This is a genomic window from Nocardiopsis sp. NPDC006198 (assembly GCF_040613895.1).
Taxonomy (GTDB): Bacteria; Actinomycetota; Actinomycetes; order Streptosporangiales; family Streptosporangiaceae; genus Nocardiopsis; species Nocardiopsis tropica.
The window spans coordinates 1-57,671 of the sequence record NZ_JBEXSY010000032.1 but is presented as its reverse complement, the minus strand read 5'-3'; the positions used below and the strand labels follow the sequence as shown (position 1 = coordinate 57,671).

At 74.2% G+C, this 57,671-nt stretch carries 48 protein-coding genes; 29 read left to right on the top strand and 19 right to left on the bottom strand.

Translation table 11 applies throughout. From position 1 onward, the window contains the following. Window positions 1-71 precede the first annotated feature (71 nt). From ABZ234_RS21125 to ABZ234_RS21080, 10 genes are all read left to right on the top strand, one after another. The gene (locus tag ABZ234_RS21125) at window positions 72-1,073 is read left to right on the top strand and encodes a thiamine pyrophosphate-dependent enzyme (protein WP_267948798.1); all 1,002 of its coding nucleotides are present in this window, start codon (window positions 72-74) and stop codon (window positions 1,071-1,073) included. Next, a complete protein-coding gene (locus ABZ234_RS21120; protein WP_355013187.1) occupies window positions 1,070-2,098 on the top strand; it encodes an alpha-ketoacid dehydrogenase subunit beta in 1,029 nt (342 codons plus the stop codon). The genes ABZ234_RS21125 and ABZ234_RS21120 overlap by 4 nt, the downstream gene beginning before the upstream one ends. 7 nt (window positions 2,099-2,105) lie before the next feature. After that, a complete protein-coding gene (locus ABZ234_RS21115) occupies window positions 2,106-2,450 on the top strand; it encodes a biotin/lipoyl-containing protein (RefSeq protein WP_267948800.1) in 345 nt (114 codons plus the stop codon). A gap of 149 nt (window positions 2,451-2,599) precedes the next feature. Next, complete coding sequence (locus ABZ234_RS21110; protein ID WP_355013186.1) at window positions 2,600-3,331, top strand: alpha/beta hydrolase; 732 nt, start codon at window positions 2,600-2,602, stop codon at window positions 3,329-3,331. A 318-nt stretch (window positions 3,332-3,649) separates the two neighbouring features. Next, window positions 3,650-4,705 carry a BMP family ABC transporter substrate-binding protein gene (locus ABZ234_RS21105; RefSeq protein ID WP_355013185.1) on the top strand — a complete coding sequence of 352 codons (1,056 nt, stop codon included), beginning with the start codon at window positions 3,650-3,652 and terminating at the stop codon, window positions 4,703-4,705. A gap of 244 nt (window positions 4,706-4,949) precedes the next feature. Further along, a complete protein-coding gene (locus ABZ234_RS21100; RefSeq protein ID WP_355013184.1) occupies window positions 4,950-6,557 on the top strand; it encodes an ABC transporter ATP-binding protein in 1,608 nt (535 codons plus the stop codon). Then, window positions 6,554-8,137, top strand: a complete 1,584-nt coding sequence (locus ABZ234_RS21095) for an ABC transporter permease (RefSeq protein ID WP_344179832.1) — start codon at window positions 6,554-6,556, stop codon at window positions 8,135-8,137. Before ABZ234_RS21100 ends, ABZ234_RS21095 begins: the two co-directional genes overlap by 4 nt. Continuing rightward, the gene (locus ABZ234_RS21090) at window positions 8,134-9,393 is read left to right on the top strand and encodes an ABC transporter permease (RefSeq protein WP_355013183.1); all 1,260 of its coding nucleotides are present in this window, start codon (window positions 8,134-8,136) and stop codon (window positions 9,391-9,393) included. The genes ABZ234_RS21095 and ABZ234_RS21090 overlap by 4 nt, the downstream gene beginning before the upstream one ends. After that, the gene (locus tag ABZ234_RS21085; RefSeq protein WP_355013182.1) at window positions 9,372-9,815 is read left to right on the top strand and encodes a cytidine deaminase; all 444 of its coding nucleotides are present in this window, start codon (window positions 9,372-9,374) and stop codon (window positions 9,813-9,815) included. Before ABZ234_RS21090 ends, ABZ234_RS21085 begins: the two co-directional genes overlap by 22 nt. A 94-nt stretch (window positions 9,816-9,909) precedes the next feature. Beyond that, window positions 9,910-11,199, top strand: a complete 1,290-nt coding sequence (locus ABZ234_RS21080; RefSeq protein ID WP_267948807.1) for a thymidine phosphorylase — start codon at window positions 9,910-9,912, stop codon at window positions 11,197-11,199. A gap of 137 nt (window positions 11,200-11,336) precedes the next feature. On the opposite strand, the gene ABZ234_RS21075 is transcribed toward ABZ234_RS21080, so the two are convergent. The 4 genes from ABZ234_RS21075 to ABZ234_RS21060 form a co-directional block, all read right to left on the bottom strand. Continuing rightward, complete coding sequence (locus ABZ234_RS21075) at window positions 11,337-12,761, bottom strand: MFS transporter (RefSeq protein WP_355013181.1); 1,425 nt, start codon at window positions 12,759-12,761, stop codon at window positions 11,337-11,339. Between the two features lie 86 nt (window positions 12,762-12,847). After that, the gene (locus ABZ234_RS21070) at window positions 12,848-13,297 is read right to left on the bottom strand and encodes an Rrf2 family transcriptional regulator (RefSeq protein ID WP_267948809.1); all 450 of its coding nucleotides are present in this window, start codon (window positions 13,295-13,297) and stop codon (window positions 12,848-12,850) included. Window positions 13,298-13,481: 184 nt separating this feature from the next. Then, a complete protein-coding gene (locus tag ABZ234_RS21065) occupies window positions 13,482-14,063 on the bottom strand; it encodes a hypothetical protein (protein ID WP_355013180.1) in 582 nt (193 codons plus the stop codon). Between the two features lie 119 nt (window positions 14,064-14,182). Next, complete coding sequence (locus ABZ234_RS21060) at window positions 14,183-14,659, bottom strand: hypothetical protein (protein ID WP_267948811.1); 477 nt, start codon at window positions 14,657-14,659, stop codon at window positions 14,183-14,185. Between the two features lie 151 nt (window positions 14,660-14,810). Here ABZ234_RS21060 and ABZ234_RS21055 point away from each other — a divergent pair, with 151 nt between their 5' ends. From ABZ234_RS21055 to ABZ234_RS21025, 7 genes are all read left to right on the top strand, one after another. Continuing rightward, window positions 14,811-16,547, top strand: coding sequence for an acyclic terpene utilization AtuA family protein (locus tag ABZ234_RS21055; RefSeq protein WP_355013179.1), 1,737 nt, complete (start codon window positions 14,811-14,813; stop codon window positions 16,545-16,547). A gap of 67 nt (window positions 16,548-16,614) precedes the next feature. Then, on the top strand, window positions 16,615-18,213 hold the full coding sequence (locus ABZ234_RS21050) for a carboxyl transferase domain-containing protein (protein ID WP_355013178.1): 1,599 nt from the start codon (window positions 16,615-16,617) through the stop codon (window positions 18,211-18,213). Between the two features lie 10 nt (window positions 18,214-18,223). Further along, window positions 18,224-20,314: a biotin carboxylase N-terminal domain-containing protein gene (locus ABZ234_RS21045; protein WP_355013177.1), complete on the top strand. Its 2,091-nt coding sequence runs from the start codon at window positions 18,224-18,226 to the stop codon at window positions 20,312-20,314. Then, complete coding sequence (locus ABZ234_RS21040; RefSeq protein WP_355013176.1) at window positions 20,311-21,483, top strand: acyl-CoA dehydrogenase family protein; 1,173 nt, start codon at window positions 20,311-20,313, stop codon at window positions 21,481-21,483. Before ABZ234_RS21045 ends, ABZ234_RS21040 begins: the two co-directional genes overlap by 4 nt. A 113-nt stretch (window positions 21,484-21,596) precedes the next feature. Beyond that, a complete protein-coding gene (locus ABZ234_RS21035) occupies window positions 21,597-22,211 on the top strand; it encodes a TetR/AcrR family transcriptional regulator (RefSeq protein WP_344179810.1) in 615 nt (204 codons plus the stop codon). Between the two features lie 130 nt (window positions 22,212-22,341). Further along, window positions 22,342-22,905 (top strand): hypothetical protein, encoded by a 564-nt coding sequence (locus ABZ234_RS21030; protein ID WP_355013175.1) that lies wholly within the window; start codon window positions 22,342-22,344, stop codon window positions 22,903-22,905. Between the two features lie 101 nt (window positions 22,906-23,006). Then, window positions 23,007-23,195, top strand: a complete 189-nt coding sequence (locus tag ABZ234_RS21025; RefSeq protein WP_355013174.1) for a hypothetical protein — start codon at window positions 23,007-23,009, stop codon at window positions 23,193-23,195. A 54-nt stretch (window positions 23,196-23,249) separates the two neighbouring features. Here the strand turns inward: ABZ234_RS21025 and ABZ234_RS21020 are convergent, their stop codons facing one another. Both ABZ234_RS21020 and ABZ234_RS21015 read right to left on the bottom strand, forming a co-directional pair. Beyond that, on the bottom strand, window positions 23,250-24,575 hold the full coding sequence (locus ABZ234_RS21020; RefSeq protein ID WP_355013173.1) for a GH1 family beta-glucosidase: 1,326 nt from the start codon (window positions 24,573-24,575) through the stop codon (window positions 23,250-23,252). A gap of 62 nt (window positions 24,576-24,637) precedes the next feature. Beyond that, window positions 24,638-25,927 carry an MFS transporter gene (locus ABZ234_RS21015; protein ID WP_355013172.1) on the bottom strand — a complete coding sequence of 430 codons (1,290 nt, stop codon included), beginning with the start codon at window positions 25,925-25,927 and terminating at the stop codon, window positions 24,638-24,640. Between the two features lie 178 nt (window positions 25,928-26,105). On the opposite strand from ABZ234_RS21015, the gene ABZ234_RS21010 reads away from it, so the two are divergent. From ABZ234_RS21010 to ABZ234_RS21000, 3 genes are all read left to right on the top strand, one after another. Continuing rightward, window positions 26,106-26,900, top strand: coding sequence for a glyoxalase (locus tag ABZ234_RS21010; protein ID WP_355013171.1), 795 nt, complete (start codon window positions 26,106-26,108; stop codon window positions 26,898-26,900). A 215-nt stretch (window positions 26,901-27,115) separates the two neighbouring features. Continuing rightward, complete coding sequence (locus ABZ234_RS21005) at window positions 27,116-28,135, top strand: ATP-binding cassette domain-containing protein (RefSeq protein ID WP_355013170.1); 1,020 nt, start codon at window positions 27,116-27,118, stop codon at window positions 28,133-28,135. After that, window positions 28,132-28,980 (top strand): ABC transporter permease, encoded by an 849-nt coding sequence (locus ABZ234_RS21000; protein ID WP_344179795.1) that lies wholly within the window; start codon window positions 28,132-28,134, stop codon window positions 28,978-28,980. Before ABZ234_RS21005 ends, ABZ234_RS21000 begins: the two co-directional genes overlap by 4 nt. A gap of 90 nt (window positions 28,981-29,070) precedes the next feature. Here ABZ234_RS21000 and ABZ234_RS20995 read toward each other — a convergent pair whose 3' ends face one another. The 7 genes from ABZ234_RS20995 to map form a co-directional block, all read right to left on the bottom strand. Next, the gene (locus ABZ234_RS20995) at window positions 29,071-29,703 is read right to left on the bottom strand and encodes a PadR family transcriptional regulator (RefSeq protein ID WP_355013169.1); all 633 of its coding nucleotides are present in this window, start codon (window positions 29,701-29,703) and stop codon (window positions 29,071-29,073) included. A 154-nt stretch (window positions 29,704-29,857) separates the two neighbouring features. Further along, a complete protein-coding gene (locus tag ABZ234_RS20990; RefSeq protein WP_355013168.1) occupies window positions 29,858-31,828 on the bottom strand; it encodes an acyl-CoA dehydrogenase in 1,971 nt (656 codons plus the stop codon). A gap of 120 nt (window positions 31,829-31,948) precedes the next feature. After that, window positions 31,949-32,239 (bottom strand): helix-turn-helix transcriptional regulator, encoded by a 291-nt coding sequence (locus tag ABZ234_RS20985; protein WP_267948826.1) that lies wholly within the window; start codon window positions 32,237-32,239, stop codon window positions 31,949-31,951. A gap of 155 nt (window positions 32,240-32,394) precedes the next feature. After that, window positions 32,395-33,324, bottom strand: coding sequence for an LD-carboxypeptidase (locus ABZ234_RS20980; RefSeq protein WP_267950296.1), 930 nt, complete (start codon window positions 33,322-33,324; stop codon window positions 32,395-32,397). Between the two features lie 287 nt (window positions 33,325-33,611). Beyond that, window positions 33,612-34,997 carry a M20/M25/M40 family metallo-hydrolase gene (locus tag ABZ234_RS20975; RefSeq protein WP_344179870.1) on the bottom strand — a complete coding sequence of 462 codons (1,386 nt, stop codon included), beginning with the start codon at window positions 34,995-34,997 and terminating at the stop codon, window positions 33,612-33,614. A 76-nt stretch (window positions 34,998-35,073) separates the two neighbouring features. Further along, window positions 35,074-35,907, bottom strand: a complete 834-nt coding sequence (locus ABZ234_RS20970) for a M55 family metallopeptidase (protein ID WP_355013167.1) — start codon at window positions 35,905-35,907, stop codon at window positions 35,074-35,076. Between the two features lie 203 nt (window positions 35,908-36,110). Further along, window positions 36,111-36,962 carry a type I methionyl aminopeptidase gene (gene map, locus ABZ234_RS20965; RefSeq protein ID WP_267948828.1) on the bottom strand — a complete coding sequence of 284 codons (852 nt, stop codon included), beginning with the start codon at window positions 36,960-36,962 and terminating at the stop codon, window positions 36,111-36,113. A 124-nt stretch (window positions 36,963-37,086) separates the two neighbouring features. Between map and ABZ234_RS20960 the strand changes: the two genes are divergently transcribed. Together ABZ234_RS20960 and npdG are read left to right on the top strand one after the other, a co-directional pair. Beyond that, the gene (locus ABZ234_RS20960) at window positions 37,087-37,284 is read left to right on the top strand and encodes a hypothetical protein (protein WP_267948829.1); all 198 of its coding nucleotides are present in this window, start codon (window positions 37,087-37,089) and stop codon (window positions 37,282-37,284) included. A 45-nt stretch (window positions 37,285-37,329) separates the two neighbouring features. Next, window positions 37,330-38,025: an NADPH-dependent F420 reductase gene (gene npdG, locus ABZ234_RS20955; protein ID WP_267948830.1), complete on the top strand. Its 696-nt coding sequence runs from the start codon at window positions 37,330-37,332 to the stop codon at window positions 38,023-38,025. A 63-nt stretch (window positions 38,026-38,088) separates the two neighbouring features. Here the strand turns inward: npdG and ABZ234_RS20950 are convergent, their stop codons facing one another. The 3 genes from ABZ234_RS20950 to panB form a co-directional block, all read right to left on the bottom strand. Next, window positions 38,089-39,129: an LLM class F420-dependent oxidoreductase gene (locus ABZ234_RS20950; RefSeq protein ID WP_267948831.1), complete on the bottom strand. Its 1,041-nt coding sequence runs from the start codon at window positions 39,127-39,129 to the stop codon at window positions 38,089-38,091. 169 nt (window positions 39,130-39,298) lie between these two features. Next, the gene (locus ABZ234_RS20945; protein ID WP_355013166.1) at window positions 39,299-40,180 is read right to left on the bottom strand and encodes a sulfurtransferase; all 882 of its coding nucleotides are present in this window, start codon (window positions 40,178-40,180) and stop codon (window positions 39,299-39,301) included. 218 nt (window positions 40,181-40,398) lie between these two features. Next, on the bottom strand, window positions 40,399-41,253 hold the full coding sequence (gene panB / locus ABZ234_RS20940) for a 3-methyl-2-oxobutanoate hydroxymethyltransferase (RefSeq protein ID WP_355013165.1): 855 nt from the start codon (window positions 41,251-41,253) through the stop codon (window positions 40,399-40,401). A 411-nt stretch (window positions 41,254-41,664) separates the two neighbouring features. Between panB and ABZ234_RS20935 the strand changes: the two genes are divergently transcribed. From ABZ234_RS20935 to ABZ234_RS20920, 4 genes are all read left to right on the top strand, one after another. Next, complete coding sequence (locus ABZ234_RS20935; protein WP_355013164.1) at window positions 41,665-43,251, top strand: MFS transporter; 1,587 nt, start codon at window positions 41,665-41,667, stop codon at window positions 43,249-43,251. 102 nt (window positions 43,252-43,353) lie between these two features. Then, a complete protein-coding gene (locus ABZ234_RS20930; protein WP_267948835.1) occupies window positions 43,354-43,809 on the top strand; it encodes an Rrf2 family transcriptional regulator in 456 nt (151 codons plus the stop codon). 564 nt (window positions 43,810-44,373) lie between these two features. Continuing rightward, entirely contained in the window at window positions 44,374-45,546 is a 1,173-nt protein-coding gene (locus ABZ234_RS20925) for a globin domain-containing protein (protein ID WP_355013163.1), read from the top strand. Between the two features lie 118 nt (window positions 45,547-45,664). Beyond that, window positions 45,665-48,673 (top strand): AAA family ATPase, encoded by a 3,009-nt coding sequence (locus ABZ234_RS20920; RefSeq protein WP_355013162.1) that lies wholly within the window; start codon window positions 45,665-45,667, stop codon window positions 48,671-48,673. A gap of 230 nt (window positions 48,674-48,903) precedes the next feature. On the opposite strand, the gene ABZ234_RS20915 is transcribed toward ABZ234_RS20920, so the two are convergent. The 3 genes from ABZ234_RS20915 to ABZ234_RS20905 all read right to left on the bottom strand — a co-directional run bounded on the left by ABZ234_RS20915 (window position 48,904) and on the right by ABZ234_RS20905 (window position 53,978). After that, entirely contained in the window at window positions 48,904-50,265 is a 1,362-nt protein-coding gene (locus tag ABZ234_RS20915; RefSeq protein WP_267948838.1) for a glutamine synthetase family protein, read from the bottom strand. 303 nt (window positions 50,266-50,568) lie between these two features. Continuing rightward, window positions 50,569-53,586 carry an AAA family ATPase gene (locus tag ABZ234_RS20910; RefSeq protein ID WP_355013161.1) on the bottom strand — a complete coding sequence of 1,006 codons (3,018 nt, stop codon included), beginning with the start codon at window positions 53,584-53,586 and terminating at the stop codon, window positions 50,569-50,571. Between the two features lie 212 nt (window positions 53,587-53,798). Next, window positions 53,799-53,978 carry a hypothetical protein gene (locus tag ABZ234_RS20905; protein WP_267948840.1) on the bottom strand — a complete coding sequence of 60 codons (180 nt, stop codon included), beginning with the start codon at window positions 53,976-53,978 and terminating at the stop codon, window positions 53,799-53,801. Window positions 53,979-54,242: 264 nt separating this feature from the next. On the opposite strand from ABZ234_RS20905, the gene ABZ234_RS20900 reads away from it, so the two are divergent. The 3 genes from ABZ234_RS20900 to ABZ234_RS20890 all read left to right on the top strand — a co-directional run bounded on the left by ABZ234_RS20900 (window position 54,243) and on the right by ABZ234_RS20890 (window position 57,526). Then, the gene (locus ABZ234_RS20900; protein WP_267948841.1) at window positions 54,243-54,890 is read left to right on the top strand and encodes a hypothetical protein; all 648 of its coding nucleotides are present in this window, start codon (window positions 54,243-54,245) and stop codon (window positions 54,888-54,890) included. Window positions 54,891-54,978: 88 nt separating this feature from the next. Then, complete coding sequence (locus tag ABZ234_RS20895; protein ID WP_267948842.1) at window positions 54,979-55,317, top strand: hypothetical protein; 339 nt, start codon at window positions 54,979-54,981, stop codon at window positions 55,315-55,317. A gap of 412 nt (window positions 55,318-55,729) precedes the next feature. After that, on the top strand, window positions 55,730-57,526 hold the full coding sequence (locus ABZ234_RS20890; protein WP_355013160.1) for an alpha-amylase family glycosyl hydrolase: 1,797 nt from the start codon (window positions 55,730-55,732) through the stop codon (window positions 57,524-57,526). Window positions 57,527-57,671: the final 145 nt, after the last annotated feature.

The following is a 57,671-nucleotide window of genomic DNA, read 5'->3' as shown; positions in this document are numbered from 1 at the left end:
CCCCCCTCGACGGAGGCCCCGTGCGCCCGGACCCGCCCGCCCACGCATCGGCCGCACCCGAACACATCAGCGTGGACCACCTCCGGCCGGACCTCACCCGCGCCCTGTACCAGGCCATGCGGACGGCGCGCGACCTCGACGCCGAGGCGGTCGCCCTCCAGCGCCAGGGCGTGTTCCCCGCCTACGTGTCCGTGCGGGGACAGGAGGCCGCCCAGGTCGCGAGCGCCACGGCGCTCGACCCCGAGCGCGACTTCGTCTTCCCGACCTACCGCGAGATGGCCTCCGCGCTGGCCTACGGCGTGGACATGGTCGGCTACATGGCGAGCCACCGCGCCCTGTGGCACGGCGGCCTCTACGACGTCATGGCCTCCCGGTTCGGCGCGGTCAACGCCGTGGTCGGCGGGCCCGTCCCCCACGCCGTCGGCTGGGCCGTGGGGGAGCGGCTGCGCGGCGGCGACGGGGTGGCCCTCTCCTACTTCGGCGACGGCGCCAGCTCCGAGGGCGACGTCCACGAGGCGATGAACTTCGCCGGGGTCTTCGGGGCGCCGGTCGTGTTCTTCTGCCAGAACAACCGGTGGGCGCTGTCGGTGCCCAACGAGCGCCAGGTCGCCGGCGGATCCGTCGCCGCGCGGGCCGAGGGCTACGGCATGCCCGGGGCCGTCGTCGACGGCAACGACGCGGGGGCCGTGTACGAGGCCACCGCCGAGGCGGTCGCCCGCGCCCGCTCCGGCGGGGGGCCGACGCTCATCGAGGCGCTCACCTACCGGGTGGAGCCGCACTCGACCTCCGACGATCCCGGCCGCTACCGGGAGGACACCGAGGCGGAGCACTGGCGGGTGCACCGCGACCCCGTCGCCCTGCTGCGCGCGGCCGTCCTCGCGGCCGGGCACGCCGACGAGGCCGACCTGGCAGAGGCCGACGCCGAGGCCGCCGGGCGCGCGGAGGAGATCCGCGACGGCGTGGCCGGGGCCCCGGAGCCCCACGGCTCCGAGCTCTTCACCCACGTCTTCCGGGAGACCACCGAGGAGCTGACCCGTCAGCACCGCACCTGGCAGGAAGAGGTCGAGCTGTGACCGAGCTGATCGAACGGGCCGCGGCCGGCCCCGACGCCGCCGGGGCCCCGCCCGTCGAGCTGTCCATGCAGCAGGCCGTCAACCGCGCCCTGCGCACCCTGCTCGCCGAGGACCCGGACGTCCTGGTCTTCGGCGAGGACGTCGGAGCCCTCGGCGGGGTCTTCCGCGTCACCGACGGGCTCCAGCGGGAGTTCGGCGACAAGCGTGTCTTCGACACCCCCCTGGCCGAGTCCGCGATCATGGGGATGGCGGTGGGACTGGCGATGAACGGCTGGAGGCCCGTGCCCGAGCTCCAGTTCGACGGCTTCGCCTATCCGGCGATCGACCAGATCGTGAACCAGGTGGCGCGCATGAACTACCGGACGCGGGGATCGGCGCCGATGCCGATCACGCTCCGGCTGCCCTCCTTCGGCGGCATCCAGGCGCCCGAGCACCACGGTGAGAGCCTGGAGGCGCTCTTCGCGCACACCCCCGGGCTCAAGGTCGTCGCGCCCTCCGACCCGGCCGAGGCCTACACCCTGCTCCTCCAGTCGGTGCGCTCCGACGACCCCGTCGTCTTCATGGAGCCCAAGGCCCGCTACTGGGACCGCAGGCCCGTCCGGTTGCGCGAGCCCAGCGACCCCATCGGCACCAGCCGTGTGGTGCGCGAGGGCAGCCACGCCACCCTCGTCGCCTGGGGCGCCATGGTGCACAAGTGCCTCCAGGTGGCCGAACTGGCCGCCGAGGACGGGGTGGACCTGGAGGTCCTGGACCTGCGCTGGCTCAAGCCCGTCGACACCGCGGGGCTCGCCGCCTCGGTGTCGCGCACCGGGCGCGCCGTGGTCGTGCACGAGGCGCCGCTGACCGCCGGGCTCGGGGCGGAGGTCGCCGCGCTCGTCACCGAGAACTGCTTCCGCGACCTGTCCGGGCCCGTCCAGCGCGTCACCGGGTTCGACGTGCCCTACCCGGCCGGGCCCCTGGAGGGCCAGTACCTGCCGACCATCGACCGCATCCTGCTCGCGGTCCAACGGACCCTGGAGTACTAGACAGACCATGGCAGAAGAGAGCATCACCTTCACCCTCCCCGACCTGGGAGAGGGGCTCGTCGAGGCGACGGTCCTGGAGTGGCAGGTCGCCGTCGGCGACGTCGTGGCGCGCAACGCCCCCCTCGTGGAGGTGGAGACGACCAAGTCGGCCGTCGTCATCCCCTCGCCCCAGGCGGGCCGGATCGCCGAACTGCACGCGGCGGAGGACCAGGTGGTCCCGGTGGGCGACCCCCTGGTGACCTTCGCGGTGGAGGCGGCCGACGAGGCGCCCCGGGCGGGCATCGTCGGCCGGGTCCCCCCGGAGGAGGCCCGGCCCGCCCGCCGGGTGCGCCTGAAGCCCCCGACGGCCTGACCCGCCGCCGCCGTGCCGGCCGGACCGCCGGTGCCGTTGGGAGGTCCGCACGAACGGCGGCGCCCCCCAGGGGGAGCCGTTCATAGGAATATCCGACAGGGCCTCGGGCGGCCCGGCAAGTTCTTCAGAATTTAATGGAGTGGGGATTCATGTCCGCAAAACTCACCGGCGACGTGACAATGCGCTATGTGGATTTGCCTCCGCGTGCCCCGGCGGATGCGGTTCCGGTTCTTCTGCTGCACGGTTTCGGCACCGATTTCGACATGAATTGGCGTGCCACCGGGTGGACCCGGGCGCTGGAGTCCGCAGGGCTACGGGTGATCGGTCCGGATCTGCGCGGCCACGGTTCCAGCGACAAACCCGTGGAGGAGGCTTTCTACCTGCCCGAACACTTTGTCGCGGATCTCGTTTCCCTGCTCGACGAGTTGGGCGTGGAGAGGGTCGACGTGGTGGGCTACTCGATGGGTTCCCGCCTGGGGTGGGAACTGGCGCTGACCATGCGGGAACGGGTGAGGCGTGTGGCCCTGGGCGGTTTCGGACCCGTTAACGCCTTCGCCGGGATCGACCTGTCCGAGCCCGGTTCCGGCGACTCCCCGTTCGACCGCGTCTACCGCGCGGTCGCGGCCCTCCCCGGCAACGACACCGCGGCGCTCGCGGCGTGCGCGCGCGGTCAGGCCTCCCGTCCCTTCAGCGCCGACCCGCTGCTGAACGGCGTTCCGCTCCTGCTCGTCTCGGGGGAGCGGGACGCCGTCGCCGAGGGCGCCGCCGGGCTCGCCGGGCGCTGCGGCGGCGTACACGTGGAGGTTCCCGGGCGCGACCACGGCAACGCCGTGTCCTCCCGCGCCTTCCGGCAGGCGGTCGTGGACTTCCTTCTCGCCTGAGGCGGCGCATACCGGTCTAGACCGGCCCGCCCCCACGTGCTGGTGTGACAACGGGTGAACATCGTGGAGCAATGCGTAGTAATGCCCGCGGGGTCCGGGGAACGGGAGGTCAAAACCCGGAACACAAACCCGGCCGACCGCTTCCGGCGAGTGTTCGGTAACTTCCGGGTAAGACCCCGTTTCACTACGCTCTCGCCTTCATAACAACTCCGCCTGTTGGTTAGGTGTACTTTCGGCCACCGGATATTGTCCGACCGCAGAACTCAGTTCGGTCGTACGGAATGTGGGCCGCTGAGAGGGCGAAGGGGAGAGTTACCAGTGAAGCGCAGCAACGCAGTCAGGTTCGCCGCGGTGGCGGCGGCGGGTGTGCTGGCCCTCACCGCGTGCGACAGTGCAGCGGAGGAGGCCGACGGTTCCGGCGACGGCGGCGAGGGGGACTCGGCCGACGTGCGCGTCGGCCTGGCCTACGACGTCGGCGGCCGCGGCGACCGCTCGTTCAACGACTCCGCCTACCGCGGCCTCGAGCAGGCCGCCGAGGAGCTCGGAGTCGAGACCCAGGACTTCGAGCCCTCCGACGGAGAGGCCGACTCCGCCAAGGAGGAGCGCCTGGCGACCATGGCCGACGAGGGCTACGACCTGGTCATCGCCGTCGGGTTCGCCTACGACGGGGCCGTCCGAGCCGTCGCGCCCGAGTACCCGGACGTGCACTTCGCCATCGTGGACTCCGAGATCGAGGACGTCGACAACGTCACCAGCCTGGTCTTCGCCGAGGAGCAGGCCTCCTTCCTGGCCGGCGCCGCCGCCGCTCTGACCTCCGAGGAGGACCACGTCGGCTTCGTGGGCGGCGTCGAGACCCCGCTGATCCACAAGTTCGAGGCCGGCTACGTCGCGGGCGCCGAGCACGTCACCGAGGACATCACCGTCGAGGTCGACTACCTCAGCCAGCCGCCGGACTTCAGCGGCTTCAGCGACCCGGCCAAGGGGCGCGAGCTGGCCCAGGCCCAGTACGACCGCGGCGCGGACGTGATCTACCACGCCGCCGGCGCCTCCGGCAACGGCGTCCTGGAGTCCGCGGTGGAGAACGACTTCACCTTCATCGGCGTGGACAGCGACCAGTACGAGAACGCCGAGGACAACCAGAAGCCGTACGTGCTCACCTCCGCGATCAAGCAGGTGGACGTCGCCGTGTTCGAGCTCATCAACAGCACGGTGGAGGGCACCCCCGAGGGCGGCATCCAGCGCTTCGAGCTGGCCGACGGCGGTGTGGACTACACGACCTCCAACGAGGAGGCGATCAGCCCCATCCAGGAGGAGCTGGACGCGATCAAGCAGCAGATCATCGACGGCGAGATCGAGGTCCCGACCGCGCCGTAGGCCGCGCCCTCCGGGCGTGTCCCGCGGATACCGCCGCTCGCGTAGCAGGATGGGTGTCCGGGGGCCGCGCCCCGCGCGGAGCCGCCGCGGGCGGGGCCCGCGGCGGCCGCATCCAAGGGCGGTACCGGACAGGGGGAGTCCCCCGGTCCCGGTGCCGCCCCGGTTGCCGTTCCGCGACGGTGGCGCCCGCCGGGAGCCCCCGGCCCGGCGGTCCGCGCCACGCCGCACGTTCACGAGGAGACAGATGAGCAGCACGCCACCGGGCAACGGGGCCCTGGCGCCCCCCGCCGTTGAGCTGCGCGGGATCACCAAGCGTTTTCCCGGGGTCGTGGCCAACCACGACATCGACATCACCGTGGCCCCGGGCACCGTGCACGCCATCGTCGGCGAGAACGGTGCCGGGAAGTCCACGCTGATGAAGACCCTGTACGGCATGCACCGGCCGGACGAGGGACAGATCTACGTCAGGGGCGCGGAGGTACGGCTCAACTCGCCCTCCGACGCCATCCGGCACGGCATCGGCATGGTGCACCAGCACTTCATGCTCGCCGACAACCTGACCGTGCTGGAGAACGTGGTGCTCGGCGCCGAACGCCGCTTCGGCATCGGCAACCGCGCCCGCGCGCACATCCGGGAGCTCTCCTCCCAGTACGGGCTCGGGGTCGACCCCGACCGGCTCATGGAGGACCTGGGCGTCGGGGAGCGCCAGCGGGTGGAGATCCTCAAGGTGCTCTACCGGGGCGCCCGGACCATCATCCTCGACGAGCCCACCGCGGTCCTGGTCCCGCAGGAGGTCGACGAGCTGTTCGACAACCTGCGCGAGCTCAAGCGCGAGGGCCTCACCGTCATCTTCATCTCGCACAAGCTGGACGAGGTGCTCTCCGTCGCCGACGAGATCACCGTGATCCGGCGGGGAACCACCGTGGCCACAGCAGACCCGGGCACCACCACCGCCCGGGAACTGGCCACGCTGATGGTGGGCGGCGAGCTCCCCGTCCCCGAGCTGCGCGAGTCGACCGTCACCGACAACGTCGTCCTGTCCCTGGACGGGGTCACCGTCACCTCCGCCGACGGCCGCGCCGTCGTCGACGGCGTCACCGTGGACATCCGCGAGGGCGAGATCGTCGGCATCGCCGGCGTCGAGGGCAACGGCCAGTCGGAGCTGATCGAGGCCATCATGGGCATGCGCCCGCTGACCTCGGGGACGATCTCCCTGGGCACGGACGACATCACGTCCTGGTCCACGCTGCGCATCCGCGAGGCGGGGGTCGGCTACATCCCTGAGGACCGGCACCGGCACGGCGTGCTGCTGGAGTCCCCCCTGTGGGAGAACCGGATCCTCGGCCACCAGACCAAGGCGCCCAGCGTGCGCGGCCCCTGGATCGACAGGGCCGGGGCGCGCGCCGACTCCGAGCGCATCGTCGCCGAGTACGACGTGCGCACCCCCAACATCGACGTGATCGCCGACGCCCTGTCCGGCGGCAACCAGCAGAAGTTCATCATCGGCCGGGAGATGAGCGGCTCCCCGCGCTTCCTGGTGGCCGCCCACCCCACCCGCGGTGTGGACGTCGGCGCCCAGGCCGCCATCTGGGAGCAGCTGCGCGACGCCCGCGCGGCCGGCCTGGCGGTGCTGCTGGTCTCCGCCGACCTGGACGAGCTGATCGGCATGTCCGACACCCTGCACGTGATCCTGCGCGGCCGCCTGGTCGCGCAGGCCGACCCGACCACCGTCACACCCGAACAGCTGGGCTCCGCCATGACCGGGGCCGGGCTGGGCGGGGGCGACGCGAGCACAGAAGGTGACAGCGGTGCTGACGGTGCCGACCGAAACGGGAACGAGGGCGGATCATGAGTAGGATTCCCCGCCCCGACAGGACCCTGCCCGCCCCGGCCGCGGCGGCCGTCGCCGTCGTCCTCGGCGTCGGGGTCACCGCCGCCCTCGATCTCGCGCTGCTGTGGTGGGCCGCGCTGATCATCGGCGTCGCGGCGGCCTTCGCCTTCGTGGCCTGGTCCGGACCGCTGGTCCCGGACGAGCGCAGGGCCGGGGCCGACGGCACGAAGGAGCAGGGCACCACGCTCCACACGACCCTGGTCGTGCCGACCGCGCTGGTGCTGGCGGTGGTCTCCGGGCTGCTGTCCGCCTGGTTCCTGGACCTGTCCCTGATCGAGCCGGTCGCCGCCGCCCTGGGCGCGCTCGTCGGCTCGGCCGTGGCGTTCACGCTGTTCCACCGGCTGTCCGCCATGCTCGCGCTGTCCTTCGCCGCGGTCCTCGCCGCCGGGGTCATCGCGATCGGCGTCACGGCCGCCGTCCTCTTTTTCAGCGGCATCTCGCCGCTGCCCACCTTCGCGCGGATGATCGAGTACGGCACCAGGCCCAACAGCCTGGTCAAGATCATCAACGACGGCACCACCTACTACCTGGCCGCCGTGGCCGTGGCGATCGGCTTCAAGATGAAGCTGTTCAACATCGGCGTCGACGGGCAGTACCGGCTCGCGGCCCTGCTCGCGGCAGCCGTCGGCGGCTACGTGGTCCTGCCCCCGGTGCTCAGCCAGATCGTCGTCATCGCCACGGCCGTCGCCGTCGGCGGCGCGTGGGCGGGCATCGCGGGGTACCTCAAGGTGGCCCGGGGCGTCTCCGAGGTGATCTCCACGATCATGCTCAACGCCATCGCCACCGGCATCACCGCCTACCTGCTCAGCACCGACCGCCTCGCGGTGGAGATCAGCACCAACAACATCGGCACCCCGCCGATGCCCGAGTCGTCGTGGGTGCCCGGCATCCCGGCGGGCTTCCTCGGCTCCGAGCAGGAGATCTTCGGCTTCGTCCTCCTCGCCGTCGCCGTGGGCATCGGCTACTGGGTGATGCTCAACCGCACCCGCTTCGGGTTCGAGCTGCGGGCCACCGGCCAGTCGCAGTCGGCCGCCGAGGCCAGCGGCGTCAACGTCAAGAAGATGGTGTTCCTGTCCATGCTCTTCTCGGGCATGGTCGCCGGGCTGGTCGGCCTGCCCCAGCTGCTGGGCAGCTCGCACTACTACGCCCTGGACTTCCCGACCGGCATCGGCTTCATCGGCATCGCCATCGCGCTGCTGGGCCGCAACCACCCGGTCGGCATCGTCTTCGCCGCCCTCTTCTGGTCGTTCCTGAACCAGGCGGCGGGCATCCTGCCCTTCGACGGGATCCCCCAGGAGATCGCGGTCATCTCCCAGGCCACCATCGTGCTCACCGTCGTCGTGGTCTACGAGGTCGTGCACCGCTGGGGCCGCCGCTACCAGCAGCAGCAGATCGGCAACCAGCTCGGCGCCACCGCCGAGTCCACCACTGAACCCGCGCAGGCCGTGCCCTCCGGCACGGCGTCCGAGGACGGGTCCGCCGACGGCGGGGGCGACACGGCCCCCGGCTCCGACGGCAAGCGCGACGGGGAGGCCCAGTGAGCCAGGAACTCAACGTGATGGAACCGGTCAAGGCGCCGCCCAGGCCGGGAGGCTGGTCGCGCTGGCGCTTCCTCACCCTGTTCGGCGCGGTGCTGGTGTCCCTGGCGGGGCTGCGCGTCATCACCGGCCAGGACATGCTCACCGACACGGGCACCATCCGCACCACCATCACCTTCGCGGTGCCCATCGGCCTGGCGGCCCTGGGCGGCCTGTGGGCCGAGCGGGCGGGCGTCATCAACATCGGCCTCGAAGGCATGATGATCCTGGGCACCTGGTTCGGCGCCTACTTCGCCTGGTCGACCGACAACCCGTGGATGGGCCTGCTGGCCGGTGTCCTGGCCGGCATGGCCGGGGGGCTGCTGCACGCCGTGGCGACGGTCACCTTCGCGGTCGACCACATCGTGTCCGGCGTGGCCATCAACATCCTCATGCTCGGCGCGATGCGCTACCTGTCGATCCTGGTCTACTCCGACGTGCCCCGCGCGGGAGCCGCGCAGTCGCCGACCACGCCGTCGTTCCCGGTGTGGAACCTCCCGTTCGTCGCCGACGCGCTCGCGCCCGTGGCGGGCAGCGGGATCTTCGTGGTCAGCGACCTGGCGTCGCTGGTGATCGGCCTGACCACCCGCATGTCGGCCCTGACGTTCATCGCGATCATGATGATCCCGGTGACCTACCTCGTGCTGTGGCGGACCACCTTCGGCCTGCGGCTGCGCTCGGTGGGAGAGAACCCCGACGCCGCCGAGTCCCTCGGCGTGCCGGTGTACAGCCTCAAGTACGTCGCCGTGGTCATCTCCGGCGGGCTCGCCGGCATGGGCGGGGTGTTCCTGGCCATCGTGGCGTCGCAGATCTACCAGGAGGGGCAGACCGGCGGCCGCGGCTACATCGGCCTGGCCGCCATGATCTTCGGCAACTGGCGCCCGGGAGGCCTCGCCATGGGCGCGGGCCTGTTCGGCTACACCGACGCCCTCCAGATCCGCGGCGGCGGTGCGGCGATCCACGCCCTGCTGCTGCTCCTGGCGGTGGGGCTGCTCGCGGTGGCGGTCTGGCAGGTGCGCAAGGACCGCAAGGGCCTGGCGGTCGCCGCCGTGCTCACCGGCGTCCTGCTGCTGGTCTGGTACCTCTCGACCGACTCCCTGCCGCGGGAGCTGGCCACCTACAGCCCGCACATCGCGACGCTCCTGGTGCTCTCGCTGGCCTCCCAGAGGCTCCGGCCCCCCGCCGGGGTCGGCAAGCAGTGGAGGGCGAGCCGGTCATGAGCGACAACACCCCGACGGCCGGTCCGCCCGGCGCGGACACGGTGGACTGGGAGGCGCTGCGGGCCGCCGCCCGCGAGGCCATGTCGCACGCCTACGCGCCCTACTCGAACTACCCGGTGGGAGCGGCGGCCCTGGTCGACGACGGCCGGGTGGTCAGCGGCTGCAACGTGGAGAACGCCTCGTACGGCGTCGGCCTGTGCGCCGAGTGCGGGCTCGTCAGCGCCCTGCACGCCTCCGGGGGAGGGCGCCTGACGGCGTTCGCCTGCGTGGACGGGCGGGGCGGCGTCCTCATGCCGTGCGGCCGCTGCCGGCAGCTCCTGTTCGAGCACGGCGGGCCGCACCTGCTCGTGGACACCCCGGAGGGGATCCTGTCCATGGACCGGATCCTGCCGCAGGCCTTCGGTCCGGACAACCTCACATAGCCGGTGCCCGCCGTCTCCCCGGTCCCCGCCCGCCCGGCGGCGGCCGGGGAGACCTGTGTGCCGCCGAAGTTCCCGCCAGGTGAAAGGAACAGACATGGACGTCATCGAGATCATCCGGGCCAAGCGCGACGGGGGAGAGCTCACCCCCGGGCAGATCGACTGGGTGATCGACGCCTACACGCGGGGGGCGGTGGCCGAGGAGCAGATGTCGGCGCTGGCCATGGCGGTCTTCCTGCGCGGGATGAACCGTGCCGAGGTGGGCCGGTGGACCGAGGCGATGCTCGCGTCCGGGGACCGGCTGGACTTCTCCGGCCTGGACCGGCCCACCACCGACAAGCACTCCACCGGCGGTGTCGGCGACAAGATCACCCTGCCGCTCACCCCGACCGTCGCCGCGTGCGGGGCCGCCGTGCCGCAGCTGTCCGGGCGCGGGCTCGGCCACACCGGCGGCACGCTGGACAAGCTGGAGTCGATCCCCGGGTGGCGCGCGTCGCTGACCGCGGAGGAGATGCGCGGCGTGCTGGAGGCCACGGGCGGCGTGATCTGCGCCGCGGGGACCGGTCTGGCCCCCGCCGACCGCAAGCTGTACGCGCTGCGCGACGTCACCGGGACGGTCGAGTCGATCCCGCTCATCGCCGCCTCCATCATGAGCAAGAAGCTCGCCGAGGGCACCGGGGCGCTCGTCCTCGACGTCAAGGTGGGATCGGGCGCGTTCATGAAGGACGCCGGGTCCGCCCGCGAGCTGGCCCGCACCATGGTGGACATCGGCAACGACCACGGGGTCCGCACCGTCGCGCTGCTCACCGACATGGAGGCGCCGCTGGGGCGCCAGGTCGGCAACGCCCTGGAGGTCGCCGAGGCGGTGGAGGTGCTCTCCGGCGGCGGCCCCGCCGACGTCGTGGAGCTGACCGTGGCCCTGGCCCGGGAGATGCTGGCCGCGGCAGGCCTCACCCCCGGCGGGAACGGTGTCAAGGACCCGGCCGAGGCCCTGCGGGACGGGAGCGCGCTGGCGTCGTGGAAGCGGCTGATCCGGGCGCAGGGGGGCGACCCGGACGCACCCCTGCCGGTGGCCGCCGAGCGGCGCACGGTGCTCGCCCCGGCGTCGGGCACCGTCACCCGGCTGGACGCCTACCAGGTGGGGCTGGCGGCGTGGCGGCTGGGCGCGGGACGGGCGCGCAAGGAGGACGCGGTCTCCTTCGGGGCCGGGGTGACGCTGCACGCCAAGCCGGGGGAGCGGGTGCAGGCGGGGGAGCCCCTGTTCACCCTGCACGCGGACGAGGAGGCGCGGTTCGAGCGGGCGGCGCAGGCCCTGGAGGGCGCGTTCGGGATCGACCAGGACGGGCGCCACGAGGCCGCCCCGCTGGTCATCGACCGCATCGCCTGAGCCCGGACCCCTCGCGGCCCGGGACCGGCCGCGGGGCAGCCACCGGTCGGGTGGCCGCCCCGCGACCGGTCGGTCCGGGAACCGTGCGGCTCCCGGCGAGCGGCCCCGCCGTCCCCGCCGTTTCCGGGGGCCGCCGGTCAGGTCCGTACGGGGTCCGCCGTCGGCCCGGTGGGGCGCCGGGCCAGGCCGAGCGCGGACGCCGCTCCGAGGACGGCCACCAGGGTCACCGCCAGGAAGGCGTCCGAGTACGCGGGGGCCGCGAGGGCGTGGAGCGGGTTGACGGCGTCGTGCCCGCCCGCCTGGCGGGCCGCGACCAGGGCGCCGATCAGCGCCGGTCCCGTACCGGCCCCCAGGAACTGGGCGCCCTGGAGGACACCCATGCCGACACCCACCCGGTCGGGGGGAAGGGCGCCGGCCGCGCTGTCCGTGACGAGGGTGGCCACGAAGGCGAAGCCCGCGCCCACGCCCACCACGCCGAGCGCGGCGGCGGCGGGCGACGCCCCGTGGACGGAGAGGTGGAACGTCGAGGCGCCCATCAGAGCCAGGCCCCCGACCACCCACCACCGCGCCGTCGCGGACCCGGCGACCCGGCCCGCCAGCGGGGACAGGACCGCCAGCGCGACCCCGCCCGGGATCATCACGAGGCTTCCCGCTCCGGGACCGAGACCGTTCACGCCGACGACGAGCAGGGGGACGAACACGAGGACGGTCATGTTCACGAACATGGCCAGGAACACGGTGGCCACGGCCGACACGTAGATCCGGTCGGCGAACAGCGCCGGCGGGACGAACGGCTGCTCGGAGCGGACGGTGCGCCATGCGAACAGCGCGGCCGCGGTGGCGGAGGCCAGGACGCTCCCGTACGACGACGGCGAGTCGAAGCCGCTCTCCTGCCCCCGGGTCACCCCGAACAGGACGAGACCGGCCGCCAGGCCGAGGAGGACGCCGCCGAGCAGGTCGAAGGGCCGCGCGTCCCCGGGGGCGTCGTCGGGCAGCACCCGTGAGGCGGCGGCCAGCAGCAGCGCGCCCGCCATGGTGATCCAGAAGAGCGCGGGCCACCCGAGGAGTTCACCGATTCCGCCCCCGATGGACGGGCCGAGGGCGGCGCCCGCGCCTCCCGCGGCGGAGACGAACCCGATCCCCGTGCCTCTCCTGCCGGGCGGGAGGACCCGGGTGACGGCGATGACGGACAGGACCGGGACCGCGGCGGCGCCCGCCCCCATCACCAGCCGTCCGAGGACGAGGAGTGGCAGCGTCGGTGCGAGGGCGCAGACCAGGCTGCCCGCCGCGTAGACCAGCAGGGCCCCGCGGAACAAGCTCCGGAGGCCGACGCGGTCGGAGACGCGGCCGTAGACGGGGATGCCGACCGAGAAGACCAGGAGGAAGCCGGTGACGACCCAGGCGAGCTGTGCTTCCGAGGCTGCGAACTGCTCTCCCATGAGGGGCAGGACGAGCCCGACCATGTCGCTGGCGACGACCATGAGGAGCATGGCCGCGACGAGCACCGCCAAGAGTGCGGACGTCGAGGGGGCGGGGGGCGCGGAGGCCGGCGTCGGTCTCATGTGTTCACCTTGACTCTCATTTACTGCAACCAATTTGGTGGCAGTTTTGGGCGAAAAAAAGGCGGAAGGTCTCCCTTCCGCCCGGTCTAGGAGCGCGGTGCGCCGAGGGTGCGCTCGCGCTCGAGGACCTGGGCGAGCATGTCGGCGACGGTCGTGCGGCCGAGTCGGTCCCGCAGGGCCTGCTCCGCCTGTGCGAATTCCACTTCGAGCAGGGACTGGATGTGCCTGCCGATGACGCATCCCGCGCTCGGGGGGTGGGAGTGCAGGGGGAGGAGGGGACCGTCCGCGACCGCCGCGTGGGCGTCGTAGAGGCTGATGTCCTCCGCCGGGCGCGCGAGGCGCCAGCCGCCTCCCCGCCCCTCGGTGGACCACGCCAGCGAGGCGTCGCGCAGGCGCCCGAGGATGCGCCTGACGACCACGGGGTTGCTCTCCAGGCTCTCGGCGATGTCGGCGGAGGACCGCGGCAGTTCGTCCCCCCGGCGGGCCAGGTAGGTCAGCGCGTGGATCGCGACCGCGCTCCGGCTGTTGACGCTCACGTCCGCCCCTTTCCCGTCGAGCCGTTAACGGACACCAAGCTAGTTGCAGTTTCTGGGTGCGTCAATCACGGAGGGGTCGGAGCCGTACGGAAAACGACACAGGAGCGGGCCCCGGGGACGCGCGGCCGTTCGGCGACCGCTCGCCCGGGACCCGCTCCGGGATGTTCCGCGCACGGGCCCGCGGTCACTCCATCACGGGCGGCATCATCGGGGCCGCCTCGGGGATGAGCAGGTAGGACACGGCGGCGACGGCCACGAACAGGAGTCCGGTGATCAACGCGGCCGCGGACACCCAGCGCCCCCACGGCCGGGTCCTCGCGTCGGCGAGCACCAGCGCGAGCGCGGACACCACCACGGTGAGCAGCGCCACGGCGCCGCCGAGCATGATCTGCGTGCGGATCTGCGTGATCTGGTCCGCGCCGATGGGCTGGCCGCCGACGAGGAGCATGCTGGTGAGGATCTCCAGCAGCTGGCCGGAGAACAGGGTCACGGCGAGGAGCACGAGTCCGACGATGCCGAAGGTCTCCGTCGAGAACACGCCGGAGGCCGCCGGTGCGTGCGGCGCCGCGGTCACCGCGGCGGCCTCGGCCTCGGCCTCCCTCGTGTCGGCGGCCTCGCCGGTCGGTGGGCCGGAGTCGGACGGGTGGGCCGCCCCGGAGTCGGGCACTTCCGGCGCGACCCCGGGCTCGAACGTCGGCTTCGGGGCCTCGTTCGGGGTGAGGGGGTTGCGGTCGGGGCTGTCGTTGTCTCCTGGTGCGGTACTCACGCGGCCAACGTACCCGCTGGTCACCGTAAGCGGAGCCTAAGAATCGCCGCTGTCACCAGGGGGTTGTGAACCCCGACCACCGGGGCAGTCAAAGGCCCCGACCCCGAAGGGCTCCGGGCTCAGGACCCGGAGGGCAGGCCGGCGAAGGTCAGCACGGAGACGATCAGCATCAGGCTGCCCACGACGACGGTGGCGGCCGCGCACCAGCGGCTCCACGCCCGGGTGGCGGCGCCGCCGCGGAACAGGGCCACGGCCGCGGCGAGCACGGACAGGGCGCTCAGGCCGCCCGCGACGGCGACCTCGGCCGAGAGCACGGCCGCCTGCTGGGCGCTGTGCGACGGGGCCGCGCCGCTGAGGAAGAACCAGCTGAAGAGCTCGAACAGCCGGGTGTGCACGGTGGTGAGGGCGAACAGCAGCAGGCCGATGACGCTGAAGGTCTCGGCGGCGAAGAGCCCGCCCGGGGTGGGGGGCGGGCCGACCGGGGTTCCTTCGAGGAAGGCGTTGCCCGCCCCGGTGTCGCCCGCGGCCCTCGTTTCCTCGGCCGCCGCTCCGGGGGTCTCGTCGGTGGGGTTCGTGTCTTCAGGGGAGGTACTCACCGCGCCAAACTACCCCGCGCGCGTGCCCGCTCCCCCGGTCTGCAACCCACCCTCCGTGGCCGGTTCCGGCCACGGCGTGACACACGGCCCTCCCGGGAAGAACAATCACCCACGCTTGTTTTTCGGTGTGTCCGGTGTCACCCTCGTGTCCATGACCGCTACGTCCCCCCTGTGGGTCGCGAACGCCTCCGGTTTCTACGGGGACCGCTTCGCCGCCGTCCACGAGATGCTCACGGGCGGCCCGGTGGACGTCCTCACCGGCGACTACCTGGCCGAACTCACCATGGCCATCCTCGGCCGCGACCAGCTCGCCGACCCGGGGCGCGGCTACGCCAGGACCTTCCTCGGCCAGATGCGGGACTGCCTGACCCTGATCACGGAACGCCGCGTCAGGGTGGTCACCAACGCCGGCGGCCTCAACCCCCGGGGCCTGGCCGACAGGCTCACCGAGCTCGCCGACGGGCTCGGCCTCGCCCCCCGCATCGCCTGCGTCACGGGCGACGACCTCCTCCACCGGGCGGAGGAGCTCGACCTCGGCAGCCCCCTGACCGCCAACGCCTACCTGGGCGCCTTCGGGATCGCCGCCTGCCTGGACGCCGGGGCCGACATCGTCGTCACCGGACGGGTCACCGACGCCTCCCTGACCGTCGGGCCCGCCGTCTCCCACTTCGGGTGGACCCCGGACGACCTCGACGCGCTCGCCGGGGCCACGGTCGCCGGGCACGTCATCGAGTGCGGGGCCCAGGCCACCGGCGGCAACTACGCCCACGCGGCCGCCCTCCTCCGCGAGGGGTACGACCTGGACCGCCCCGGCTTCCCGATCGCCGAGATCGGCGCCGACGGCAGCGCGGTCGTCACCAAGCACCCCGGCACCGGGGGAGCGGTCACCACCGGGACCGTCACCGCCCAGCTCGTCTACGAGATCGCGGGCGCCCGCTATCCCGGGCCCGACGTCACCACGCGCCTGGACACCGTCCGGCTCACCCGGGAGGGCCCCGACCGGGTCCGGATCAGCGGCACGCGCGGCGAGCGACCGCCCGCCGAGCTCAAGGTGGGGCTGACCGGCCTCACCGGGTTCCGCAACGACGTCGAGTTCCTGATCACCGGGCTGGACGCCGAGGACAAGGCGGCGCTCGCCGAACGGCAGATGCGCGCCGCGCTCGCCCACCGCCGCCCCGAGGACCTGCGCTTCGAGTTCGTTCCCGCCGAGGACCCGCACGGGCCCACCCAGGACGCCGCCACCGCGCGGCTGCGGGTGACCGCGCGCGACCACGACGCGTCCAGGGTCGGCAGGGCCTTCGGGGCGGCCGCCGTCGAGCTGGCCCTGGCCGGGTACGCCGGTTTCCACCTCACCTCGCCGCCGCGCGACGCGCGCCCGGACGGCGTCGCCGCCACGCACGTGCTCGTGCCCGCTGGCGAGGTGGAGCACACCGCCATCCTCCCCGACGGGGCCCGGGTGTCCGTCGCCCCCGCCCCCCGGACCCGGCGGCCGGCCGAGGTCCCCGAACCCCCGCTCCCCCCGCCCCTCCCGGAGGGGACGCTGCGCGAGGCGCCGCTCGGCCTGGTCGTGGGGGCGCGCAGCGGGGACAAGGGCGCCGACGCCAACCTCGGCGTGTGGGCGGCCGACGACGACGCCTGGCGCTGGCTCGCCCACACCCTCACCGTCCCCCTGCTGCGCGAGCTGCTGCCCGAGACCGCCGGCCTCGTGGTCACCCGCCACCTGCTGCCCAACCTGCGCGCGGCCAACTTCTGGATCGAGGGCATGCTCGCCCCCGGCAGCGCCCGGCGCGAGGGCCCGGACCCGCAGGCCAAGGGGCTGGGGGAGTGGCTGCGGGCGCGCAGGACCCTGATCCCCGAGAAGCTCCTCCCGGAGGTGGCACGGCAGTGAACGCCCCGACCCCCGCCCTCCCCGGGCCCCGCCGAGCGCACCGGCCCCCGCCGGGGACGGAGCGGCCGTGAGCGTCCTGGGAACCCGGCTCGACCCCGCCTCGCCCGCCTTCGCCGAGGCCCGCGAGGCCATGCTCGCCAAGCTCGCCGAGATCGGCGCCGAACACGCCAGGGCCCTGGCCGGAGGCGGGGAGAAGTACGTCGAACGCCACCGCTCCCGGGGCAAGCTGCTGCCCCGGGAACGGATCGAACTCCTCCTGGACGAGGGCAGCCCCTTCCTGGAGCTGTCCCCCCTGGCAGCCTGGGGGAGCGACTTCCACGTCGGCGCGAGTGTCGTCACCGGTGTCGGGGTGGTCTCCGGCGTCGAGTGCGTCGTCGTCGCCAACGACCCCACCGTCCGCGGCGGCTCCAGCAACCCGTGGACGCTGCGGAAGTCGGCGCGGGCCGCCGAGATCGCCGAGCAGAACCGCATGCCGATGATCAGCCTGGTCGAGTCCGGCGGCGCCGACCTGCCCACGCAGAAGGAGATCTTCGTCCCGGGCGGACGGACCTTCCGCGACCTGACGCGCCTCTCCGCGGCCGGGATCCCCACCGTCGCGCTGGTGTTCGGCAACTCCACCGCGGGCGGCGCCTACGTCCCCGGCATGAGCGACCACGTGGTCATGGTCCGCGACCGCGCCAAGGTGTTCCTCGGCGGGCCGCCGCTCGTCAAGGCGGCCACCGGCGAGGACAGCGACGACGAGTCCCTGGGCGGAGCCCGCATGCACGCCGAGGTCTCCGGACTCGCCGACCACCTCGCCGAGGACGAGCACGACGCCCTGCGCCTCGGACGGAGGATCGTCGCCCGGCTCAACCACCGCAAACAGGGGCCCGCCCCGCGAGGGGCCGCCGCGGAGCCCCTCCACCCCGCCGAGGACCTGCTCGGCGTCATGCCGCCCGACCTCAAGGTGCCGGTCGATCCGCGCGAGGTCCTCGCCCGGATCGTGGACGGCTCGGAGTTCGACGAGTTCAAGCCCGCCTACGGCAGCGGGCTCGTCACCGGCTGGGCCGAGCTGCACGGCTACCCCGTCGGCGTCCTCGCCAACGACAACGGCGTGCTCTTCAGCGCCGAGGCGCACAAGGCCACCCAGTTCATCCAGCTGGCCAACCGCGCCGACACCCCGCTCGTGTTCCTGCACAACACCACCGGCTACATGGTCGGCCGGGAGTACGAGCAGGGCGGCATCGTCAAGCACGGCTCCATGATGATCAACGCCGTCTCCAACAGCACCGTGCCCCACTTCTCGGTGCTCATCGGCGCCTCCTACGGCGCGGGCCACTACGGGATGTGCGGCAGGGCCTACGACCCCCGGTTCCTGTTCGCCTGGCCCAGCGCGCGCTCCGCCGTCATGGGGCCCAGGCAGCTCGCCGAGGTCCTGTCCACCGTCGCCCGCCGGTCCGCGGCCGCGCGGGGGCGCCCCTACGACGAGGAGCGGGACGCCGCCGTCCGCGAGATGGTCGAGAACCAGATCGAGGCCGAGTCGCTCCCCCTGTTCCTCTCCGGCCGGGTCTACGACGACGGGGTCATCGACCCCCGGGACACGCGCACCGTCCTGGGCCTGTGCCTGTCCCACGCCCACAACGCGCCCGTGCGCGGCACCGACCGCTTCGGCGTCTTCCGGATGTGAGCCACAGACCATGAACCACACCCCGCCCCGCCCCGTCACCCGCCTCCTCGTCGCCAACCGCGGCGAGATCGCCCGCCGGGTCTTCCGCACCTGCCGCACCATGGGCATCGGGACCGTCGCGGTCCACGCACCCGGGGAGGAGGGCGCCGCGCACGTGTCCGAGGCGGACACGGCGGTGCGCCTGCCGGTCCCCGGCGGAGGGAGCCCCGTCGACGCCTACCTCGACCCGCACGCCCTGGTCCGCGCCGCGCGCTCCGCCGGGGCGGACGCCGTCCACCCCGGCTACGGGTTCCTGTCCGAGAACCCGGGGTTCGCGCGCGCCGTCACCGGGGCCGGGCTCACCTGGGTGGGGCCCTCCGCCGACGCGGTCGAGCGCATGGGAGCCAAGACCCTCGCCAAGCGGATCGCCCGCGAGGCGGGGGTGCCCGTCGCCGACGCCCTCGACCCGGGGGACGTGCGCCCCGAACACCTGCCCGTCCTGGTCAAGGCCGTCTCCGGGGGAGGCGGACGCGGTATGCGGGTCGTCCACGACCTCGCCGACCTCCCGGCCGAGGCCGCCGCGGCCCGGGCGGAGGCCGCGTCGGCGTTCGGCGACCCGGCCGTGTTCTGCGAGCCCTACGTCCGCCGCGGGCGCCACGTCGAGGTCCAGGTCCTCGCCGACTCCCACGGCGCCGTCTGGGCGCTGGGGGAGCGCGACTGCTCCGTCCAGCGCCGGCACCAGAAGGTCGTCGAGGAGACGCCGGCCCCCGGCCTCCCCGATGACCTGCGCGAACGGCTGCACGAGGCGGCGCGGGCCCTGGCCCGCGCCATCGGCTACACCGGGGCCGGGACCGCCGAGTTCCTCGTCCCCGTCGGCGGCGGCGCCCTCGGCGACCCCGTCTTCCTGGAGATGAACACCCGCCTCCAGGTCGAACACCCCGTCACCGAGTGCGTCACCGGGCTGGACCTGGTCGAGTGGCAGATCCGGATCGCCGAGGGCGGGGCCCTGCCCGGGGACGGCCCGCCCGCGCCGCGCGGCCACGCCGTCGAGGCGCGGCTGTACGCCGAGGACCCCCGCGAAGGCTGGCGGCCCCGCACCGGGACCCTGCGGGCCTTCGACGTGCCCGAGGCGACCGCCCGGTTCACGAACCCCGACGGGCACGGTGTGCGCCTGGACAGCGGGGTCGAGCCGGGCGACACCGTCGGCGCCGACTTCGACCCCCTGCTCGCCAAGGTCGTCGCCCACGGACGCGACCGCCGCGACGCGGTCCGCCGCCTGGCCTCCGCCCTGGCCGGCGCCCGCGTCCACGGGGTGGGGACCAACCGCGACCTGCTCGTCCGGGTGCTCCGCCACCCCGCGTTCGGGGCCGCCGACGAGCACCCGGACGGGCTCCACACCGGCTACCTCGGCGCCGACCGGCTCACGGCGCTCGCCCAGCCCCTCGCCGACCCGGCCGCCGAACGCCTCGCCGCGCTCGCCGCGTCCCTGGCCGCCGCCGAGGCGGCCCGCTCCCCCCGGGCCGCACCGGGAGGCGTCGGCGGCGCCGCCCCGCCCCCGGGGCCCGGCAGTCCCCTCCCCGCGGGGATCCCCGCCAACTGGCGCAACCTCCCCTCCCGGGCCCACGCCCGGGTCCACACCGCCGGGGGCGGCGGAGGCCGCCGGATCACCACCGCCTACCGGACCGTCCGGGGCGCCTACGAGCCCGAACAGCCTGGCGTGCGCGTCCTCTCCGCGGCCCCCGGCCTCGTCGTCCTGGAGGCCGACGGCCTGCGCCGCGCCCTCACCGTCCACACCTACGGGGGCGACCCCGACGTCCACGTCGAGTCCTCGCTCGGTTCCGTCACCCTCACCCCCGTCGACCCCCTCCCCGAACCCGAGGCCGCGGTCGACCCCGGCGCCCTGCCCGCGCCGATGCCCGGCACCGTCGTCGCCGTGGACGTCCGCGAGGGGGACCGGGTCGCCGAGGGGCAGACCCTGCTGCGCATCGAGGCCATGAAGATGGAGCACCGCATCACCGCACCCGCCGCCGGTGCCGTCCGGGAGATCCCGGTCGCGGCGGGCCAGAGGGTCCCCGCAGGGGCGCCCCTCGCCGTACTCGACTACGAAGGGCCCCACCCGTGACCGGTGCCATGACCTTCAACGAACCCGCCGAACGCGTCGAGCTGCGCGCAGTCGTGGCCGACTTCGCCGCCGGATACGGGTCCGGCTACTACAGGGCCAGGGCCGGGGAGGGCGAGTACCTCACCGAGCTGTGGCGCGAGGCCGGAGAACTCGGCTACCTGGGCGTCAACATCCCCGAGGAGTACGGGGGCGGAGGGGGCGGCATCGGCGACCTCGCCGCCGTCCTGGAGGAGCTGAGCGCAGCCGGGTGCCCCACCCTCATGATGGTGGTCTCCCCGGCGATCTGCGGCACCGTCCTGGCCCGCTTCGGCACCCCCGACCAGCGGCGCCGGTGGCTCCCGGGGCTGGCCACGGGCAGGACCATCATGGCCTTCGCCATCACCGAGCCCGACGCGGGGTCCAACTCCCACCGCATCACCACCACCGCCCGCCGCGACGGCGACGGGTGGGTGCTCTCCGGCCGCAAGACCTTCATCTCCGGCGTGGACGTCGCCGACGCCGTCCTCGTGGTCGCCCGGATCCGGGACGAGGGCTCCGGCACCCTGTCGGCCGCCCTCTTCGCCGTCCCCACCGGTTCCCCCGGGTTCGAGGCCAGGCGGATCGAGATGGACCTGGTCAGCCCCGACCACCAGTTCCAGCTGTTCATGGACGACGTGCGCCTGCCCGGCGACGCCCTGGTCGGAGACCCCGAGGCCGGGCTCCTCCAGCTGTTCGCCGGCCTCAACCCCGAACGCATCATGGCCGCGTCCCTGGCCGCCGGGAGCGCGCGGCACGCCCTCGACAAGGCTGTCGCCTACGCCAAGGAGCGCGCCGTGTGGGGGGACAGGCCCATCGGCGCCCACCAGGGGCTCGCGCATCCCCTCGCCCAGGTCAAGATCGAACTGGAGCAGGCACGCCTGATGACCCAGCACGCGGCGCTCCGCTACGATTCCGGCGACGACGCGGGGGCGGGCGAGGCGGCCAACATGGCCAAGTACGCCGCCGCCGAGGCGTGCGTGCGCGCGGTCGACCAGGCCGTGCAGACCCTCGGCGGCAACGGGCTGGCGAGCGAGTACGGGCTGGGGTCGGCGATCGCCGCCGCCCGCCTGGCGCGCATCGCCCCGGTCAGCCGGGAGATGGTCCTCAACTACGTGGCCCAGCAGTCCCTCGGCCTGCCCAAGTCGTACTGAACGGCGGCCGGCGGACCGTCGGCGCGTCCCCGCGCCCGGTCCGGCGGCCGGACGCGGGATCCCGTCCGCCGCACCGGCCCGGGAACCGCCCAGCGCAGCGAGGGGACGCGACCGTGGACACCGGAGCCGGCCGCGAGCCGAGGCAGGAACGCAGCCGGGCCACCCGGGCCCGGCTGCTCGACGCCGCCGTGGCCTGCCTGGCCGAGCGGGGGGCGGCCGGGGCCACCGTGGGCGCGGTCGCCGAACGCGCGGGCGTGTCCAGGGGGGCAGCCCAGCACCACTTCCCCACCCGGGAGGACCTGTTCCTCGCGGCCCTGCGGTACATGCTCGACAACCGCGGGGAGGAGCTCAGGCGCGGCGCCGCCGCCGTGCCCGAGGGGCCGGGGCGCACCGAGGCCGTCGTGCAGATGGTCGTGGACGCGTTCAGCGGGGTGGACTTCCAGGCCGCCCTCCAGCTGTGGGCCGCGGCCGCCAGCGACCCCGTCCTGCGCGAGCGCATCCTCCCCATGGAGGAGCAGATGGGCCGCGAGGTCCACCGGGCCGCCGTGGACCTGCTGGGCGCCGACGAGTCGGCGCCCGGGGTCCGTGAGACGGTCCAGGCCACCCTCGACCTGGCCCGCGGACTCGGGCTCGCCAACCTCCTCGCCGACGACGGCCCGCGCCGCCGCCGGATCGTGCGCCGGTGGGCGCGCGTGCTCGACGCGGAGCTGCGCGGCGCGCCGGACTGAATCCGCTTCCGGCCCGGCACGGAGGGAGATTATGATCGAACCCCGTCGGGCACGGCCCCGACAGGACGAGAGAGCCCCGGTCGGCCGCCCCCGGCAGCCGGGCCCCCGACAGGACAAGGCGGTGTGACTGGTGAGCGCGGATCCGGGCAGAGACCTCCCCGGCCTGGCCAGGCGGGCCGCGGACGCGTTCGCGGAGAGCGCCGCACGGCGCAGGGACCGCGATTCCCTGGTGGACACCGCCTTCGCGGCGCTCTTCGACCTGTACCGCGCGACGTCGCGGTCCGAGCGGCAGTCCCCGGCGGGACGCCGCTTCAACGCCACCCTGGCCGGACTGCTGGTGAGCGGCAACAACCCCGACCGGCTCAGCCTGTACGTGGTGCGCAGCCAGACGGCGGCCGAGAACGGCCGCCACGAGGGGTACCGCCCGGCCTGCTGGCGCAGGTCCATGCTCCAGCTGCTCGGCGACGAGTTCGTGCCCTGGCAGGAGTTCCTCCGACCCGTGGACCTGGACGCCATCCCGCGCATCGACGAGGCCCTCGCCGGGGTGGCGGGGAGCGCGAGCCCGGTCACCGAGGAGGAGGTGCCCGACTGGGTGCCCGAGACGCACTGGTGGTGGTGGGAGCCCGCGCGCCTGCGCGGCGAGGAGGCCCCGGACCGCGTGGACAGCGGCACGCTCGACGCCGTCAGGGACTGACCCCGCCGCCCGCCCCCTTCCGCCGCATCCCCCGGAGCAGCACGGCCGAGCCCTCCTTCCCCTGGTCCACCCTGAGGGGCCGTGTCCTCCGGGCCCTGACGGTGGCCCTGTTCACGGCCCTCTTCCAGTGGCCCGTCCGCTTCTTCCTGTTCGACGAGTCCTGGAAACAGGCGGCCCTCTTCTCGGCCTCGACGGCGGTGATCGCCCTCCCGGTTCTCCTCCTGCTCCTCCGGCTCTTGCGCCACACCCCTGACACCGGGGGCCGGACCCGGGGAGCGCGGCGGCACTGACACGGCGCCCGCCCCGCCCCCGGTGCGGGGCCGGGGCGGGAGGCCCGGGGGCGCTCAGGCGCCGGTACGCGAGGCGATGAGGTCCCGGTACCAGGCGAAGGAGTCCTTCGGCGTGCGGACCTGCGTCGCGTGGTCCACGTGCACGAGCCCGAAGCGCTGGTGGTAGCCCTCGGCCCACTCGAAGTTGTCCGTGAGCGTCCACGCGAAGTACCCGCGCACGTCGACGCCGCGCCCGCGCGCCGCCTCGACCGCACCCACGTGCCCCTCCAGGTAGGCGATCCGCTCGGGGTCCGCCACCCGCCCGTCGGGGGCGACGGCGTCGGCGTAGGAGGCCCCGTTCTCGGTGACGTAGAGGGGCGGCAGCGCGTCGCCGTAGCGCTCCACCAGCAGATCGAGCGTGCGCCCGAGCCCCTCGGGCACCACCGGCCAGCCGAACGCCGTCGTCGGCGCCCCGGGGACCTCGCCGAAGTCGAACGGCAGGCCCGACCCCGGACCGGGCGCGGCCACCACGCTCGGGTTGTAGTAGTTGACGCCGATCCCGTCCACGCTGCCCAGGACCAGTTCCATGTCCCCGTCGCGCACCCCGGGGACCTCCTTCGCCCCGAACGCCGACAGGTCCGGGTGGGCGCCGGTCAGCACCGGGTCGGTGAACAGCCGGTTGTGCAGGGCGTCGTAGGCGCCGGCGGCGTCGGCGTCGGCCGCGGACCCGGTGGCGGGCGCGACGGGGGAGTAGTTGTTGGTGAGCAGGGCCTCCAGCCCGCGCGAGCGCAGCTCCCGGGCGGCGAGCCCGTGCGCGAGCAGCAGGTGGTGGGCCACGCCCAGGACGTCGGACACGTCCAGGGTCAGGCCGGGGGCGTGCACGCCGAACGCGTGCCCGTAGGCCATGTGCACCACGGGTTCGTTGAGGGTGATCCACCGCCCCACCCGGTCGCCGAGGCGGTCGGCGGCGACCGCCGCGTACTCGGCGAAGGCGTACGCGGTGTCGCGCGACCTCCACCCGCCCCCGTCCTCCAGCGCCTGCGGCAGGTCCCAGTGGAACAGGGTCGGCACCGGTGTGACGCCCCTGGCCAGCAGGGCGTCCACGAGCCGGTCGTAGAAGTCCAGCCCGGCCCGGTTCACGGCTCCGCGCCCCTGCGGCACCACCCGGGGCCAGGCGATCGAGAACCGGTAGGCGTTCACGCCCAGCCGGTCCAGCAGGTCCACGTCCTCCTCCCAGCGGCGGTAGTGGTCGCAGGCCGCGGCGGGGCTGTGGCCGTCGCGGATCGCGCCGGGCCTCTGGGCGAAGGTGTCCCAGACGGACGCGGCGCGCCCGTCCTCGGCCAGGGCACCCTCGATTTGGAAGGCGGAGGAGGCCACCCCCCACAGGAACGGTGACGACATGGACGGACCTGCCTTTCGTGCGTACGCGGTTGCGACGGGGTTCACGGGGATCGAGGGAGAGGTCAGGCGACCCCCCTGATCCGCCAGACCAGTACGGCGCCCAGCAGCGTGAGCAGACCGCACACGGTGTACAGGACCGGGTATCCGCCCAGGTGGACGACGATCGGCCCGGCGACGGCGGGGGCGAGCACCTGCGGACCGGCACTGGCGATGTTGACGATCCCCAGGTCCTTGGCCCGGCCCCCTGCCGTCGGCAGGACCTCGGTGACCAGCGCGTTGTCCACGGACAGGTAGATGCCGAAGCCCACGCCCAGCACCACCGCGCACGCCAGGCTCATCGGCCAGGTCGGGTACGCGGCGAGCAGGAACGCGGGGACCGCCGATACGACGCCGGACAGGCACACCGGTCCCCGGCGACGGCCGATCCGGTCCGAGACCAGCCCGGCGAGCACGGTCGTGGACACGACCGCCGCCGTGTAGACGAGGATCAGCACCAGCAGGCCGTCCGCCGCCGAGGAGCCGGGGAACAGCTCCTCGTAGCCCACGCCGTCGCGCAGGAAGTACAGCAGGTAGAGGGTGAACATGGCGTTGCCCGTCTGCATGAGGAAACGGGTCAGCCACGCCCAGCCGAAGTCGGGGTACCGACGAGGGGACACCCGGAAGCCGCGCCAGAACTCGTGCCAGGGCGGGCGCGCCTCCCGGGGCAGCGGCGGATCGGGGGCCAGCAGCGCGAACGGCAGCGCGCACACGAGGGTCAGCGCGCCGATCAGGGCGTAGCCGGGGGCGGTACCGGTGACCACCACGGTCACCAGGAGCACCGCCACCACCACACCCGCCGACTGGGGTATGCCGATCCATCCGGACACCGCGCCGCGCTGGCGGACCGGTACGCGGTCCGGGACGGCCGCGAGCAGGGTCGCGTTCAGGCAGGACAGCGCGGCCTGGACGAACGACCAGCCCAGCAGGACGCCCAGCACGCCGTCCTGCCGCCCCAGGACCACCAGGCCCAGGGCGCCGAGGACGGCCCCGGCCAGGATCCAGGGGCGGCGGCGTCCGAACCTGCCGGTGGTGCGGTCCGACAGCGCCCCGACAAGAGGGGTGCCGAGCGTCGAGCAGGCGGCGCCGATCCCGGTCACCCAGGCCAGCGTGGTCTCCTTGCTGTCGGGGGCGATCATCCCGACCTGCTCGGGAAGCAGGACCTGGAGCGGGCCGAAGAAGGCCATCCACATGCCCAGGTTGGCCAGGCTGATCCCGGCCACCCACAGGCGGCGGACGGGCCGGACGGGTTCGGCCAGTGCGGCCGGGACCGGCTGACGGGACGCGGGGGAGGGCTGCGCGGGGGGAGTGCGCACGTGTGACCTACCTAACGTGAATTCGTCTCATGTTAGGCAGGGATCGCTGGGGGCGGAAGGCCCCGGGCCGCGCACATCGGCGCGGTCCGGCGTCGTCGCCATGTAGTCAAGTTTGACCAGTGGTGCGGGAGGGAGCTAGTCTCGATCAGTAGTCAAACTTGATTAATGGAGGGGTTCCATGGTCGTGCGAGACCCGGTGGGGACACCCGGGGAGCCGGAGGGGCGGATGCGGCCCGACGAGACGACGGTGCCCGTGCTGCCCTGTGTCTCGGCGGAGGAGACCCTGGCGTTCTACCGGGCCCTCGGCTTCGAGGTCACCTACGAGCAGACGAGGCCGTACCTGTACCTGGCGTTCCGGTGGAGCGGGTTCGACCTGCACTTCGGCAGGGCGCCGGAGGGGTTGGACCCGGCCCTGGAGAACAGCGGCGGCTGCCTGGTGATGGTCGACGAGGTCGCGCCCTACCACGCCGAGCTCACGCGGGCGATGCGCGCCGCCTACGGGAAGGTCCTCGCCAGGGGGCTGCCCCGCATCACCCGCCACCGGCCCGGGGCGAGCCGCTTCACCTTGATGGACCCCTCGGGGAACTCGATCATCTTCATCCGGCGGGACGAGCCGGCGGAACCGGAGTACGGCGGGTCCGCCTCCCTGGAGGGGCTGGCCAGGGCGCTCGACCAGGTGCGGATCTTCCGGGAGTTCAAGAACGACGACGAGGCCGCCTACCGCAGGGCGAACTCGGCGCTGCGCCGCCACGGCGACGGGGCTCCCGCCGCGGACCGGGCGCTGGCGTACGCGACCCTGGTCGAGCTCTCCGTCGCCCGGGGCGACGAGGCGCAGGCGCGTGAGTGGCGGGCGATGCTCGCCGGGGTCGAGCTCACCGAGGAGGAGCGCGAGCGGGTCGGGGCGGAGCTGGGCAGCGCCGAGGCCCTCCGGGCCTGGCTGGACGGGGACGGCGGCGGCGCCGACCGGGTCTAGGACCTGCCGCGCGGGCGGGCCCGCGCGGCAGCGGGGCGGGGCGCCCGCGGGGTTCGGGGGCACGCGCGCGGAGGCCGGAGGCTCCCGTGCCCCGGGCGCCTGCGGACTTCGTCGTGCGCGGCCGGGCCGGAGCGGGGTCCGAGGAGCAGGGCGCGGCCGCGCGTGTCCGGGCGCGCGCACAACCAACTAGTCAAATTTGATCAATAGGAGGGTCCGTGACGGAACACGTACCAGCGGTCCGAACCGAGGGCCTGCGCAGGACCTACGGAGACAAGAGGGCCCTCGACGGGCTCGACATGACCGTGCCGCGCGGCACGGTGCACGGGGTGCTCGGACCCAACGGCTCCGGGAAGACCACGCTCGTCCGCACCCTGGCCACCCTGTTGCGGGTGGAGCGGGGCCGCGCCGAGGTGGCGGGGATCGACGTCGGCGCCCGGCCCCGGGAGGTGCGGAAGCGCATCGGCCTCCTCGGACAGCACGCGGCGGTCGACGAGGAGCTGTCCGGCCGCCAGAACCTGGAGATGTTCGGCCGCCTCCACCGCCTGGGCCGGCCCCGCGCCGCGGCTCGGGCCGACGCCCTCCTGGAGCGGTTCGGGCTGGAGGAGACCGGACACAAGGCCGTCGGCGCCTACAGCGGCGGGATGCGGCGCCGCCTGGACCTGGCCGCCTCGCTCATCGTCGATCCGGAGGTCCTCTTCCTGGACGAGCCCACCACCGGCCTGGACCCGCGGGGACGCACCGAGGTGTGGAACGCGGTCCGTTCACTGGTCGGGGGCGGCACGACCGTGCTGCTCACCACCCAGTACCTGGAGGAGGCCGACCAGCTCGCCGACCGCATCTCCGTGCTCGACGGGGGCCGGGTGATCGCGGAGGGCACCGCCGACACGCTCAAGGCCATGGTGGGCGGCGACCGCGTCGACGTCGTCCTGCGCGACCGGGCCGGACTGCCCGGGGCCGCCGCCGTCCTGGCAGAGGTCGCCGTGGCCGGGACCGTCGAGGCGGACGAGGACGCGCGCAGGGTCAGCGCGCCGGTCGCCGACCGGATGGCCGCCCTCACCCACGTGGTCCGGGCGCTCCACGACCGCGGGATCGAGGCGGAGGACCTCACCGTCCGCCGCCCCACCCTGGACGAGGTGTTCATGCACCTCACCGGCGGTCCCGCCGACCGGGTCGACCGGGCGGGTGGAGCACCGCACGCCGACCGGTCCGGCCACGACGGGAAGGTGTCCGCATGAGCTCCGCGACGTCGTCCGCCGTGCCCCCGGCCCCCTCCCGGGCGCCGGGCCCCGCCTCCGCGTTCGGCTGGTGGCTGGCCGACTCCTGGACCATGACCCGGCGCGAGCTCGCCCGCTGGGCGCGCCGGCCGGTCGGGGTCGCGATCGGACTGGCCTTCCCGGTGATGATGCTGGTCATGTTCGCGCTCTTCCTCGGCGGCAGCATGACGGTCGCGGGGGGAGGCGACTACGGCGAGTTCCTCGTCCCGGGCATGTTCGTGCTCACCATGGCCTTCGGGCTGGAGGGCACGATGACCGCGATCACCCAGGACCTCCAGAAGGGGGTGGTCGACCGCTTCCGGTCCATGCCGATGGCGCCGACCGCGCTCCTGGTGGGCCGCAGCGTCGCGGACATGCTGGAGTCCGTGGTCGGACTGGCCGTCATGGTCGGCGCCGGACTCCTGATCGGCTGGCGCTGGCACGGCTCGCTCGCCGCCGCCCTGGGCGGGGTGGGGCTGCTGCTCCTGCTGCGCTTCGCGATGCTGTGGTGCGGGATCTGGCTCGGGATGATCGTCGGCAGGCCGGGGCTGGTGATGGCCGTGCAGATCCTGGTCTGGCCGGTGGCGTTCACCTCCAGCGCCTTCGCCTCGCCGGAGTCGATGCCCGGGTGGCTCGGCGCGCTCGCGGAGTGGAACCCCATGTCGGCCACCGCCACCGCCGTGCGCGAACTGTTCGGCAACCCCGGCGCCGCCGGGACGTCCTGGCCCGCGGAGAACGCCCTGCTCCTGGCGGTGCTGTGGCCCGCAGCGCTGCTCGCGGTCGCGTTCCCGCTCGCCGCGGCCCGCTTCCGCGGACTGGGCGGCTGAGGACCCCGGTCCCGGCTCCCGCCCTCCGGTCCGCACGGTGTGCGGGCCGGAGGGCGGGGTGTGCGCAACGACCGGCGGGCGGGTTCCGCCCTACGGGGCCCCGGGGCGGTGCTCCTCGCCGCCGAGGTGGTCGTCGGCGAGGACCCCCGCGTAGGGCTCGCCGCTCTCGCCGGCGAAGACGTACGCACCCCTCTCGATCCGCCCGATCAGCCCGCGCGTCCACGCGGCGTCCGACTCCGCGGAGTGCGCCCACAGGCCCATGACCTCGCCGATGTGCCCCATCTGCTCGGGTCCCTCCTCCGGCGGGTAGTACCCGGTGACGCTCCCGCGCCACCCCTCCAGGCCCCGCACCCGCTCCCGCAGGAGGTCCAGGGCCTCCTGCCGGGGCAGGTCCACGATGAAGCCGAGACCGGCCGACAGGACGTCCTGCCTCGCCCGGTGGGACGACACCGCCGCGCGCAGCAGGGCGAAGTACTCCTCGTCGCCCCGCTCCGTGACCTCGTACTCGGTCCGGGGCGGACCGCCCGCGGTGGAGGGGGCCGTCTCGTGGGCGATCAGCAGCCCCTGCCCCGCCATCTGCTTGAGGGCGTGGTAGATCGACCCGGGCTTGGCGGTGGACCACTCGTGCGCGCCCCAGAACTCCAGGTCGTTGCGCACCTGGTAGCCGTGCGCCCGCCCGTGGAGCCGGACCGCCCCGAGGACCAGCAACCGGATGGCCGACATCCACACCCCTCATCTCACCAGCGCGTTCTGCGCCATTCAACTCTGACCGGCATATCCTCCGCGCGCCGTCGCCCCGCGGATCCCACCGACTCCCGCCCCCGCGCCTTCCCGGGCCCGGCCGGGGCACGGGGAGGCGCGGCAGCGGGACGGCGGATCAGCCGCGCCGGGGCTGCGGGTCGCCCTGGCGGGCGTGCTCGGAGCCCAGCGCGATCGGAGCGGCCAGCCACTCGTCGCGCAGCCCGAACCCGTCGGCGAGCCGGACCGCGTACGGCCGCAGGCCCCGGCACAGGTCGTTCACCGCCTGGGTGACCGCCTTGGCCCGCGCGGTGGAGAGGCGCTCATGCTCCAGGAACCAGGCGCGGTCCTCCTCCACGACCGACAGCACGTACAGGTCGCACAGCCGGTTGAGGAGTTTGGCGGTCGCCTTGTCGCCGCAGCGGTCGATCCCCGCCACGAACGCCTCCAGGACCACCCGGTCCATGTGCGCGCGGCCCGCGGCGAGCACGTGGTCCTGTGCCCGGTTGAACACCTCGAAGGCGTCGCTGCCGTCCTTGCGCGCCCGGCGCAGGCGCCCGGCCAGGCCCTCGACGACGTGCTTCTCCCGGTCCTCCAGGAGCTCCAGCTGCCAGCCCCGGTTGTAGAGGCTGGCCTCCTCGCCGCGCCCCGGCGCGGCGTCGATCAGGCGGTCGATCAGCGGGAGCGCGGCGGTGCGCTCGATGACCGTCTCGAACACCTTGCCCGCCATGAACCGGGCCAGGCCCAGCTGGTCCAGGTCTCCGAACGAGTCCTGGAAGTTGGTCAGCAGGCCCTTGGTGAGCTGCTGCAGCAGGACGGTGTTGTCGCCCTCGAACGTGGTGAAGATGTCGGAGTCGGCCTTGAGCTGCGGGATGCGGTTCTCGGAGAGGTACCCGGCGCCCCCGCACGCCTCCCGGCACGTCTGGATGGTCGCCGTGGCGTGCCAGGTGGCCACCGCCTTGAGCCCCGCCGCCCGCGACTCCAGCTCGCGCTGGGCGTGGTCGTCGCCCTCCGCCGACCGCGACAGCTCGTGCAGCCGGGTGACCAGCTCCTCCTGCGCGAAGTGCAGGGCGTAGGTGCGGGCCAGCGCCGGCAGCAGTTTGCGCTGCTGCGCCAGGTAGTCGAGGACGCGCACCTCCTGCTCCGGCTCGCCGTCCACGCCCGGGCGGGTGAACTGGCGGCGGGTGTCGGAGTAGCGCAGGGCGATGGCCAGAGCGGCCTTGGCCGCGCTGCCCGCGCCGCCGGCCACGCTGATCCGGCCCCGGATGAGCGTGCCGAGCATGGTGAAGAAGCGCCGGTTCTTGCTCTCGATGGGGCTGGAGTAGGTGCCGTCGGGGGCCACGTCCCCGTACCGGTTGAGCAGGTTGGTGCGCGGCACCCTCACCCGGTCGAACCACAGACGGCCGTTGTCCACGCCGTTGAGCCCGGCCTTGGGCCCGCAGTCCTCGATGCGCACCCCCGGCGCGGGCCGTCCCTCGCCATCCCGGATCGGGACCATCAGGGCGTGCACGCCCTGCTCCTCGCCGTCGACCTCCAACTGGGCGAACACCACCGCCATGCGGCCGTCGCGGGCCGCGTTGCCGATGTAGTCCTTGCGCGCCGACTCGTCCGGGGTGTGGACGACGAACTCCTCGGCGGCCGGGTCGTAGACCGCCCGGGTGCGCAGGTGCTGGACGTCCGATCCGTGGCCGGTCTCGGTCATGGCGAAGCACCCCGGAAGCTCCACCGACATCACGCCGGGCAGGTACTCGGCGTGGTGGCGGTCGGTGCCCAGGGCGCGGATCGCACCGCCGAAGAGCCCCCACTGCACGCCCGTCTTCACCATCAGGGACAGGTCGGCGACCAGCATCTCGAAGCCGACGACGGAGGCGCCGACGTCGTCGCTGCCGCCCACCGACTCGGGAAAGCCGTACGCGGGAAGGTCCGTCTTGGCCAGGGCCTTGAGCTGGGCGAGCGTGCGGGCCCGGTGGTCCTCCACGGACAGGCCGTGGACGGGGGCGAACAGATCCCCGCGGACGGTGTCGCGGATGTGTTCGCGGACGCGGGCCCAGCGGCCGTCCAGAAGGCCGCGGAGTTCGGCCTCGTCCAGTCTCAGCGCCTGTTCTGTCATGGTCTCCCCCTGGTGGTCCTCGTTGACGCGGCCCGCGCGCCCGCCGCCGCCGCGGTCCGGGGGCGGCACGGCAGCGCGCGGGTCACGGGCCTGTGTCCAAGGTACGGGGACCGGCCGGGGTCAGACGGCCAGGGAGGCGGGTTCGGGCACGGGTCCCGCGACGGGCACGGCGGAGTGCACCCGGCGCAGGAGGTCGTCGAGGGAGAGGCCGAGGGCGGCGGCGATGGAGCCGACGGTGAAGAACGCCGGGGTGGGGATGCGCCCGCCCTCGATCTTGCGCAGCGTCTCGACCGAGATCCCGGCCTGGCGTGCGACGTCCACCATCGTGCGCTCGGCGCGGGCCTGCCGGAGCAGTCCGCCGAGGAGGCGGCCGCGCTCGATCTGGTCTGCGGTCAGCGGTTCACGAACCATGCGACGAGTCTAACGCCCCCGCGCGAGGGTTCTATAGCAATACCGGTATAGTTATTCGACGGTGTGGCCGGTGCGCGGCCGGCGCACCCGCACACCGCCGTCACACCGCCGGGAGGACGACGTGGCGGGGCGCGCCGCACCGGCCGCCCCGCGTGTCACGCCAGGCCGGGCACGTCCAGCTCAAGACTGCCGGCCCCGGTGTCGAGCACCGCGGGTACCCCGAGCGGGACGGTCAGCTGGGCCGCGCAGTGGCCGAACTCCAGACCCCACAGCACCGGGACCCCCAGGGGCTCCAGGCGCTCCCGCATCAGGTCGGCGATCACCCCCGGGTCCGGCGGGCAGTCGGTCCACGTGCCCAGCGCGACCCCGGCCACCCCGTCCATCCACCCGGTGCGCAGGAGGTGGGTGAGCATCCGGTCGAGCCGGGCCACGTCCTCGCCGACGTCCTCCAGGACCAGGATCCCCCCGGAGGCCGACAGGCGGCTGTGCGGTGTCGCCAGGCCGTCGTTGAGCAGGCTGAGGTTCCCGCCGAACGTCACGCCCCGGGCCCGCCCCGGCACCAGCGCGTACGCTCCCGGCGAGGTCAGCACGGTGCGGTGCTCGGGGCGGAACAGGGTCGTGCGCAGCTCGTCCTGGGCCACCGCGTCGCCCACGAAGTACTTGGTGCCCACCACCGGCCCGTGCACCGTCGCCACGCCCAGCTCGACGGCGAACGCCTCGTGCAGCGCCGTGATGTCGCTGAACCCGACCAGCGCCTTGGGCGCGGCACGCCTCATGGCGTCGAAGTCCAGCAGGTCCAGCGTCCGGTGCGCCCCGTCGCCGCCGCGCACGCAGAACACCGCGTCCACGTCCGGGTCGCACCAGGCCTCCTGGAGGTCGGCGGCCCGGGTCGCGTCCTCCCCGGCGAGGTAGGGGAGCCGCGGGTGCCGGTCGCGCACGTGCGGGGCGTGCCCCACCTCCAGGCCCCAGCCGCGCAGCACCTCCGTGGCCGCGTCCAGCTGCGCCGCGGGGACGGGACTGCACGGTGCGACCAGGCGCACCCGGCCGCCCTCGCGCAGGCGCGGCGGCCGGACCAGCTCCCGCACCCCCCGGCGCTCCCCGGACGGCGCCCCCGAGACCCGGCCGCCCGGATCCGGACGCCCCTCCACCACGGTGCCGAACCCGTCCAGCTCCTCGCCCACCCCGGTCACTTCGCCCACGTCCCACCCTCCGTCGTCCGTGTCCCCACCGCACCGCGCACGGGCGCGGCACGCACCCGCCCGTCCCGTCGTCCGGGGCCGGGCGCCCCGGCGGGGCGCCCGGCCGGCCCTCTCCGCCGGACCGGGTCCCCCCAGCATGTCCGGCGCGCGCGCTCCGCGTCGCGACGGCTCGCTCAGGCGCGCAGGAACGTGTCCAGCGCGCGCACCCCGAACCGCAGCCCGTCCACCGGGACGCGCTCGTCCACCCCGTGCAGCAGCTTGGTGTAGTCGAGCCCGGCGGGCTGCGCCAGAGGGGAGAAGCCGTAGCAGTCGATGCCCAGCCGGGAGAACACCTTGGCGTCCGTGCCGCCGGCCAGGCACACCGGCACCACGTGGGCGCCGGGGTCGTGGGCCAGCAGCGCGGAGCGCAGGGCCCCGAACACCGGCGAGTCCACGGGCGCGTCCACCGGGGGCGAACCGTGGGCGTACTCCCAGGACACGCGGTCGCCGGTGAGCTCGCTCATGGTGACCGCGAACTGGTCCTCGGCCCCCGGCAGGACCCTCCCGTCCACGGCGGCGGTGGCCTCCCCGGGCACCACGTTGACCTTGTACCCGGCCGAGAGCATGGTGGGGGCCGCGCTGTTGCGCGTGGTCGGGCCGATGAGCCCCCCGGCCACGCCCAACCGGGAGACCAGCGCGTCCAGGGCCTCGGCGGTGTCGGTGTCGCCGGGGGTCCTGTCCACCCCCAGCGCCGACGCGATCGCGTCGATCGACGCCCGGGTGACCGGTGTCAGGTGCAGCGGCCACTCGTGCCGGTCGATGCGGGCGATCGCCTCCGCCAGCGCGCCGACCGCGTTGTCGCGGGGCGGGCGGGAGCCGTGGCCCGCGGTCCCCTTGGCCCGCAGGGTCAGCCAGGCGCTGCCGCGCTCGGCCGCTCCCACGGGGTAGAGGCGGACGGGGCGCCCGTCCGCGTCGCGGGCGTGGACGGTCTCCCCGCCGCCCTCGCCGATCCCCGCGGAGCAGCCCTCGAACAGGCCGGGGTGCTCGCGCACCAGGTGGTCGGCGCCGTAGGCGGCGCTGTCCTCCTCGTCGGCGACGAACGCCAGCACGATGTCGCGGCGGGGCCGCAGCCCGTGCCGGGCCCAGTGGCGTACGACGGCGGTGACCATGGCGATCGTGTTCTTCATGTCCACCGCGCCGCGTCCCCAGAGGGCGGGCACGCCCGTGACCGGGCAGTCGGCGACCTCCCCCGAGAAGGGCGGGACGGTCCAGTCGGAGGCCTCGGCGGGCACGACGTCCAGGTGGCCGTGGACCAGCAGGGCGGGTGCGCCGGGGTCGGTGCCCGGGACGCGGGCGACCACGTTGGAGCGCCGGGGGGCGGCCTCCAGGAGGACCGGGTCCAGCCCCGCGTCCGCCAGGGCCTCGGCGGTGAACTCGGCGGAGGCGCGTTCGTCGCCGTCGCCGCCGCCGCGGTTGGTGGAGTCGCGGCGGATGAGCTCGCGGGCCAGGTGGAGGGCGTCGTCGCCGGCCGCGGCGAGAGCGTCGGTGCTGTCTGGGGAGGGTGTGACGGGGTGGCCCACGGGCGCGGCCTCGCTCTCGGTGCGGTGGTGCGGACAGGGGACGACCGCGTACCCGGCGGCGGTCCCCGCCACAGTTCTACCCGTAGTGGGCTTCCATCGCATTCGATATCAGCGTGGTCACCGCCTTGAAGCACCGGATCATCTCGTAGGCGTCGGGCGAGGTGTACCGGACACGCCGGACCCCGGTGCGGGTGACGCCCGGCACGATGGCGGCGGCCTGGGCGAGGTGCGCGGAGTCCACCTCGACCTCGACGGCCCTGGGGGAGGGGGCGGCCGGCTCCACCCGCCCGGCCAGCAGCATGGCGCCGCGGGCCCCCGCCCTGATGTCCCGCGCGGTCCGCGCGGGCGGACGGCAGCGGGCGGCGTACCGGCTGATGTGGTCCTTGACCGCGACCGTGCGCGCGAACGGAGCGTAGGAGGCGGCGTCCTCGCAGGCGCGGTCGTCCCCCGTCACGAGGATGACGGGGGTGCCGTACTCGGCGACGACGGCGGCGTTGAGGCGGCCCTCGCCGGCCGGTTCGCCGTCCAGCCACACACCGGTCACCGCGTTGGGCAGGTAGGTGTGGGCGAGCACGCCCTCGTCGCCGGCGCCGCAGTGGTACCCGAGGAAGACCACGCCGTCGCAGTCCCCCGACTGCACGCCCTCGACCATCGAGAGCTCCTTGTGGCGCCCGGTGATCATGGTGGCCTCGCCGTTCAGCTCCTCCAGCAGGAGGTTGCGCATGGTGGAGTGCGCCTCGTTGACGAGCACCTCGGTCGCGCCGCCCTCGAACAGCCCCTCCACCGCGGCGTTCACGTCGCTGGTGAACATGGACCTGCAGCGCTGCCACTGCTCGGTGCCGGGTTCGACGTCGGCGGGCCAGGTGACGCCGGTGGCGCCCTCCATGTCGGCGGAGATGAGAATCTTCACCCGGACGACACTACGCCCCGGCCCGGCGGGAGATCCACAGGCGCGGGGTCACCCTTGCGACACGGGGCCGGGCCCCGCGGCGTCCGACGCACGGGGCGCCGAGGCGCGGGCCGCGCGCCGGACGGGCCGGTGCACCGGGGCGCGCCGCGGGAGGACGAACGGGCCCCGGAGCGGCGCTCCGGGGCCCCGTGGACGCCGCGCGCCTACGGCAGGGTGAGGATCTCCGTGCCGGTCTCGGTGACCACCAGGGTGTGCTCGAACTGGGCGGTCCACCTGCGGTCGGCGGTGACGGCGGTCCAGCCGTCGTCCCACATGTCGTACTCCACGCCGCCGAGCGTGATCATCGGCTCGATCGTGAAGGTCATCCCCGGCACCATCACGGTGTCCGCGCGCGGGTCGTCGTAGTGCGGGACCACCAGGCCCGAGTGGAACTCGGGTCCCACGCCGTGGCCGGTGAAGTCGCGGACCACGCCGTAGCCGAACCGCTTGGCGTACGACTCGATGACGCGGCCGATCACGTTGATCCGGCGGCCCGGCCGGCACGCCTTGACGGCGCGCATGGTCGCCTCCCTGGTCCGCTCGACCAGGAGCCGGTTCTCCTCCGACACGTTTCCGGCGAGGAAGGTGGCGTTGGTGTCGCCGTGCACGCCGTCCTTGTACGCGGTGATGTCGATGTTGACGATGTCCCCGTCGGACACCTCGGTGTCGTCCGGGATGCCGTGGCAGATCACCTCGTTGAGGGACGAGCACAGCGACTTCGGGTAGCCCTTGTATCCGAGCGTGCTGGGATAGGCCCCGTGGTCCAGCAGGAACTCGTGGCCGACCCGGTCCAGCTCGTCCGTGGTCACCCCCGGCCGGACGTGCCTGCCGACCTCCTCCAGGGCCTGCGCCGCGATCCTGCCCGCCACCCGCATCCGCTCGATCGTCTCGGGCGTCTGCACGTCGCCCAGAACGCCCTCCACCGGGTACTTCTGACCGACGTACTCCGGGCGGACGATGGAGGGGGGAACCGAACGTTGGGGCGAGATGCGCCCAGGCACCAGCGGAGTAGTCATGGAGACTGATTGTAGTTCGTGGGCGCGCCCTCCCGGCGTCGGCGAGGCGCCGGCCGGTGGTGTGAGGAGCACCCCACTCCGGGTAGACCCGCGACGAGGACAGAGCGACAGGAGGCGGACGCGCGTGAGCGACGTACAGGACGACGGCTGGTGGTACTGCCTGACCCACAACAGGGTCGAGCACGGCGCGGGGTGCCCGAACCGGGAGAGGATGGGCCCGTACCCCGACGAGGCCACGGCGGCCCGGGCGCTGTCGATCGCGGCCGACCGCAACGAGGAGTGGGACGCCCAGGACGAGCGCGAGGCGGACGGCGGTTCGTGAAGGGTCCGCGGGCCCTGGCGGCGGCGCCTCTGACAGGATCGGGCCATGACTGAAGAGAGCACGCCCGAGAGCGCTGACACCGCCGGGCAGACCATCGCGGTCCTGGGCGGGACCGGCGACCAGGGGCGCGGCCTGGCACGCCGGTTCGCGCTGGCGGGCCACACCGTCGTCATCGGGTCCCGCAGCGCGGAGCGGGCGCAGAAGGCCGCGCGCGAGCTGGTGGAGGGGGAGTCCGCGCGGATCGACGTCCGCGGACTGGACAACGCCGCCGCAGCCGCGGCGGGCGACATCGTCATCGTCGCCGTGCCGTGGGACGGGCACAGGGAGCTGCTGGAGGGCCTGGTCGAACCCCTCGCGGGCAAGATCGTGGTCGACTGCGTCAACCCGCTCGGGTTCGACGAGAGGGGCCCGTACGCGCTCGAGGTCGCCGAGGGCAGCGCGGCCGAGCAGGCGGCCCGGATCCTGGAGGGGAGCCGGGTCACGGCCGCCTTCCACCACGTGTCGGCGGTGGTGCTGCTCGACCCCGGGGTCGAGCAGGTGGACCTCGACGTCCTGGTGCTGGGCGAGGACCGCGCCGCCACCGACGAGGTGCGCGCCCTGGCCGGGCGGATCCCCGGCGTGCGCGGGGTCTTCGGCGGGCGTCTGCGCAACGCCCACCAGGTCGAGGCGCTCACCGCCAACCTGATCGCGGTCAACCGCCGGTACAAGACCCACGCGGGCCTGCGTATCACCGGTCTGTGAACCCCGTGCGCGCGTCGGGGCCGCGGGGAGGCGCTCCCCGCGGCCCCGGACCGGGGGAACGGCTCAGGAGAGCCAGTCCTTGACCTTCCCGACCAGGGCGGCCGGGTCGCCGCCGACGGGGGTGACGTTGAGCTGGGTGACGCCCGCGGCGCGGAAGGCCTCCACACGCTCGCGCACGTAGGACTCGGGGCCGACCAGGTTGGTCAGCTCCACGAACTCCTCGGGCACGGCCGCGGCGGCCTCGTCCTTCCTGCCGTCCAGGTACAGGTCCTGGATCCGCTCGGCCGCCTCCTCGTAGCCGTAGCGGCGGGCGACCGTGTTGTAGAAGTTCTTCCCCTTGGCGCCCATGCCGCCGACGTACAGCGCGATCATGGGGCGCACGAGGTCGAGCAGCTTCCGGGTGTCCTCGTCCTCGCCGATGGCGAGCAGGCCCCCGGCGGTGATCTCCAGCCCGCCCAGGGAGGGGTCCCGCTTCGCCCGCCCCTCGGCCAGGGCCTCGCCCCACACCAGGTCGGCCTTCTCGGGGATGAACAGGTGGGGGAGCCAGCCGTCGGCGATCTCGGCGGTCATCGCCACGTTCTTCACGCCCAGCGAGGCCACGTGGACGGGGATGTCCGGGCGCCGGGGATGGTTGATGATCTTGAGGGGCTTGCCCAGCCCGGTGCCCTTCTCCGGCGGCAGCGGGATCTGGAAGACGGAGCCGTCGTGGGTGAGGCGGTCCTCGCGCGCCCAGACCCTGCGGCAGATCTCGATGGTCTCGCGGGTGCGGGCGAGGGGCCTGGTGTAGGGGACGCCGTGGAAGCCCTCGACGACCTGCGGCCCGCTGGCCCCCAGGCCGAGGACGGCCCGTCCGCCGGAGAGGTCGTCGAGCCCGGCGGCGGTCATCGCGATGAGGGTGGGAGTGCGGGTGTACATCGGCAGGATGGCCGAACCGATCGCCACGGTCTCGGTGCGGGCGGCGATGTACCCCATCAGGGTGGGGCTGTCGAACCCGTAGGCCTCGGCGACCCACACGGTGTCGAGCCCGGCCCTCTCCAGCTCGACCACCCGGTCGACGGAGGCCTTGGGGTCACCCGCGTACTGGAGCGGCATCGAGATGCGCATGTGTGTCCTCCCGGGAGGGCCGGACCCCGGCCCGTGTGGGTGCTGGGTACGGGAGCAACTCTACTGCCGAGTACCGTTCAGCCTGTGGTCCGGCCCACACCCCTGCGACCCCTCCGGGGAGGCGCCCCCGGCCGCCGCCGGCCGGGGTCCCGGCCGGCGGCGGGGGCGGTCAGCGGGGGGAGTCGCCGGTGACCAGCGGCAGGGACGGGTCGGCGGCCCACGCGGTCATCGAGCCGTCGTAGACGGCGACGTCCTCGCGGCCGACGAGCGCGAGCGCGTGCGCGACCCCCGTGGCCGCGATGCCCCCGCCGCAGTACGTGACCGGGGTGACCCCGGGGTCGAGGAGGCCCGCGCCGTCGAAGAGGGCGCGCAGCTCCTCCACCGGCCTGAGCCTGCCGGTCTCCGGGTCGAGGACCTCGCCGACCGGCAGGTTGACGCTGCCGGGGATGTGGCCGTCGCGCGCGTAGGTGTGCTTGTCGCCCCTGTAGGTCTCCGGGTCGAGCACGTTGACCAGCACCGTCCTCCGGTCGTCGAGGGCCGCGGCCACCTCCTCGGTGGAGCGCAGCAGCTCGGGGCGCCGCTCGGCCTGGAAGGCCATGGGGACCGGGGTGGGGGTGGGCTCGTCCGTGACCGGCAGGCCGGCGGCCTTCCAGGCGCGCAGCCCGCCGTCGAGGACCACCGCGCCGTCGAAGCCCTCCAGGCGCAGCTGCCACCAGAGGCGGGTCGCCCAGAACCCGGTGCTCCGGTCGTAGACCACGACCGTGCGGCCGGGCCCGATCCCCAGTGCGCCAGCGCTGACCGCGAACTTCTCCGAGGGCGGCACGGTCCACGGCGCGGGGTCCCCGGTGTCCGCGAAGTCGGTGGTCAGGTCGGCGAAGAGGGCGCCCGGGATGTGCTCGGCCTCGAAGCCCGGCCGGCCCGACTCCACCGTGTAGGGGCCCTCGTCGGGAACGGACAGGAGGGTGGTGGAGTCGACGACGACGAGGCCCTTGTCGTCCAGGTGGTCGGAGAGCCACTCCACGCTGACGGTGGGTGCGGTGTGTTCTGTCATGGTGCGTACCCCTGTATCCGAGAAGTCCGTTCAGGAACGCATGCTATCCGGCGGGTGGCGAAAGCCCTGGTGGCGGTGGTCACCGGGGCCGCGCCGGCCGCGCGGACCACCGCCGCGCCCCGTACGGGGGACCGCCGGCCGGGGTGCGTGCACCCCGGCCGGCGGCCGTCGTCTCCTCGCCGGCGCCCCTACCGGGACGCCGGTCCTGCGCTCCCCGCTCAGCTCGCGTAGGAGTGGCGCTCCTCCGGGAAGGCCCCGCTGACGACCTCGTCCGCGTAGGCCGAGGCCGCGTCGCGCAGCGTCTCGTGCAGGTTGGCGTAGGTCTTGACGAACTTCGCCACCTTCGGGCTCAGCCCGGCCATGTCCTGCCACACCAGCACCTGGGCGTCGGTGGACGGACCCGCGCCGATGCCGACGGTCGGGATGGAGAGCTGCTCGGTGACCTGCGCGGCCACCTCGGCGGGCACGCACTCCAGGACGACCGCGAACGCCCCCGAGCGCTCCATCTCCTTGGCGTCCTTGAGCAGCCCGGCGGCGGCCTCGCCGCGGCCCTGGACCCTGTACCCGCCCAGCGTGTTGACCGACTGCGGGGTCAGGCCCAGGTGCGCCATCACCGGGATCCCGGCGGACACCAGCAGTTCCACCTGGGGTGCGACCGCGCGGCCGCCCTCCAGCTTCACCGCCTGGGCCCGCCCCTCCTTCATGAACCGCGACGCCGACTCCAGCGCCTGCTGGGGGGAGGACTGGTAGGAGCCGAACGGCAGGTCGGCGACCACCAGTGCCCGCCGGGTCGAACGGGACACGGCGGCGGTCAGGGGGACCAGTTCGTCCACGGTGACCGGGACGGTCGTGTCGTAGCCGTAGACGACGTTCGCGGCCGAGTCGCCGACGAGCAGCACCGGGATCCCGGCCTCGTCGAAGACCCGGGCGGTGAGGGCGTCGTAGGCGGTCAGCATGGGCCAGCGCTCGCCGCGGACCTTGGCGGAGGCCAGGTCGCGGACGGTGACGCGGCGGCTGGTGACGCCGCCGTACAGGGCGTTGCCCGCGGGCGGGGTGTTGGCTGTGATGGTCATGGCGTGTTCTTCCTCCGTCGTCTCGAAGCACCTCGGCGGGTGTCCCCGGACATGTGGACGAATGATGGTCCGCGCTCGCGCGCGTGAGGGCCGTGGGGCCCCGGTGCGGCCCTCGTGGAGGGGGCCGGGCGGTGCGGCGCCGGTGTCCCGGAGGGCTTCCGACCGCCGTGGCCGACGGTGCGGAACCGGTTCCTGCCGCCACACGGAAGCATCATCGCATGCCTGCGACACGCGTCTCCTCGCGGGATACAACCGGATTGCGCCGCCTGCTCATTCCCTGTACCTCTTGTTGCGGAAGGGCCTGCGGGGGTGAGCCGTCATACCGGTTGCGCCACCGGGCGGGACACCGTCGGCCGCGACGGGTGCCACGGCCCGAACCGCCCATCGGGGTCCCGGCAGCGGAGGTGGCGCGTGGACGCACAGACGGCATACCGGCGAAGATGGGGCGGGCTGGCGGTCCTGGTCATCTGCCTCCTGGTGATCGTCGCGGACAACACGATCCTCAACGTGGCGCTGCGCGTGCTCTCCGACCCGGAGGCGGGTCTGGGGGCCGGCCAGTCGCAGCTGGCCTGGGCGATCAACTCCTACACGCTGGTCTTCGCGGGGCTGCTCTTCGCCTTCGGCGTGATCGGCGACCGCGTGGGGCGGCGCCGCATGATCGTGGCCGGCCTCACCGTCTTCGGGGCGGCGTCGGCCCTGTCGGCCTACTCGCAGAGCCCCGAGCAGCTCATCCTCGCCCGTGCCGCGATGGGGCTCGGCGCGTCGATGGTGACGCCGCAGACCCTGTCGGTCATCACGAACGTGTTCCCGCCCGAGCAGCGCGGACGCGCCATCGGGATCTGGGCGGGCTCGGTCGGACTCGCGATGGCGATCGGCCCCTCGGCGGGCGGACTGCTCCTGGAGAACTTCTGGTGGGGATCGATCTTCCTGATCAACGTGCCCTTCGTCGTTCTCGGACTGGCACTGGTGTTCTTCCTGATCCCGGAGTCGAGGGACGCGGACCCGGGGCGGCCCGACGTCCTCGGCGTGCTGCTGTCCATCCCCGGCCTGGTGCTCCTGATCTACGGCATCATCACCGCGGGGGAGCGGGCCTCGCTCGCGGACTGGGACGTGTGGGGCGCGCTGGCCGGAGGCGTGGCCGTGCTCGCGCTGTTCCTGGTGCACGAGTCCCGGACCGAGGACCCGTCCCTGGACGTGCGCTTCTTCCGCGACCCCCGGTTCAGCGTCTCCATCGCCACCATCATGGTGATGTTCTTCAGCATGTCGGGGATCATCTTCTTCCTGAGCTTCTACTGGCAGAGCGTCCGGGAGTTCTCGCCCTTCGCCGCGGGCCTGCTGGTGCTGCCCGCGGCCGTGGGGCAGATGGTCATGGCGCCGCTCAGCCCGACCCTGGTGCGCCGGGCGGGGCCGCGCGTGGTCGCCGCCTGCGGGGTGCTCGGGGTGTGCTCGAGCTTCGTCTTCTTCACGCAGCTGGAACCGGACACGCCGCTCCCGCTGATCATCGGCTTCTTCCTCCTCCAGTCGGGGTCGATGGCGGTCGTGCTGACACCCGCCACGGACGCGATCATGTCGTCGGTCCCGCCGGGCAAGGCCGGGGCGGCCTCCGCCGTGCAGAACACGGTCCGCCAGGTCGCGACCGCGATGGGGGTCGCGATCCTGGGGGCGGTCATCTCCTTCCGCTACCGGGCGGGGATCACCGGGAGCCTCGACCGGTTCGCGCAGGAGGAGGGCGGCGACCGGCCGGACCCCGGTGAGCTGCGCGCGGCGGGGGAGTCGATCGAGGGCACCCTGGCGCTCGCCCGCGGCGCGGGCGAGGCCGGCCGTGCGCTGGTCGGCCCCGCCAAGGAGGCGTTCATGACGGGGCTGCACACCGCCGCGACGATCTCCCTGTGCTTCGGCCTGGTCGGACTGGTGGTGGTCCTGGTCTGGATGCCCCGCGAGGCCGGCCGCCACCAGGAGGCGGACGCCCCGCGGGGCGGGGACGCCGGGGCGGGCTGAGGACGGCGCCGGGAGGGGAACCCCGTACACCCGGCCCGCGCCGGCGGGGCCGGGGGACGCCGGCCGACGCGCGGGGCGGGGCCGGTCGCCTACGTTGGGGGCATGCGCCTGACCGCCTTCACCGACGTCTCCCTGCGACTGGTCATGCGGCTCGCGGTGGCGGGGGACGGCGAGCTCCTCACCACGAGGACCGCCGCCGGCATGCTCGCCGTGCCGTACACGCACATGGCCAAGGCCGTGGCCCGCCTGTCCGGCATGGGGATCGTGGAGACGCGGCGCGGCCGCAACGGCGGGCTGCGCCTGACGGAGGAGGGGCGGCGGACCCCGGTCGGGTCGATCGTGCGCGCCCTGGAGGGCGGGGGAGACCTCGCCGGCTGCGAGGACGACCCGCCCTGCCCCCTGCGCGCGGCCTGCCGCCTGCGCGGCGCCCTGCGCGACGCGCGCGAGGCGTTCTACTCCTCCCTCGACGCCGTCACCGTGGAGGCGCTGGTGGCGCCGCCGACCCGGGACGCGCTCTCCCTGCTGCGCCCGGAACAGGCGGCCGGGCCCTCCGCCTGACCCCGGCTCGGGCGGGCCGCGTGCGCTTCCGCGCGCCCGGGGCGGGCCGGCCGTCCACAGCCCCTGGCGGAGGCCGCCCGTCCGCGGTTTCATGGATACAGGGGGTGCTCCGGCCCCGCCCGCACCGTGCTGCCCTCCCGTCACCGGCACCGCTTCTCGCCGCCGGTCCCGCCTCCCGCTCCCCGCCACCGGTCCCGACTCCCGCCACCGGTCCCGACTCCCGCCACCGGTCCCGCTCCCCGCCGGTCCCGGCTCCCGTGCCGCGTGTGGCGAAGGTCTCCGCGCGGGCGCCCCCGGTACGCCGCCGGGACCGGGACGCGACCTCCGCCCCCGGCCGGAGGGGTCCGAGGTCCCGGCAGGCACGGCCGCACGGCCCTGGCGCCGGGGCCCCTCGTGCCGCTCCCGCCCCCTCGCGCCTGCGGCGACGCGTCCTCCCGGGCCGCGGCGGGGCCCCGGAGGAGGACCCCGGGGGCAGGTCCTCCGCGGCCGGATTTAATGTGCATTTCAGATACCAATTATCTGATCCGGGAGGGTTCCACGCCTCCCGGCGAAGGAGGACGGCACATGCTCTCCACCGAGTCCGCGGCCACGGTCCGGGCCACCATCCCCGTCGTCGCCCGGTCGCTGGACACCATCACGGCCCGGTTCTACGAGACGATGCTCGGGGACCGCCCCGAACTCCTCGACGGCATGTTCAACCGGGGCAACCAGGCCTCCGGCGAGCAGCGCCGGGCCCTGGCCGGAGCGATCGCCGCCTTCGCCACCGCGCTCCTCGACCACCCGGACGAACGCCCCGACGCCCTCCTCTCCCGCATCGCCCACAAGCACGTCTCCCTCGGGGTCACCGAGGACCAGTACGCGGTCGTGCACAAGTACCTCTTCGGCGCCATCGCCCACACCCTCGGCGACGCCGCCACCCCGGAGGTCGTCTCCGCCTGGGACGAGGTGTACTGGCTCATGGCCGGGGCGCTCATCGCCCTGGAGGCCCGCCTGTACGCCGCGGCCGGGTGCGCCGGACGCGACGTCTGGCGCCCCTGGCGGGTGGCCGAGCGCCGCGAGCAGACGCCCGACACCGTCTCCCTCACCCTCGAACCCGGCTTCGGCGACCCGGTCCCCGACTTCCTGCCCGGCCAGTACGTCAGCGTCCGGGTGCGCATGCCCGACGGCGTGCACCAGGCCCGCCAGTACTCCCTGAGCGGCTGGGACGGCAGGCGCCGCCGGATCACCGTCAAGCGGCTGCGCGCCGGCGAGAACCCCGCAGGGGAGGTCTCCACCCTGCTGCACGACACCGCCGGCGCCGGCGACACCCTCATGGTGTCCGCCCCCGCGGGCGACGTCGCCCTGTCCGGGGGCGACCACCCCCTCCTGCTGGTCTCCGCCGGGATCGGCTGCACCCCGATGGTCGCCATGCTCCACCGGCTCGCCGAACAGCACAGCACCCGCCGGGTCCTCGTCCTGCACGCCGACCGCGGGCCCGCGGAGCACGCGCACCGCGACGAGACCGCCGCGCTGGTCGGCGAGCTCCCCGGGGCGAGCCTCCGGACCTGGTACGGGAGCGGCGGCGACGGGCGCATGGACCTGTCCGGGGTCGGGGTCCCCGAGGGCGCCGAGGCCTACCTGTGCGGGCCACTGCCGTTCATGCGCGACGTGCGCGCGCAGCTGCTCGGCGCCGGGGTTCCCGCACGCCGGGTCCGCTACGAGGTCTTCGGCCCCGACCTGTGGCCGGGCGCGGCCTGACCCCCGGGAGGGCGGCCCCGGTTCCGGCGCCGCCCTCCCGGGGCGCGGCGCCGGGCGGCCGTCGGCCCGGATGCGCCGCCACTGGGCGACCCACCGCGAAACCGACATACTGAACGGCATGCAGTCCCACGGCCCCTCCCCCGTCCTCGTCGGACGCGACCGCCTGCTCGCCCGCCTCGCCGGGGACGGGCGCCGCGCCCGGACACACGGCGCCCGCGCGACGCTCGTGTGCGGCGAGGCCGGGGTCGGCAAGTCCCGGCTCATCGAGGAGTACCTGGCACGCGCGGACGCGGGCCGCACAGCGGTCGGCGGCTGCCTCGAACTCGGCGCCGAAGGTGTCCCGTTCGCCCCCTTCACCACTCTGCTGCGCCACCTCGCCCGGGAGGAGGGCGCGCCGCCCTCCGCCGCCCACAGCCGGGAACTGGCCCGGCTCCTTCCCGAACTCGGCCGGGCGCCCGAGGGGGCGGACGACGGCCGCGCCCGCCTCTTCGAGTCCGTCCTGACCTTCCTGGAGGAGCGCTCCCGGCCGGGCGGACTCCTGGTCGTCGTGGAGGACCTGCACTGGGCGGACGCCTCCACGCGCGACCTGCTCGTGTTCCTCCTGCGCAACCTCGGCGACGTCCCCGTCCACCTGCTGGTCAGCGTGCGCACCGACGACATCCACCGCACCCACCCCCTGCGCGGGCTCCTCCCCGAACTCGAGCGCCTGCCCCGCGTCGGCCGCCTCGACGTCGGCCCGCTCGACCGCGACGCGGTCGCCGCCCAGGCGTCCGCGCTCCGCGGCGGGGCACTCGACCCCGCCGCCCTCGACCTCCTCCTCGAGCGCACCGGCGGCAACCCCCTGTTCGTGGAGTCGTTCCTCCACAGCCAGGACCCCACCGGAGGCCCCATCCCGGAGGGACCCCGCGGCCTCCTCCTCGCCACCGTCGAACGCCTGCCCGACACCACCCGGCGCGTCCTCGGCCTGGCCGCCACCGCGGGGGACCGGGTCGACCACCCCCTCCTGGCCGCCGTCGCCCTCAGGTCCGGTCTCACCGAGGAGCAGCTCGACGACGCACTGCGCCGCGCCGCCGACGCCCGGGTGCTGCGCGCCACCGACGACGGCTACGCCTTCCGGCACGCCCTCCTCGCGGAGGCCGTCCACACGGACCTGCTGCCCGGCGAGCGCGTCCGGGCCCACCGCCGCTACGCCGAGGCCCTCGCGCAGGGGGTGCCGGGCATGTCCGCCGCCGACGCCGCCGTCCAGCTCGCCCACCACGCCCACGCCGCCCGCGACCAGCCCCTCGCCCTGACCGCCGCCTGGCGGGCCGCAGGCCACGCGTCGAGCGCCGCCGCCCACCCCGAGCACCTGGCCCTGCTCGAACGCGTCCTGGAACTGTGGGACCTGGTCCCCGACGCCGCCTCCAGGGTCGGGGAGCCGCGCGGCGAGGTGCTGCGCCGCGCCTCCCGCGCCTCCCTGGACGCCGGGCACCCGCGCCGCGCCGTCGACCACGCCACCGACGGGCTGCGCGAACTGGGCGTCACCGGGTACCACGATCCGGGCGGTCCGCCGCCCGGGAACGCGGAGCTGATCGCCGGGCTCCGGCACGCCCGGGCCCACGCGCTCAAGGAGATGGGCAGGGACGGCGCGCTCGAGGACCTCGCGGACGCCATCGTCGTCCTGCCCCACGGCCATCCGCTCGCCGCCGCGGTCGGCTCGACCCTGGCCGCCACCCTGATGATGCGCAACCACCACGCGCAGGCCAGGCGCAGCGCGCTCCGCGGACTGGAACAGGCCCGCGCCGCCGGCGACCGCTACAGCGAGGCGGACCTCCTCGTCACCCTCGGCACCCTGTCCTCCACGGAGGAGCACGAGGCCGGGCTGCGGATGCTGGCCGACGGCATCTCCCTCGCCCGGGAGTCGGGCTTCGCCGAAGTGGAACTGCGCGGCCTGAACAACCTGGGCGGCGCGTTCCAGCGGATCGGCAGGGGGGAGGAGCACGGCCGGGTCGTCGAGGAGGGGCTGCGCCGCTGCGCGGAACTGGGCGTGGCCCGGACGCAGAGCGACCCCTTCCACCTGGGGATCGCGGTCAGGCTCGCCCACCAGGGCCGTTTCGCGGAGGCCGAGGAGCGGCTGGCGATGATCACCGGCGACACCGTGTTCATGGCGCGGGCCCGCACCCTCCGGATGAACCTCGCCCACCACCGGTGGGACCTGCGCGGGGTCCGGGAGGCGATGGAGGACTTCCGGAGGCTGCTGCCCGAGCACAGCAGCTCGCCCTCCGAGTACCTTCCCCTCCGCTTCACGGACATGCAGGTGGCGGCGGAGGAGGGGCGCTACGGCGAGGCCTTCGACCTGGCCACGGCCCAGCTCGGCCGCGGCGAGGACCACCCCTCCCCCTTCTCCGACGAGCTGTACGTGCTCGGCCTGTCCCCGGTGGGCGACACCGTCGACCTCCTGCGCGGGGAACCGGGCCGGGAGGGGGAGGTCCGCGTCCTCGCCTCAGGGCTCCGGGAGGTCTTCGACGGGTTCCCGCACGGCACCCGGCACCCGGGACTCCTCCTGTTGCGCCACCAGGTCATGGCCCAGATCGGTGAGGACCCCGGGGAGGCGCTGGCCGAGGCGGAGGCCGCGGTCTCCCTGGCCGGTGACCGGGAGGACGTGCTCACCGAGGGGCGCATCCGGCTGGTCGCCGCACGAGCCTCCCTGCGGGCCGGCGACCGGGGACGGGCGGGCGCCCACCTCGCCGTCGCCGGGCGCCTCGCCCGCCGGTACGGGCTGTGGCTGTTCGCGCGCCAGGCGCAGCGGCTGTTCCTGCGCCACGGGCTGCCCGACCCCGCGCGGCCCGCCGCGGTCGGGGCCGCCCCGGTCCCCCCGGCCCTCACCGACGGGTCGCCCCCCGGCGGGGGAGCGGGGGCGTCCGCCACCGTCGCCCCTCGCGGGGGCGGACGGCCCGCCGGTCTCACGCCGCGTGAGGCGGAGGTGCTGGCCGAGGTCGCCAAGGGGCGCACGAACCGGGAGATCGGCGAGGCGCTGTTCATCTCGGCGAAGACGGTGAGCGTGCACGTGACGAACATGATGGCCAAGCTGGGGGTGTCCAACCGCAACGCGGCGGCGGTGCGCGCCCGCGAACTCGGCCTGGGTTGACCCGGCGCCGGGCGCGGCCCGCCCCGGCGTCCCACGGGTCCGGGTCCGCCGGGGCGCGCGCGGGCGCCCGCCGGTCGGCGTCGTCCACGGGGCGGGCGTCGGCGTGGGTGGTGCGGGGCGCCGAGGGCCTTCCGGTCCGGTGGCGGATGTCGCCGTCCACACCGGTGCCGGAGGCCCTCTTCGCCTGTGACGGGAGGGGCGGGTGTCACCGACCTCCGTGGTCGTTACACCTAGAGCGTCGGCAGGTACCGCTGGAGCTCGTACGGCGTGACCTGCCGCCGGTAGGAGTTCCACTCGGCCTTCTTGTTGCGCAGGAAGAAGTCGAACACGTGCTCGCCCAGGGTCTCGGCGACCAGTTCGCTGTTCTCCATGATCCGCAGCGCCTCGTCCAGGCTCTGGGGCAGCGGCCGGATGCCCAGCGCGCGGCGCTCGGCGTCGGTCAGCGCCCAGACGTCGTCCTCCGCGCCCGGGGGCAGCTCGTAGCCCTCCTCGATGCCCTTCAGCCCGGCGGCCAGGATGACGGCGTAGGCCAGGTAGGGGTTGCAGGAGGTGTCCAGCGAGCGGATCTCGATCCGGCTGGAGTTCGACTTGCCGGGCTTGTACATGGGCACGCGCACCAGGGCCGAGCGGTTGTTGTGGCCCCAGCAGATGTACGCCGGGGCCTCGCCGCCCATCCCGGCGGAGGCCGCGGGGTCGTCCCACAGGCGCTTGTAGGAGTTGACCCACTGGTTGGTGACCGCGGTGATCTCGTCGGCGTGGCGCAGCAGGCCCGCTATGAACCCGCGGCCCACCTTGGACAGCTGGAAGTCCGCCCCGGGCTCGTAGAAGGCGTTGCGGTCGCCCTCGAACAGCGACAGGTGGGTGTGCATGCCCGAACCCGGGTACTCGGTGAACGGCTTGGGCATGAACGTCGCGTAGACGCCCTGCTCCAGCGCCACCTCCTTCATCACGAGCCGGAAGGTCATGATGTTGTCGGCCGTGGTCAGCGCGTCCGCGTACCGCAGGTCGATCTCCTGCTGCCCGGGACCGCCCTCGTGGTGGCTGAACTCCACGGAGATGCCCATGGCCTCCAGCATGTTGATGGCGTTGCGCCGGAAGTCGTGCGCGCTGTTGTGCGGGGTGTGGTCGAAGTAGCCGCCCGAGTCGTTCGGCTCGGGGAACTCGCCCATCTCGGGCATCTTCTTCAGCAGGTAGAACTCGATCTCGGGGTGCGTGTAGAACGTGAACCCCAGGTCGGAGGCCTTGCCGAGCTGTCTCTTGAGCACGTGGCGCGGGTCCGCCGGCGACGGGGAGCCGTCCGGCATCAGGATGTCGCAGTACATCCGCGCGGTGCCGTGGGGCTCGTTGCGCCAGGGCAGGACCTGGAACGTGGACGGGTCGGGCTGGGCCAGCATGTCGGCCTCGTAGACGCGGGCGAACCCCTCGATCGCCGAGCCGTCGAAGCCGATGCCCTCGGAGAAGGCGGCCTCCAGTTCGGCGGGGGAGATCGCCACGGACTTGAGGTACCCGAGCACGTCGGTGAACCACAGCCTCACGAACCGGATGTCGCGCTCCTCCAACGTGCGGAGCACGAATTCCTGCTGTCGATTCACGATCAACCTTCCTCGCTGCCGGTCGGTCCGGCGCCGGTCCGCTGCCTGCGGAGCCGGGCCGGGCACGGTGTCCCAGGGCCAGTGTGCCGTGCGGATATTTCCGGGGTATTTCCGCACACGCCAACCAGCCTGCCCGGACAGCCCCCGCACACGCATTATGACCTGTGGCGGGGGACCGGGGGCCGACGACGCACGCGCCCTTCGCCACACCGGCCCCCGCGCGCGGACCGGCCCGGCGGACGCGGGCCCGCGCAGCCCCGCGGGACACGGCCGGGACCGGTCCGGCCGCCGCCGGGGACGGCGTCAGCCCAGGCCGAGTTCGCGCAGCCGTGCCCCGGCGGCGGTGCGGTTGGGCACGCCCAGCTTGGCCAGGATGTTGGACACGTGCACGCTCGCGGTCTTGGCCGAGATGAACAGCTCACCGGCGATCTGCGCGTTCGTGCCGCCCGCCGCCAGCAGCCGCGCCACCTCGCTCTCCCGCGCGGTCAGACCCGACGGGGCGGCGGGCGGGGCGCCGCCGTCCCCCAGCGCGACCCCCATCCTCCGCGCCAGGTCCGCGGAGGCGTTGGCCAGCGGCACCGCGCCGCAGGCCTCGGCCGCCCCGTGCGCCCCACGCACCAGGCACGCCGCCCGCGGGCGGTCCCCGGCCGCCACCGCCGCCCCGGCCGCGCGCAGCCGCGCCGCGGCCAGGTGCAGCCGCATCGGCGTGGCCTCCCACGCCGCCACCGCGGTCGACCACCGCTCCAGGACCTCCCCGGGCCCCGCGCCGTCCGCCTCCCCGAGACGGGCTCGCACGGACTCCCGGTAGGCCTCCTGGGCGGTTCCGTGGGACGGCATCGACGACACCACCCCGGCCACCAGGGCGCCCACCCGGCGAGCCAGCGCGACCGTCTCCGCCGGGCGGCCGGCCACGGAGCCCGGACCGGGGGCGGTGGCCCGGCGCACGGCCTCGGACATCACGTCCGCCAGCGGCCACGTGTACCCGTGCGCCGCCTCCAGCGCCATCCGGTCCAGCGCGCTCTCCGACAGGGAGAGCGCCGCGCCGACGGAGCCCTCGACCAGGTCGGTCTCCAGCTGCGCCAGCACGGCCAGCTGCACGATGTTCATCCGGGAGCCGGTCAGCGCCCGCTCCCGCTCCGCCGCCGACGCCGCCCGGCGGGCCGCGGCCAGGTCCCCCTGCGCCGCCGCGGCCCGCGCCAGCACCGCGTCGATGTAGGTGTGGTGCGTGTTCGCGGAGCTGGTGCGCAGGATCGGCTCGACGATCCTCCTGGCCTCGGCCAGGTTGCCCAGCTCGAAGTGGATCTCGGCCCGGTTCTGGTGGTTGAACGTCTTGTGGACCGAGGCCCAGCCCATCGCCTCGTGGCGGGCCAGGGACTCCTCCAGGACCGCCAGCCCCTCCGTGTGGTGGCCCAGCTCCCGGAGGAAGTGCGCGAGGTTGCCCGCTCCGCGCGCCTCCAGGGAGGGGTCCGAGGTCGCCGCGCCGTGGCGGATGCCCGCCTCGATGAGCGGGCGCCCCCGTTCCAGGTCCCCCGCCTGCATGTGGAGGCCGCCCAGGGTGATGCGCGCGTCGGCCGCCGCGCTCATGTCGCAGGACCGGGACGGGTCGGCCAGGGCGAGGGCCTTCTCGGCCAGGCCCCGGGAGGTCCACCCGGCCCGCTCCAGCTCGCGCAGGCGCACCCGGTCGGGGCCCTCCTCCCGGTCGATCCTGTGGAGCGCGGTCTCCCGGGCGAGGATGGACAGCAGCAGGGCGTACCCGGGCATGTGGGGCGGATGGAGCTCCAGGGCCCGGGTCAGGTCCGCGATGCCCCCGCCGCGGGCCTCCTGGGAGCGCGCCATGCCCCGGCGGCGCAGCAGCTGCGCCCGCACGGCCCGCGTCGCGTCGCCGTCGCCGTCCTCGGGCAGGGAGGCCAGGGCCTCGTCGGCGAGTTCGACGGCGCGCCGGTGGCGTCCCGCCTCCACCGCGGCGCCGGCGGCCAGGCCGACCACCTCCGCCCAGCTCCTGCCCTGCACCCGCTCGCGGGCGTCCGGGACCCGGTCCCACAGGGCCAGGACGCGTTCGAGCATGGCCAGCTCCTCGCCGTAGGCGAGGGTGTCGCCGGCGCGCACCGCCGCCCACCAGGACGCCTGGAGGGCGCTGGGCAGCTCCTGGGCGGCGTTGTAGTGGTGCGCCTGCTCGGCGGCGCGGCGGTCGGACGGGACGGAGTCGGGGTACTCGTCGATGAGCTGGGCGAAGCGCATGTGCAGCCGGGCGTGGGGGCCGGGGAGGATCTCCTCGTGCACGGCGTCGCGCAGGAGGGCGTGCCGGAACCGGTAGCCGGTCCGGTCCGCGCGCAGCACGTTGGAGTCGACCAGGGTGTGCAGGGCGGCCTCCAGCTCCCGCTCGGGGAGTCCGGCCGCGTGGTGGAGCATCTCGTGCTCGACGAGGCCCGACACGGCGCCGACCGAGGCCACCCGCAGGACCGACAGGGCGGTGGCGTCCAAGCGGTGGAGCGGTTCCAGGAGCAGGTCGCGGAACTGGTCGGGCACCTCCGGCCCCTCGCCGGACCGGTCGACCGCCGCCGAGGCCAGCGCCTCGACGAACAGGGGCACCCCCTCGGTGCGCCGGTACAGCTCGTCCGTCTCGTGGGGCGTGAGGGCGGAGCCCCGTATCGCGGCGGCCTGGGCCCCGACCTCGGCGCGGCTGAGCGGCCCCAGCCGCAGCGGCTCGACGCCCGGCGCGCGCTGGAGTTCGGGGAGGAGGCGGCGGAGGGGGTGGCTGCGGTGGAGGTCGTCGCTGCGGTAGGTGGCGATGATCTGGACGCCGGGGAGGTCGAGGTTGCGGACCAGGAAGACGAGGAGGTCGCGGGTGGCGTGGTCCGACCAGTGCAGGTCCTCCAGGACGACGGTGACCCCGCCGCCCTCCGCCGCGCGGTCGAGCAGGCGCAGGACCTGCTCGAAGAGGATGCCGCGGTTCTCCGGGCGCTGGACCGGCACGTCGCCCAGCTCGGGGAGGAGGCGGGCGAACTCGCCGAGGCCCCCGGGCGCCGCGGCCTCGAAGGCGGCCCGTCCGCGTTCGCGCAGCAGCTGGCGCAGGACCGCGGTGAAGGGCGCGTAGGACAGGCCGTCCACGCCGAGCTGGAGGCAGCCGCCCGTGAACACCGTCCCCGGGGGGAGGGCCGAGACGAACTCGCCGACCAGGCGGCTCTTGCCGACGCCCGCGTCGCCGCCGACCAGGACCATGCCCGACGCCTCGCCGTGGCAGCGCGCGGCGTGGTCGCGGAGGAGCCGGAGCTCGGGCTCACGGCCGACGAAGACGGTACTGATATCGGCAAGTAGGGGCATATCGCCCATTATGTCGAGCGCAGGTGACTCTTCCAGGGGTTTTCGCCCGGGCGGGACCACCGGCGCCGTCCGCCCGGGAGACCCGTCCCGCGTTCCGCGGCCGGCGGGCCCCGCGCCGCCGTGCGGGGCCGGCCGGGAAAGGGCGGCGGCCCCGGGAGGACCCGGGGCCGCAGGGGCGGGAGCGGTCGCCGGCGGGTTCGGGGACCCCACGGTCAGGCCGCCCGGCCGTAGCGCCGGCGGGCGCGGAGGAGGCCGCCCCGGCGGCGCTCCTCCCGGCGCCGGGCGCGCAGCTCGGCCCGGGCGCTCAGCGCGGCGCGGACGTCGGCCATCTCGCGGACGCGCTGCTCCGTCATCATCCGGGCGTTGGCAGCGAGCAGTTCACTGTGGAACATCGTGTGTCCTCTCCCCGTCGGCGCGGACCCCGTGTCCCGCCGTCCTGGTGTCCACGATCGTCCTAAGAGCCGCTCCGGGGCATCGGGAGGATGCCCCGTCCCGCGGCCGGGTTCCGCCCGGGCGCACCCGGAACGGGCTAAGACGCCCCTTCCGACCCGGGACGGGAAGAAGACCGCCCGCCCGGGGCGTGTCACCGCACGCGTTCCGGCGGTCACCCGTAGTTGTCTAGTGCTGTCGGATCGCGAACACACAGGAGGCACGGGATGGCTCGGCTCGTTCGGGGAAGCAGTCGGAGCACGGTGTCCGGATGGGGAGGCGCGTTCGCGGCGGGGCTGGTGGCGGTCGGCCTGGCCGCCGCGCCCGCGTCCGCGGAGGAGAACCCCCGGGGGCTGCCCGGGTCGGCCCCCGGGGAGGAGGGGCGGATGCCCCTGGTGGGGCTGTCGGTGGTGGTGGGCGACGAGCCGGCCAACCCGGGCGAGGAGGTCACCCTGCGCACGACCGTGGCCAACAGCGACGGCGACCCGGTCCGGGGCGCGCTGCTCGCCCAGCACTTCCCGGAGGAGCTGGAGGTCCTGGAGGTCGACGGCGGGGGGTCGGCCGACCAGGGCATCGTGAACTGGCGGGTGGAGGTCCCGGCGGGGGAGGAGGCCGTGTACACGGTGCGGGCCCGGGTGGCGGAGGGGGCCGTGCCCGACAAGAGGGTGATGAGCACGGCCTGCCTGCTGCTCGACCGCGACGCGGACCCGGCCGCGTGCGCCAGCAACACGGTGGTCGTCACCGAGGTCACGGCGATGTCCCGGGTCTCGGAGTACGTCGGCCGGGAGTGGCTGCTCAGGTCGGTGGGGGCGGCCCTGGTGGTGGGGCTGGCCTGGCTGATGTGGCGGCGGAGGGGGGTTCTGCGCAGGGGGTGAGCCGAGGGGGAGGCCGGGCGCCGGTTTTGTTACGTCGGTGTGTCATCAAACCGGAATCTAAAACTACGGCTCGTAGTAGTGTATGGCCATGGACATCCTCTACTCCGCGCTCGTCTTCCTCCACATGCTCGGCCTGGCCGGCATCATCGCGGGCTTCCTCATGCAGCTCATGACCGACAACGCCAAGGCGCCCAAGGTCCTGCTGCACAGCTCGCTGCTCCAGTTCGTCACCGGACTGCTCCTCGTGGGGGTCGCCGAGATGGCCGACCTCTCCGAGCTGGACCACGTCAAGATCGCCGTCAAGCTGGTCGTCGCCCTCGCCGTCGTGGTGCTGGGCGTCCTGAACCTGCGCAAGCCCGCCAGGAACCTCGCGATCGTCGCGGGCGTGCTCGCCGTCGTCAACATCGGCGTGGCCGTCTTCTGGTAGCGCCTCCCCGCGCAGAACCTCCGGGGGTGGCTCCCGTAGGCCGTCCGGGGGGAGCCGGTGGCGGTACGGATCCCGCGATCCGCACCGTCACCGGTTTTTTGTGCGTGTCTTTCGGTAACCTTGCAGAATTTTTCTGTCGTCGTCCGCACACGGACGGTGCCGCATCCGTCCAGCTCACGGTGCGGGGCCGGGTGGCGACGGCAGTGGTCGCCGCACGTCATCGGCCTCGTCGTCGCACGTCAGTGCGGAGATCGTCGCTCTGGGTGAGGGGAGGGTTCCGGCCGAAACCAGCTGTTCACAAGGACGGGTCGTTCTGTTAGCTTCGTCACTCCCATGCAAGAACTTGCAAATACTGCAAGGGCATGGCGGCAGGGCTCGACGGCCCCGCCGCGCACCCCCCCAAGGAGCGCACATGAGTACACGAGGCCCCGGCGCAGCAGCCGCGGCGGTCCTGCTGGGAGCCGGCCTGCTGACCGCCCCCGGCCCGATCGACCCCCCGCCGGCCCAGGCCGCGCCCGCCCCCGCCGCGGAGGCGGACAGCGGTGAGACCGTCGTCCACCTGTTCCAGTGGAGCTGGGACGCCGTCGCCGCCGAGTGCGAGGACTTCCTCGGACCGAACGGCTTCGGCGCCGTCCAGGTCTCCCCGCCCCAGGAGCACGTCGTCATCCCCTTCGCCGAGGGAGGGAACCACCCCTGGTGGCAGGACTACCAGCCCACCTCGTACAGCATCGGCAACACCCGCCGCGGCACCGCCGAGGAGTTCGCCGCGATGGTCTCCACCTGCCGCGACAGCGGCGTGAGGATCTACGCCGACGCGATCGTCAACCACATGACCGGTGACGGGTCCGGGACCGGCAGCAACGGGACGCGGTGGGCCAAGTACGACCACCCCGACCTGTTCGGCGACGGCTCCGCCGCCTTCGGGGACGGCGACTTCAGCCCCTGCCGCGAGGACATCGCGGACTGGGGGAACAAGGAGGAGATCCAGAACTGCCAGCTCCTGGGCCTGGCCGACCTCGACACCGGCAGCCCCCACGTCCGGGCCCAGATCACCCGCTACCTCAACGGACTGGTCGGCCTCGGCGTGGCCGGCTTCCGGGTGGACGCCTCCAAGCACGTCCCCGAGGAGGACATCGGCGCGATCTTCGGCGGTCTGGACGATGTCCCCGGGTTCGGCGGGCGGCCGCGCGTCTACCACGAGGTCTACGGCGACGCCACGATCCCCTACACCGCCTACACGCCCTACGGCCAGGTCACCAACTTCGACTACAAGCGCGACGTGTCCCGGAGGTTCGCCGGGGGCGACATCGCCGGGCTGACCGCGATGCCCGAGTACGGGGGGCTCTCCTCCGACCAGGCCGTCGTGTTCATCGACAACCACGACACCCAGCGCTACGAGCCCACGCTCACCCACAAGGACGGCGACCGCTACCACCTCGCCACGGCCTTCATGCTCGCCCACCCCTACGGCACCCCCGTGGTGATGTCGAGCTACGCCTTCGGCGACAACGAGACCGAGGGACCGCCCAGCGTCGGGACGGTGGAGGGCAACCCCGCCGGATGGATCACCGAGGACGCCGACTGCGCCTCCGCCGACTGGGTCTGCGAGCACCGCGACGGCACCGTCGCCGGCATGGCGGCCTTCCGCAACGCGGTCGGCGACGCCCCGCTGGCCGAGAGGGCGCGGGACGGCTCGTCCCGGGTGGCCTTCGACCGGGGCGGCAGCGGATTCGCCGCCTTCAACGCCTCCGGCCAGGCCTGGGACCTGAACGCCGCGACCGGCCTGCCCGACGGGACCTACGACAACGCCGCGGGCGAGGGCTCCGTCACCGTCGCCGGCGGCCGCGTCACCGCACGGGTGCCCGCGGACGGCGCCGTGGCCCTCCACGTCGGCGGGGAGTGCGACGACCCCGACGGCTGCGGCGGCACCGACCCGGGAGAACCCGGCGGGACCCTCACCGCGACGGTCGACACCCGGCCGGGCCAGGTGGTGCACGTCGTCGGCGAGACCCCCGGACTCGGCTCGTGGAACCCCGCTGACGGGGTCGCCCTGGCGGACGGGGGCGACGGCACCTGGTCCGGAGCCGTCGCGCTGGAGGCCGACACCGAGTGGAAGCTCGTCAAGGTCGACGGCGGGGGCCAGGTGGAGTGGGAGCCCGGTGGGAACCGGGTCGGCCCCGCCACCGCCGTCACGTGGGGAACGCGCTGACCCCTCCGCCCGAGCCCGGGCACCGGCCCGCTCCCGGGGGCCCTTTCCGCACCGCCGGGCGGCGTCCCGCGGGACCCTCGCGGCTCGGCTAGTGTCCGGCCCGTGCCCGAATCGGTTGACGTGGCCGCCTAGCGGCGGCCGACCC

What these genes read in the sequence shown, in the direction of transcription:
- ABZ234_RS21115 (WP_267948800.1), top strand. Translation starts at nt 2,106, where the DNA reads ATGGCAGAAGAGAGCATCACCTTCACCCTCCCCGACCTGGGAGAGGGG.
- ABZ234_RS21110 (WP_355013186.1), top strand. Translation starts at nt 2,600, where the DNA reads ATGTCCGCAAAACTCACCGGCGACGTGACAATGCGCTATGTGGATTTG.
- ABZ234_RS21100 (WP_355013184.1), top strand. Translation starts at nt 4,950, where the DNA reads ATGAGCAGCACGCCACCGGGCAACGGGGCCCTGGCGCCCCCCGCCGTT.
- ABZ234_RS21095 (WP_344179832.1), top strand. Translation starts at nt 6,554, where the DNA reads ATGAGTAGGATTCCCCGCCCCGACAGGACCCTGCCCGCCCCGGCCGCG.
- ABZ234_RS21080 (WP_267948807.1), top strand. Translation starts at nt 9,910, where the DNA reads ATGGACGTCATCGAGATCATCCGGGCCAAGCGCGACGGGGGAGAGCTC.
- ABZ234_RS21075 (WP_355013181.1), bottom strand. Translation starts at nt 12,761, where the DNA reads ATGAGACCGACGCCGGCCTCCGCGCCCCCCGCCCCCTCGACGTCCGCA.
- ABZ234_RS21055 (WP_355013179.1), top strand. Translation starts at nt 14,811, where the DNA reads ATGACCGCTACGTCCCCCCTGTGGGTCGCGAACGCCTCCGGTTTCTAC.
- ABZ234_RS21045 (WP_355013177.1), top strand. Translation starts at nt 18,224, where the DNA reads ATGAACCACACCCCGCCCCGCCCCGTCACCCGCCTCCTCGTCGCCAAC.
- ABZ234_RS21020 (WP_355013173.1), bottom strand. Translation starts at nt 24,575, where the DNA reads ATGTCGTCACCGTTCCTGTGGGGGGTGGCCTCCTCCGCCTTCCAAATC.
- ABZ234_RS21010 (WP_355013171.1), top strand. Translation starts at nt 26,106, where the DNA reads ATGGTCGTGCGAGACCCGGTGGGGACACCCGGGGAGCCGGAGGGGCGG.
- ABZ234_RS21000 (WP_344179795.1), top strand. Translation starts at nt 28,132, where the DNA reads ATGAGCTCCGCGACGTCGTCCGCCGTGCCCCCGGCCCCCTCCCGGGCG.
- ABZ234_RS20995 (WP_355013169.1), bottom strand. Translation starts at nt 29,703, where the DNA reads ATGTCGGCCATCCGGTTGCTGGTCCTCGGGGCGGTCCGGCTCCACGGG.
- ABZ234_RS20990 (WP_355013168.1), bottom strand. Translation starts at nt 31,828, where the DNA reads ATGACAGAACAGGCGCTGAGACTGGACGAGGCCGAACTCCGCGGCCTT.
- ABZ234_RS20985 (WP_267948826.1), bottom strand. Translation starts at nt 32,239, where the DNA reads ATGGTTCGTGAACCGCTGACCGCAGACCAGATCGAGCGCGGCCGCCTC.
- map (WP_267948828.1), bottom strand. Translation starts at nt 36,962, where the DNA reads ATGACTACTCCGCTGGTGCCTGGGCGCATCTCGCCCCAACGTTCGGTT.
- npdG (WP_267948830.1), top strand. Translation starts at nt 37,330, where the DNA reads ATGACTGAAGAGAGCACGCCCGAGAGCGCTGACACCGCCGGGCAGACC.
- ABZ234_RS20950 (WP_267948831.1), bottom strand. Translation starts at nt 39,129, where the DNA reads ATGCGCATCTCGATGCCGCTCCAGTACGCGGGTGACCCCAAGGCCTCC.
- ABZ234_RS20945 (WP_355013166.1), bottom strand. Translation starts at nt 40,180, where the DNA reads ATGACAGAACACACCGCACCCACCGTCAGCGTGGAGTGGCTCTCCGAC.
- panB (WP_355013165.1), bottom strand. Translation starts at nt 41,253, where the DNA reads ATGACCATCACAGCCAACACCCCGCCCGCGGGCAACGCCCTGTACGGC.
- ABZ234_RS20930 (WP_267948835.1), top strand. Translation starts at nt 43,354, where the DNA reads ATGCGCCTGACCGCCTTCACCGACGTCTCCCTGCGACTGGTCATGCGG.
- ABZ234_RS20925 (WP_355013163.1), top strand. Translation starts at nt 44,374, where the DNA reads ATGCTCTCCACCGAGTCCGCGGCCACGGTCCGGGCCACCATCCCCGTC.
- ABZ234_RS20920 (WP_355013162.1), top strand. Translation starts at nt 45,665, where the DNA reads ATGCAGTCCCACGGCCCCTCCCCCGTCCTCGTCGGACGCGACCGCCTG.
- ABZ234_RS20910 (WP_355013161.1), bottom strand. Translation starts at nt 53,586, where the DNA reads ATGCCCCTACTTGCCGATATCAGTACCGTCTTCGTCGGCCGTGAGCCC.
- ABZ234_RS20905 (WP_267948840.1), bottom strand. Translation starts at nt 53,978, where the DNA reads ATGTTCCACAGTGAACTGCTCGCTGCCAACGCCCGGATGATGACGGAG.
- ABZ234_RS20900 (WP_267948841.1), top strand. Translation starts at nt 54,243, where the DNA reads ATGGCTCGGCTCGTTCGGGGAAGCAGTCGGAGCACGGTGTCCGGATGG.
- ABZ234_RS20895 (WP_267948842.1), top strand. Translation starts at nt 54,979, where the DNA reads ATGGACATCCTCTACTCCGCGCTCGTCTTCCTCCACATGCTCGGCCTG.
- ABZ234_RS20890 (WP_355013160.1), top strand. Translation starts at nt 55,730, where the DNA reads ATGAGTACACGAGGCCCCGGCGCAGCAGCCGCGGCGGTCCTGCTGGGA.